The 40,818-nt window shown below is 56.3% G+C and carries 37 protein-coding genes; 19 read left to right on the forward strand and 18 right to left on the reverse strand.

The window, feature by feature from the left end; all coding sequences use genetic code 11:
- A partial coding sequence (locus tag QZ517_RS07865) for a radical SAM protein (RefSeq protein ID WP_294224756.1) occupies positions 1-728 on the reverse strand: 728 nt, incomplete at its 3' end.
- A gap of 221 nt (positions 729-949) precedes the next feature.
- Between QZ517_RS07865 and QZ517_RS07870 the strand changes: the two genes are divergently transcribed.
- From QZ517_RS07870 to QZ517_RS07880, 3 genes are all read left to right on the forward strand, one after another.
- Positions 950-1,651, forward strand: a complete 702-nt coding sequence (locus QZ517_RS07870; RefSeq protein ID WP_294224759.1) for a B12-binding domain-containing protein — start codon at positions 950-952, stop codon at positions 1,649-1,651.
- Between the two features lie 87 nt (positions 1,652-1,738).
- Positions 1,739-2,431: a class I SAM-dependent methyltransferase gene (locus QZ517_RS07875; protein WP_294224763.1), complete on the forward strand. Its 693-nt coding sequence runs from the start codon at positions 1,739-1,741 to the stop codon at positions 2,429-2,431.
- Positions 2,428-3,069 (forward strand): DUF1638 domain-containing protein, encoded by a 642-nt coding sequence (locus QZ517_RS07880; protein ID WP_294224766.1) that lies wholly within the window; start codon positions 2,428-2,430, stop codon positions 3,067-3,069. The genes QZ517_RS07875 and QZ517_RS07880 overlap by 4 nt, the downstream gene beginning before the upstream one ends.
- 40 nt (positions 3,070-3,109) lie before the next feature.
- Here the strand turns inward: QZ517_RS07880 and QZ517_RS07885 are convergent, their stop codons facing one another.
- Entirely contained in the window at positions 3,110-4,345 is a 1,236-nt protein-coding gene (locus QZ517_RS07885; RefSeq protein ID WP_294224769.1) for a hypothetical protein, read from the reverse strand.
- Positions 4,346-4,507: 162 nt separating this feature from the next.
- Entirely contained in the window at positions 4,508-5,131 is a 624-nt protein-coding gene (locus QZ517_RS07890) for an XRE family transcriptional regulator (RefSeq protein WP_294224772.1), read from the reverse strand.
- An 85-nt stretch (positions 5,132-5,216) separates the two neighbouring features.
- Here QZ517_RS07890 and QZ517_RS07895 point away from each other — a divergent pair, with 85 nt between their 5' ends.
- The 4 genes from QZ517_RS07895 (at position 5,217) to QZ517_RS07910 (ending at position 10,041) form a co-directional block, all read left to right on the forward strand.
- Complete coding sequence (locus tag QZ517_RS07895; protein ID WP_294224774.1) at positions 5,217-6,737, forward strand: class I adenylate-forming enzyme family protein; 1,521 nt, start codon at positions 5,217-5,219, stop codon at positions 6,735-6,737.
- Positions 6,734-7,375, forward strand: coding sequence for a DsbA family oxidoreductase (locus QZ517_RS07900; protein WP_294224777.1), 642 nt, complete (start codon positions 6,734-6,736; stop codon positions 7,373-7,375). The genes QZ517_RS07895 and QZ517_RS07900 overlap by 4 nt, the downstream gene beginning before the upstream one ends.
- A 189-nt stretch (positions 7,376-7,564) precedes the next feature.
- Positions 7,565-8,782, forward strand: a complete 1,218-nt coding sequence (locus QZ517_RS07905) for a multidrug effflux MFS transporter (RefSeq protein ID WP_294224780.1) — start codon at positions 7,565-7,567, stop codon at positions 8,780-8,782.
- Positions 8,783-8,823: 41 nt separating this feature from the next.
- Positions 8,824-10,041, forward strand: a complete 1,218-nt coding sequence (locus tag QZ517_RS07910; protein ID WP_294224783.1) for an MFS transporter — start codon at positions 8,824-8,826, stop codon at positions 10,039-10,041.
- Between the two features lie 113 nt (positions 10,042-10,154).
- On the opposite strand, the gene mfd is transcribed toward QZ517_RS07910, so the two are convergent.
- Positions 10,155-13,622, reverse strand: a complete 3,468-nt coding sequence (mfd, locus tag QZ517_RS07915) for a transcription-repair coupling factor (protein WP_294224788.1) — start codon at positions 13,620-13,622, stop codon at positions 10,155-10,157.
- 41 nt (positions 13,623-13,663) lie between these two features.
- The gene (locus tag QZ517_RS07920) at positions 13,664-14,188 is read right to left on the reverse strand and encodes a component of SufBCD complex (protein WP_294224868.1); all 525 of its coding nucleotides are present in this window, start codon (positions 14,186-14,188) and stop codon (positions 13,664-13,666) included.
- 118 nt (positions 14,189-14,306) lie between these two features.
- On the opposite strand from QZ517_RS07920, the gene hemB reads away from it, so the two are divergent.
- The 3 genes from hemB to QZ517_RS07935 all read left to right on the forward strand — a co-directional run bounded on the left by hemB (position 14,307) and on the right by QZ517_RS07935 (position 16,828).
- On the forward strand, positions 14,307-15,308 hold the full coding sequence (gene hemB / locus QZ517_RS07925; protein ID WP_294224791.1) for a porphobilinogen synthase: 1,002 nt from the start codon (positions 14,307-14,309) through the stop codon (positions 15,306-15,308).
- Positions 15,309-15,441: 133 nt separating this feature from the next.
- Complete coding sequence (locus QZ517_RS07930) at positions 15,442-16,002, forward strand: YSC84-related protein (protein ID WP_294224794.1); 561 nt, start codon at positions 15,442-15,444, stop codon at positions 16,000-16,002.
- A gap of 19 nt (positions 16,003-16,021) precedes the next feature.
- Positions 16,022-16,828, forward strand: coding sequence for a hypothetical protein (locus tag QZ517_RS07935; RefSeq protein WP_294224799.1), 807 nt, complete (start codon positions 16,022-16,024; stop codon positions 16,826-16,828).
- Here the strand turns inward: QZ517_RS07935 and QZ517_RS07940 are convergent.
- Positions 16,803-17,675 (reverse strand): NAD(P)-dependent oxidoreductase, encoded by an 873-nt coding sequence (locus tag QZ517_RS07940; RefSeq protein ID WP_294224802.1) that lies wholly within the window; start codon positions 17,673-17,675, stop codon positions 16,803-16,805. The two genes, QZ517_RS07935 and QZ517_RS07940, sit on opposite strands and share 26 nt — an antisense overlap.
- 81 nt (positions 17,676-17,756) lie before the next feature.
- Here QZ517_RS07940 and QZ517_RS07945 point away from each other — a divergent pair, with 81 nt between their 5' ends.
- Positions 17,757-20,225 carry a penicillin acylase family protein gene (locus QZ517_RS07945; protein ID WP_294224805.1) on the forward strand — a complete coding sequence of 823 codons (2,469 nt, stop codon included), beginning with the start codon at positions 17,757-17,759 and terminating at the stop codon, positions 20,223-20,225.
- A 4-nt stretch (positions 20,226-20,229) separates the two neighbouring features.
- On the opposite strand, the gene hflX is transcribed toward QZ517_RS07945, so the two are convergent.
- From hflX to trkA, 4 genes are all read right to left on the reverse strand, one after another.
- Complete coding sequence (gene hflX / locus QZ517_RS07950) at positions 20,230-21,504, reverse strand: GTPase HflX (RefSeq protein WP_294224808.1); 1,275 nt, start codon at positions 21,502-21,504, stop codon at positions 20,230-20,232.
- Positions 21,504-21,743, reverse strand: coding sequence for an RNA chaperone Hfq (hfq, locus tag QZ517_RS07955; RefSeq protein ID WP_008204623.1), 240 nt, complete (start codon positions 21,741-21,743; stop codon positions 21,504-21,506). Before hfq ends, hflX begins: the two co-directional genes overlap by 1 nt.
- A gap of 123 nt (positions 21,744-21,866) precedes the next feature.
- On the reverse strand, positions 21,867-23,387 hold the full coding sequence (locus QZ517_RS07960) for a potassium transporter TrkG (RefSeq protein ID WP_294224813.1): 1,521 nt from the start codon (positions 23,385-23,387) through the stop codon (positions 21,867-21,869).
- A 3-nt stretch (positions 23,388-23,390) separates the two neighbouring features.
- Positions 23,391-24,767 (reverse strand): Trk system potassium transporter TrkA, encoded by a 1,377-nt coding sequence (gene trkA, locus QZ517_RS07965; protein ID WP_294224816.1) that lies wholly within the window; start codon positions 24,765-24,767, stop codon positions 23,391-23,393.
- A 134-nt stretch (positions 24,768-24,901) separates the two neighbouring features.
- Here trkA and QZ517_RS07970 point away from each other — a divergent pair, with 134 nt between their 5' ends.
- Positions 24,902-25,384, forward strand: coding sequence for a hypothetical protein (locus QZ517_RS07970; RefSeq protein WP_294224818.1), 483 nt, complete (start codon positions 24,902-24,904; stop codon positions 25,382-25,384).
- Between the two features lie 24 nt (positions 25,385-25,408).
- On the forward strand, positions 25,409-25,840 hold the full coding sequence (locus QZ517_RS07975; RefSeq protein ID WP_294224821.1) for a hypothetical protein: 432 nt from the start codon (positions 25,409-25,411) through the stop codon (positions 25,838-25,840).
- A gap of 18 nt (positions 25,841-25,858) precedes the next feature.
- On the opposite strand, the gene QZ517_RS07980 is transcribed toward QZ517_RS07975, so the two are convergent.
- The 5 genes from QZ517_RS07980 to dusB all read right to left on the reverse strand — a co-directional run bounded on the left by QZ517_RS07980 (position 25,859) and on the right by dusB (position 33,114).
- A complete protein-coding gene (locus QZ517_RS07980) occupies positions 25,859-27,280 on the reverse strand; it encodes a sigma-54 dependent transcriptional regulator (protein WP_294224823.1) in 1,422 nt (473 codons plus the stop codon).
- Positions 27,273-29,537, reverse strand: a complete 2,265-nt coding sequence (locus tag QZ517_RS07985) for a PAS domain-containing sensor histidine kinase (protein ID WP_294224826.1) — start codon at positions 29,535-29,537, stop codon at positions 27,273-27,275. Before QZ517_RS07985 ends, QZ517_RS07980 begins: the two co-directional genes overlap by 8 nt.
- A gap of 120 nt (positions 29,538-29,657) precedes the next feature.
- Entirely contained in the window at positions 29,658-31,022 is a 1,365-nt protein-coding gene (locus QZ517_RS07990; RefSeq protein ID WP_294224829.1) for a response regulator, read from the reverse strand.
- Positions 31,022-32,107: an ATP-binding protein gene (locus tag QZ517_RS07995; RefSeq protein ID WP_294224834.1), complete on the reverse strand. Its 1,086-nt coding sequence runs from the start codon at positions 32,105-32,107 to the stop codon at positions 31,022-31,024. The genes QZ517_RS07990 and QZ517_RS07995 overlap by 1 nt, the downstream gene beginning before the upstream one ends.
- Positions 32,104-33,114, reverse strand: a complete 1,011-nt coding sequence (gene dusB, locus QZ517_RS08000; RefSeq protein WP_294224836.1) for a tRNA dihydrouridine synthase DusB — start codon at positions 33,112-33,114, stop codon at positions 32,104-32,106. Before dusB ends, QZ517_RS07995 begins: the two co-directional genes overlap by 4 nt.
- 169 nt (positions 33,115-33,283) lie before the next feature.
- Here dusB and QZ517_RS08005 point away from each other — a divergent pair, with 169 nt between their 5' ends.
- From QZ517_RS08005 to QZ517_RS08020, 4 genes are all read left to right on the forward strand, one after another.
- Complete coding sequence (locus tag QZ517_RS08005) at positions 33,284-34,441, forward strand: bifunctional 2-C-methyl-D-erythritol 4-phosphate cytidylyltransferase/2-C-methyl-D-erythritol 2,4-cyclodiphosphate synthase (protein ID WP_294224839.1); 1,158 nt, start codon at positions 33,284-33,286, stop codon at positions 34,439-34,441.
- Complete coding sequence (locus QZ517_RS08010; RefSeq protein ID WP_294224842.1) at positions 34,438-34,944, forward strand: phosphatidylglycerophosphatase A; 507 nt, start codon at positions 34,438-34,440, stop codon at positions 34,942-34,944. The genes QZ517_RS08005 and QZ517_RS08010 overlap by 4 nt, the downstream gene beginning before the upstream one ends.
- Complete coding sequence (locus QZ517_RS08015) at positions 34,944-35,417, forward strand: CinA family protein (protein ID WP_294224844.1); 474 nt, start codon at positions 34,944-34,946, stop codon at positions 35,415-35,417. Before QZ517_RS08010 ends, QZ517_RS08015 begins: the two co-directional genes overlap by 1 nt.
- Before the next feature lie 161 nt (positions 35,418-35,578).
- Positions 35,579-36,766 (forward strand): ammonium transporter, encoded by a 1,188-nt coding sequence (locus QZ517_RS08020; protein WP_294224848.1) that lies wholly within the window; start codon positions 35,579-35,581, stop codon positions 36,764-36,766.
- 60 nt (positions 36,767-36,826) lie between these two features.
- Here the strand turns inward: QZ517_RS08020 and QZ517_RS08025 are convergent, their stop codons facing one another.
- Both QZ517_RS08025 and QZ517_RS08030 read right to left on the reverse strand, forming a co-directional pair.
- A complete protein-coding gene (locus QZ517_RS08025; RefSeq protein ID WP_294224851.1) occupies positions 36,827-38,617 on the reverse strand; it encodes a calcium-binding protein in 1,791 nt (596 codons plus the stop codon).
- 139 nt (positions 38,618-38,756) lie between these two features.
- Complete coding sequence (locus QZ517_RS08030) at positions 38,757-39,212, reverse strand: type II toxin-antitoxin system RatA family toxin (RefSeq protein WP_294224854.1); 456 nt, start codon at positions 39,210-39,212, stop codon at positions 38,757-38,759.
- A gap of 98 nt (positions 39,213-39,310) precedes the next feature.
- Here QZ517_RS08030 and hpt point away from each other — a divergent pair, with 98 nt between their 5' ends.
- A complete protein-coding gene (gene hpt / locus QZ517_RS08035; protein ID WP_294224858.1) occupies positions 39,311-39,856 on the forward strand; it encodes a hypoxanthine phosphoribosyltransferase in 546 nt (181 codons plus the stop codon).
- 55 nt (positions 39,857-39,911) lie between these two features.
- Positions 39,912-40,094 carry a hypothetical protein gene (locus QZ517_RS08040; protein WP_294224862.1) on the forward strand — a complete coding sequence of 61 codons (183 nt, stop codon included), beginning with the start codon at positions 39,912-39,914 and terminating at the stop codon, positions 40,092-40,094.
- Between the two features lie 188 nt (positions 40,095-40,282).
- Here QZ517_RS08040 and QZ517_RS08045 read toward each other — a convergent pair.
- Positions 40,283-40,818 (reverse strand): divergent polysaccharide deacetylase family protein (locus tag QZ517_RS08045; protein WP_294224865.1); only part of this gene is annotated, 536 nt, incomplete at its 5' end.

Genomic DNA, 40,818 nt, shown 5'->3' on the forward strand with positions numbered 1-40,818 from the left:
GTCAATCCAGGCACCACCGGGGCCAACATCACCCTCACCGGAATGCCCGCATCCGCCAATCTCCGAATGGTCTGCATCCGGCGCTGCGGCAAGGGACAGCGCGGCTCCATCGCGCGTGACAACGCCACATCCATAGTGGTCAGCGAAATCCCCACTTGGGCCAACCCTTGGGCCGCCATTTCGCTCAATATATCGATGTCGCGCTCCACCAAGGTGCCTTTGGTCGTAATCGCCACCGGATGCTTGAACCGTTGCAACACTTCCAGCACCGACCGCATAACCCGGTACCGGCGCTCAATTGGCTGGTAGGGGTCGGTATTGGTGCCTATCGCCAACAGGCTTGGCTGATACCCTTTGCGCCGCAGCTCTTTCTCCAGCACCTCAGCCGCTTTGGGCCGCGCCACCAGTTTGCTTTCAAAATCTAGGCCCGGCGACAATCCAAGATAGGCATGGGTTGGCCGCGCAAAACAATAGGTGCACCCATGCTCACAGCCGCGATAAGGATTCAGAGAGCGATCAAACGGAATGTCCGGCGACGTGTTTCGCGTGATTACTGAGCGCGGCCGCTCTTCACTCACCTCAGTGGCAAAGGCTGCGCGCTCCTCCGGAATGTCCCAGCCATCCTGCACCTCTTCTCGTTGGGCATCGTACCGGCTGGCCGCATTGCTCTGTGCGCCGCGAGCACGCCGCCTTTCTGCGTCAATTTTGGGTTCATTCAGATCAGACATTTGCCCAAAATAGAACAAACCGCGAACACATGCAACAAACCCCATGATCTGGATGAGAAACTTTCATGGCATTGATGATTTTTGCCCCTACACGTCGCACGCGGTCTTGGCTATGTCGCTAATCAGACAGTTTGCACGCTGAAAAAGTTTGAAAGCTGGGTTATAAAGAATAGCAACCGGTGCCCGATATTGGGCCCCCGCCAGGGTATGGGAATACGCGCATGTCAGAAGAACAAGACGACATCATCCTGTCCGAACTCAATGACGAGGAACTTGTCCAACAGATGTTTGACGACCTCTACGATGGTCTCAAGGACGAGATCGAAGAGGCTGTGAACATCCTTTTGGAACGTGGTTGGGCGCCTTATCGCGTGCTGACAGAGGCGCTTGTGGGCGGCATGACCATTGTGGGTGCCGACTTCCGCGATGGCATCCTGTTTGTGCCTGAGGTGCTCTTGGCAGCAGGCGCGATGAAAGGTGGCATGGGCATCCTGAAACCTCTGCTGGCTGAAACCGGCGCGCCGCGCATGGGGTCCATGGTGATTGGCACGGTCAAAGGCGACATCCACGACATTGGTAAAAACCTTGTGGCGATGATGATGGAGGGTGCCGGCTTTGAAGTGGTCGACCTTGGCATCAACAACGCTGTTGAAGGGTATCTGGAAGCCCTCGAAGAGCACAAGCCCGACATCCTCGGCATGTCCGCGCTTCTGACCACCACCATGCCTTACATGAAAGTTGTGATCGACACGCTGATCGAAAAGGGCCAGCGCGACGACTACATCGTCTTGGTTGGCGGCGCACCGCTGAACGAAGAATTTGGCAAAGCCATTGGCGCCGACGCGTACTGCCGCGACGCTGCTGTGGCCGTGGAAACCGCCAAAGAATGGGTGGCCCGCAAACACAACCAGATGAGCGCCTGATCAGGCCCATCGCCTTTTGCTCACTCCCCGAGCGATTTGGTCCGGCCCGCCCTTCACAGGCGGGCCGTTTTTGTTCAAGGTACCGATATGTCCGGATTATATACCCCCGATCTCGCCCGCATTCATGCCGAAGGCTACAACGACACCTTTGACGAGGCGCACGATTGGCTTGCTGCAGAAATCCTGCATGGACCAGTCAACGCCCATCTGTTTGACATCGGTTGCGGCGATGGCACATGGCTTTCAGTGGCCGAAGATCGCGGCGTCATGGGCGAAGGTGTCGACCTCTCACCGGCCTTTGTGGAAATCGCCCAAGCCCGCGGTCTTTTGGTGAAACAAGGCAACGCAGCCGACATTCATATCCCCAAGGGCACCACCGCAGTGACCTGTCTCGGCGAAGTTCTCAGCTATATCGACACCACAACCAAACGCGACACACTCCTGCCCGTGGCTCAGGTTGCGTTTGATGCCCTACCCTCCGGCGGCTTGCTGTTTGCCGACCTGATTGGGCCCCGCTGCCTGCCGCACGCCCGGCGCAACACAGGCGCGGATTGGCAGATGCGCATCGAGGTCACAGTCGAGCGCGACCGCCTCACCCGCCGTATCGAAACGCAAGTTGACGATCGCGTCGACACAGTGATCCATCAACAATCCCGCCGTCATCCGGACCGCACCAAACGCGCACTGGAAGGGATCGGCTGGCACTGCGAAATCCTGGACAGTTACGGCCCCGCTGGCCTGCTGCCCGGTCGTTTTGCCATCAAGCTGACCAAGCCATGACCCAACTCCCCGACGACAACACGTTGGCCCAGACGGGCTTGTCCCCAACCGGCTCTTCGGGCCGCATCCTTTTGCTGGCCTGCGGCGCTCTGGCGCGTGAAATCTTGGACCTTATCAAACTCAACAGCTGGTCCCATATGGATCTCACCTGCCTGCCTGCCATCTTCCACATCCATCCGGAAAAAATTACCCCCGCTGTGCGCGAGGCTGTCGCCAAACATCGCGACGCCTATGACGACATCTTTGTGGTTTATGCGGATTGCGGCACGGGCGGTTTGTTGCAACAGGCCTGTGACGAGTTGGGCGTACAGATGGTCTCAGGCCCCCATTGCTACAGCTTCTTCGAAGGCAACGACCGCTTTGCAGAGATCTCCGAGGATGAGTTCACTGCCTTCTACCTGACCGACTTCCTTGTCCGCCAATTTGACGCTTTTATCATCAAGCCCATGGGCCTCGATCGTCATCCGGAGCTACGCGACATGTATTTTGGAAACTATGAGAAACTGGTCTACCAAGCCCAAACCGACGATCCCGCCTTGACGGAAAAAGCCAAAGACTGCGCGGATCGCCTTGGCTTGGCGTTTGAGCGGCGCTTCACCGGCTACGGCGACATGGCAAAAGCTCTGGAAACCCTCTGAAAAGAAAGGCGCCCCAAACCGGAGCGCCTTCATAACTCTCTTACGACAATCGCCGCGTTGGCTTGGTGCCGCCTGTTTCAACAGACGTCTTTTCACGCCGATTTTTCTCAAGCAGAGTTTCAAACGCATCAAATATGCGGTTCATGTGCTTGCTTTTGTAGGGAAAAACTTCTTCGTCATCCATATCATGAACAATCAGCGCGTTGTCCGCTTCAAACACAACCAGATTGCCGTCCGGGTCTTCGGCGCAGTCCACTCCGAAGTAGTCCAGGTCAATTGCTTCGGTCAGCGCCCCAAAACCACCTTCGTGACGGTTTGCAAATGTGCTGTCAAAACTATCCATCCAGGCGGACTCTTCGGCGCGTTTCTCGGCAAACTCTTCCATGCGCGCGTTCAGGTACCAAAGGTCCCACTGGTCCGCGATCGCCATGTGACATGGGAACGGCTGGCCATCGACAAAGATTACGCGATACTTGCGATAAAACCCGTCTTCCCGCGTGGCATAGGGGATGAACTCCGAGACATAGAATGTTGCCTCGGCGCGTTCTGTCAAATAGGCCGCAAGCGCGGTTTGACTTTCGATCAGCACCAGACCTTCGCCGGCATGGCTGCCTACAGGTCGCACCACATAGGGATAATCGCCAAGCACCGCCAAACGCTCTTCACCCGCATCGCCTTCCAGCTCTGCACGCTCAAACCGCTGCGTCTTGGGAAGTGTCAGCCCGCCTTTGCCAGCAAACATTTTTTCAAGCGTGTCACGCTCCAAATCCACCTGACCAACTGGTAAATTTACAACTTTTGTGCCTGCCACCGCGGTCAGCGCTCGGACCTTAGCCTGAAACGCCACCGCCTTCGCACTGTCCGCAGGCGCAGCACAAAACGCCACATCATGCGCGGGCAGATCGATTTGTGCGTCACTGTCTACGTTCAGGTAATATGTGAGAATCTCGACATCCGCGTCCTGCAACAGGAACTCGATGGGTGTGTTGCCGCCAATGTGGCTTGGCTCCGCAAACACCAGCAATTTGGTGCGCGCGCCGTCACTTTTCTTAGTGCTGAAAATCTTCTGCCGCTTGAGCGCTTCTTCCTGCCAGGCCAATCCCGCCGCACGGTTGCCCTGCAACTGATCAATCACCGACAGATCCATAAAGATGCCATCCGCATCTTTTCCGGTGAACACTTTGCTCAGCAACTCAGTACGCAGAGGCTGAAGATCAACGCCGTCAAACGCCATCTTTGTCAGGCTCGCAAGCCCGATTCTTTCTTGAGGTTCCATTCTGGCTCCAAATGTAAGTGCCCTTCTGGAATGCCCCAATCGTTGTTAAAAATACGTGCAATCAATCATTACAATTTTCGCTAACTGCAAAAACTCCGGATTTTGCTGAAAATTGATCAAAAACACCTTCCCTAAATCAAAAACACCTTCCCTAACAGGTGTTTATGCCAGCGATGTCACCCACAGAATTGTTGCGTCTTCCGCACTCACAGAAACCACGTTGTGGCCCATGGATCCGTCATAATAGGCGCTATCACCGCGGCGCATTTCCACCGGCTCATAAAACTCGGTGTAGAGCGTGACCACACCGGTCAACACGTAAAGAAACTCTTCGCCGTCATGGCGCACCCAGCCGTCAAATTCTTCCATCGACCGCGCCCGAACCCGTGCCCGATAGGGCAGCATCGCTTTCTTGCGCAACCCTTCTGCCAACAATTCATGTTCATAAGTGGTGGTGACTTGGCGCGTGCCCTCTCCGGACTTCACCAGCGCCATACGGCCGTTGACCTGGTCCTTAATCGGCGCGGTAAACAGCTGCGGTACCGAGATTTCCAAACCCACCGCCAGCTTTTTCACCGCATCATAAGTGGGGGACATCTGACCATTCTCAATTTTGGACAGGGTTGACCGTGCCAGACCAGCCTGGCTCGCGGCCTGCTCCAGCGTCCACTTACGGGCTTTGCGCAACTCGCGCACGCGTTCGCCAAGGTCCAATGGTTCCACATGATCCTGCCCGCCGTTCTCACGCGCGATTTTGATCAAAGATTTTGGGTCTTTTGAGCTCATGCCGCGCTTCTACCGTGCGTAACCATGCAGTGGCAACCGCCACGTTTCTCTTGCACCCATAGCGTTTGCTGCCTACCCCAGCCTTATGAGCTCAATTTTTGACCAAGGTCCACCGCCCCCCTGCCCGCCGTCTTTCAACATGGCCGCCCATGTGCTGCGCCATGCGGACCGATTGGCGGATAAAGAGGCTCTCCGTATCGTATCGTCAGAGACGGGTGAAAGCTGGACCTTCGGCGCCCTGAAGTCTGCCATCCTTGGCACAGGAACCGGTCTTTTACGGTCTGGTCTTACCTCCGGTGACCGCGTCTTGATGCGCCTTGGCAATACGGTGGAGTTCCCAATCGCGTATCTGGCTTGCATTGCTGTTGGTTTGATCCCCGTTCCTACGTCCTCTCAGCTTACCGAAGCTGAAGTCACAAAGATGGTGGAGACTCTTTCTCCAGCGGCCATTTTGCATGACCCTGAAGTTACAACAACTTCAAACTCACAGACCAACACATTGACAACTAAAACTCTTCTTGAGTTTCGCACCCTTCCTGCTGCCGACTTTGACTTTGGCGACCCCAACCGTCCCGCCTACATCATTTATACGTCAGGCACCTCCGGTGTTCCTCGCGCCGTGGTGCACGCCCATCGTGCAATTTGGGCACGCCAGATGATGTTTGACGGCTGGTATGACCTGCTCGAAACTGACCGCCTCCTGCATGCTGGGGCCTTCAACTGGACCTTCACCTTGGGCACTGGCCTGATGGACCCCTGGACCACAGGCGCCACTGCTCTGATCCCCGCTCCTGGCACGGCACCAGAGACCTTACCTCACCTCCTACGCGACAACCGCGCAACCCTGTTCGCCGCCGCGCCGGGAGTGTATCGCAAAATCCTCGCGACAAGCGATGACCCGGCGCTTCCCAACCTGCGCCACGGCCTCTGTGCCGGCGAAAAGCTCTCCGAAACTTTACGCGCCCAATGGAACGCTGCCACCAGCACCAAACTTTATGAAGCTTTTGGCATGTCCGAATGTTCGACCTTCCTTTCCGCCAGCCCGGACCATCCCGCGCCCAAAGGCACGCTGGGCCGCCCGCAACCCGGCCGTCGCATCGCCATTCTTGATGAGACTGGCCCCGTCGCATTAAACACGCCAGGCACCATCGCCGTGCACAAGTCAGACCCTGGCCTGATGCTCGGCTATCTCAACGCCCCCGAAGACACAGCAACCCGTTTCCAAGGCGACTGGTTCCTCACCGGTGATCTGGGCCAAATGGACGATGACGGTCACATCACCTACATGGCTCGCGCAGATGACATGATGAACGCCGGTGGGTTTCGTGTCTCACCTTTGGAAGTCGAAGCCGCCCTCCTACCACATCCCGAGATCACCGGCATTGCGGTTACGGATATTGAGGTCAAAGCCGACACCCGCGTCATCGCCGCGTTTTATACCGCTGATCACGATCTTGTGGAGGACGCGCTGAAAGCCTTTGCGGAGACCCATTTGGCGCGTTACAAGCAGCCTCGGATTTTCAAACGCCTGCCCACGTTGCCGACCAACGCCAATGGCAAACTCAACCGCCGCGCCCTGCGCGATACCTACAAGGTTTCCACATGATCAAACTCGACATCATCTCCGACCCGATCTGCCCGTGGTGCCTGATTGGCAAAACCCGCCTGATGAAAGCTTTGGAAGCCGAAGGCGACCATCCGTTTGTTATTGAATGGCACCCTTTCCAGCTTAACCCGGATATGCCGGCCGAAGGCATGGACCGTCGTGAGTATCTGGAAACCAAGTTTGGCGGCAAAGACAATGCTGTGAAGGTCTATACTGAAATCGAGCAACACGCCCGTGACGAAGGTCTGGAAATCAACTTCGCCGCCATCAAACGCACGCCAAATACCATCAACGCGCATCGTGTGATCCATTGGGCTGGCGTCGAGAAAAAGCAAAACGCCGTGGTGGATGCTTTGTTTGCCGCCTACTTCAAAGATGGCCGTGACATCGGTGATATCGACGTGCTGGCAGACATCGCAGACAGTGCAGGCATGGACGCCGCCGTGGTGCGCAAGCTTCTGGAGTCTGACGCCGACGTTGCGGATATCCAAAAACGCGACGCTCACAGCCGTGAAATGGGTGTAAACTCCGTGCCAACGTTCATTGTTGCCAATCAACATGCCGTACCCGGTGCCCAACCCGTTGAGCTCTGGCGCCGCGTGATGGCCGACCTGCGCGCGCAGAACGCCGTTGAGTAACGTCTGAACCAACGTTCACTCTTCACTTGTGAACCACGGTGCTGCACGCTAACCTAAGTAAATCAGCCCGCCATTTTGCGGCCTGATCACTCAAGCACGATCACCCAACTGGTGTGGGCCAGAGTTAGAACAGCGGCGCTTTCGCGTGCTGTCCTCTTGCCTGCATGAGCCTTTTTGACGGAGCATGTCATGACCAAAGACAATCTGCCGATGACGCAGGTCGAATTCATTGCCCTTTGCGCGATGATGTTTGCCACCATCGCGTTTTCTATCGACGCCATGCTCCCCGCGCTGCCACAAATCGCAGCTGAGCTTAGCCCCGGCAGCCACAACACTGAAACCCTGATTGTCATGTCCTTTGTTCTGGGCATGGGTATTGGGACGTTTTTTACAGGGCCCCTGTCAGATCGGTTTGGCCGAAAACCGGTTCTGATCACCGGCGCGGTGATTTACACGCTCTGTGCCTTTATCGGCTACCAAAGCCAAACTCTGGAATGGCTTCTGGCCGCCCGCCTGTTCCAAGGCGTGGGCGCCGCTGGTCCTCGTGTTGTGACGCTGGCCATTGTCCGAGATCTGTTTTCCGGCCGCGAAATGGCCCGCATCATGTCGTTTGTCATGATGGTCTTTATTCTGGTGCCAGCTGCGGCGCCTCTTTTGGGTCAGTTCATCATCGACTTCTCTTCCTGGCGCGGCATCTTTATTGCATTCATGCTATTTTCGATGCTCTCCGTGCTGTGGATTGGCATCCGCCTGCCTGAACCTCTTGCCGTTGAACAGCGCCGCCCATTCAGCATCGCCAAACTTATGGGGGGCTTGCGCCAAATGTGGGGCATTCCCGCCGTGCGCACGTCGATCCTGGTGCAATCCCTGATCATGGGCAGCCTCTTTGGCCTCATCGGCACGGTGCAATTGGTGTATGATCAAACCTATGATCGTGCAGCCGAGTTCCCGTATTGGTTTGCCGGCATTGCTCTGGCTTCCGGCACCGCCAGCCTCCTAAATGCCAAGCTGGTGATGAATTGGGGCATGCGCTTTCTGGTGACTGTCGCTGTCGCAAGCAAAGTCTTCTGTGCCATCATCATGGTTGTGGCTTTGACAACGCTGAACACGGAAATGCAGTTCTATGCGTTTGCCCTATGGCAGCTGACTGTCTTTTTCTCCGTGGGCCTGACAATTGGTAATCTCAACGCCATGGCCATGGAACCTCTGGGTCATATGGCGGGTACCGCCGCGTCTGTCATGGGCGCACTCTCCACCATATTTGGGGTGATCATCGCGGCCCCCATCAGCCTCGCGTTTGATGGCACGCCTCTACCATTGGTCATGTCCATTGGCGCATTGGCTCTGGTGGGTTTCATGCTGATGCTGCACATGCGCCGCATAGAAGCCCGCGCAGTCGCCGCCTAAAGTTGCTTGCACATCTGCTGGCCGTGCGAAAAAGTACCCGCATGGCCAGCACATTAATCCTCCGCAATCGCAACTACCGTCTTCTCTTTGCCTCCGGCGCCTTGACCAATCTGGGCGACGGACTCGTGATGTTGGCCATCCCTTGGCTGGCCACATTGCTGACCCGCGATCCTGTCGCCATCGCTGCCGTGGCCGCAGCTGGTCGCCTGCCCTGGCTGTTCTTCGCTTTGCCCGCGGGGGTGATTGCCGATCAAGTGGATCGCCGCAAACTCATCGCGCGCGCTGATCTTTTGCGTGCCACACTTGTGGGGGCCATCTTGTGGCTGGCGCTCAGTGCCCCCGGCGCAGGTGCAATCTGGCTGCTCACCGCCCTCACTTTCCTGCTTGGCGCGGCCGAAGTCCTGCGCGACAACGCCGCTCAAACCATCTTGCCAGACATCGTGACACCCTCTGATCTCGAGGCTGCCAACGGACAGATGTGGAGCGTGGAACAGCTCACCGGTCAATTTATCGGGCCACCCCTGGCAGGGTTCCTGATCGCCTCCAGCGTCGCGCTTCCATTTGGTCTAGACATTGCGGCTCTAGTACTGGCCGCTGGCATGATCTGGATGATCAGCCTCGCGCCGCGTCCCAAGGTTCAGCAAAACTTCTTTGGTGCTTTGAAAGAAGGCATCACCTTCATGCGCAGTGACCGCCTTCTGTTGCGTCTTGCCATTGTGCTGGGCTGCGCCAATTTCATCGCCATGGGTACAATGACCGTGCAGGTACTCTTTGCCCAAGACGTGCTGTCTCTTTCGGCCACCCAATACGGATTTTTGCTTTCCATCGCCGCGCTCGGCGCCATCACCGGCAGCCTCACCGCACCCAAATTGGTACAATGGTTTGGCACCCAGCCTTGCCTCTACGCCTCTATCGGCATTTGGGGCATTGGCTACGGCACCATCGGCCTGACGAGCTCAGCAATCCCGATGGCATTTGCGCTGTTCTCCGTCATGGCCGCCGCGATGTTGTGGAACGTGATAACGGTCTCGTGGCGCCAACGCCGCATCCCAACCGAGCTTCTTGGTCGCGTGAACAGTATTTACCGCTTCTTTGGCTGGGGCAGCATGCCACTTGGTGCAATGGCTGCCGGGGCTACAGTTGCACTGCTGGAACCATCCTTGGGCCGTGAACTTGCGCTACGCGCGCCGTTCTTTGCCGCCGCAACGCTCTGCCTCTGCCTACTCCTATACGCCATCGCCCGCCTTCGGTTGGACTGATTACGTTTCTTTTTACCAGAAAAACCCAAGTAATTTGGGGGCCACGTCCGGGCAAAACGCCGTAAAAACCCACCTCCGCAAAACAGCCGCGATACAGATGCAATACCGACGCGCTATTTTGTGGCTTTTGCCTTCTTGCGTTTCTTCTCGTCCACAACTTTCTGCGCAAGATCTCGGGCAATGGCAAACGCACCTTTGATCTTGTCAGACGCTTTCTGCCAATCCCGCCGCACAACAATCTTGTTGTCTTTGACCTTGGCCAGGCCGTCTTGATCCTGAATGAATTCAACAAGCCCTTGAGGGGATGCAAACTTGTCGTTGTGGAACTGAATGGTCGCGCCTTTTGGCCCGCCATCCAGCTTGGCAATGCCTGCCTTCTTACACATCTCCTTGATGCGTACGATCAACAGCAACGTATTGACCTCTTTGGGCAATTTACCAAACCGATCGATCAGTTCAGCGGCAAACCCCTCAAGCTCCACCTTACCCTGAAGGCCACTCAGACGACGATAGAGACCAAGCCGCACATCTAGATCCGGCACATAGGTATCCGGGATCAGAACCGGCACACCCAGGTTGATCTGTGGCGCCCATTGATCATCTCCGCCTGACAGGCCTTCCAGCTCCCCAGTCTTGATCTTGGCAATCGCGTCTTCCAGCATCGACTGGTACAGCTCATAGCCCACATCGCGCATCTGACCAGACTGCTCTTCACCCAGCAAATTTCCGGCCCCACGAATATCAAGGTCTTGAGAAGCCAAGGTAAATCCGGCTCCAAGCGTGTCCAAAGACCCCAACACCCGCAGCCGTTTTTCCGCCGCTGGCGTCAATTTTGCCCGCGGTTTGGTGGTCATATAGGCATAAGCCCGCGTCTTGGACCGCCCAACCCGTCCCCGAATTTGATACAGCTGTGCCAGGCCAAACATATCCGCGCGATGCACAATCATTGTGTTGGCAGTGGGAATATCCAAGCCGGACTCGACAATAGTTGTTGCCAAAAGTACGTCGTATTTTCCGTCGTAAAACGCATTCATACGGTCATCAAGCTCTCCCGCCGCCATCTGCCCGCTCGCGGTGATAAAGCTTACTTCTGGCACATGATCCCGTAAAAACTCTTCAATTTCAGGCAGATCACTGATCCGTGGCACCACGAAAAAACTCTGCCCGCCGCGATAATGCTCCCGCAAAAGCGCTTCGCGTATTGTGACCGCATCAAACGAGCTCACATAGGTTCGGATGGCCAAACGGTCCACTGGAGGAGTGCCAATGATTGAAAGATCGCGCACACCTGACAGGCTCAACTGCAACGTTCGCGGGATTGGCGTCGCTGTTAATGTCAGCACATGCACATCGCTACGCATCTGTTTGAGCCGCTCTTTATGCGCCACGCCAAAATGCTGCTCTTCATCAATGATCAGCAACCCAAGATCCCTGAATCGAATACTTTTGGCCAATAGCGCGTGAGTTCCAACAACAATATCAACCGTGCCGCGCGCCATGCCGTCCCGGGTTTTCTCAGCTTCTTTTGCCGAAACAAACCGTGACAAAGTTCTGACTTCCAAGGGAAAACCCCGAAACCGGTCAGCAAATCCTTTTGCATGCTGACGCGCCAGCAACGTGGTTGGCGCAATCACGGCCACCTGTTGCCCCGACATCGCCGCCACAAATGCCGCGCGCATCGCGACTTCTGTTTTGCCAAAACCAACATCGCCACACACCAAACGATCCATCGGGCGTCCAGACGCCAAATCGCCGATCACATCCCCAATTGCGCTGAGCTGATCTTCAGTTTCCTGATACGGGAACCGTGCAGAGAATTCCTCCCACGCGTGATGTTGCGCTTCCAGCACAGGTGCCCTGCGCAACTCTCGCTCTGCCGCCACGCGAATAAGCCGATCCGCCATCTCGCGGATACGCTCTTTGAGTTTGGCTTTCTTCGCCTGCCAAGCGCCCCCGCCCAGACGATCCAAAAGACCTTCGTCATGGCCATATTTGGACAGCAGTTCGATGTTCTCAACAGGCAGGTAAAGCTTTGAAGACTCAGCGTATTCTAAAGAAATAGTCTCATGCGCTGCGCCCGCGGCCGTGATGACCTCAAGCCCAAGATACCGACCAACACCGTGGTCCACATGCACCACCAAATCACCCGGGCTGAGCGATTGTGTCTCGGTGAGAAAGTTTTCTGCCCGCTTCTTTTTACGCGGCGCGCGGATCAAACGATCTCCCAAAACGTCTTGCTCAGAAATCACCGTCATAGATGGGGTTACAAACCCATGTTCCAACGCAAGAACTGCCAAATACAGGCCGGTTTTCCCGATGTTCTTTGCGTCTTTGATGTGGATGGTTTCCGCCAGGCCTTCGTCTTCGATCAGCCCACTTAGCCGCTCGCGTGCGCCTTCCGAATAGCTCGCGACAACCACCGGCCCATCGTGTTTTTTGGTTCGAATATGGTCCGCCAAAGCCCCAAACAGGCTGACGCTTTCTTGCTGGCGCTCGGGAGAGAAATTACGACCAATCCGACCGCCCGCATCAATCACACCAGGACCTGATGCCTGCGGCAATGGTGAAAAATGAAGCACCCGACGCCCACTTATGGCTTTGCTCCACGCCGCGTCGTCCAAATACATAAGCTGCGGTGGCACAGGTTTATAAACCGTATCCATCCGCGCTTTTTGGGTCATGGCATGTTGGCGCGTTTCATACTGATCCGCCACACTGTCCCAACGTGCAAGGCGCGCTGCATCTGATTGATCATCCACAGAAATCACCGCACTTGGCAGATAATCAAACAGTGTTTCCAACTCCTGATGGAAAAACGGCAGCCAGTGCTCCACACCTTGATGTTTCCGTCCTGCACTGATCGCTTCATACAACGGATCATCCGTCCCTGCCGCGCCAAATTCGATGCGATAATTCTGTCGGAAACGGGTGATTGCTGCATCGTCTAGGATGACCTCACTCACTGGCGCAAGTTCGATCATGTCGAGTTTTTCAGTGGTACGCTGTGTGGCAGGATCAAACCGCCGCACCCCGTCCAATATATCTCCGAAGAAATCAAGCCGCACCGGGCCGCTATCGCCGGGTGGGAAGATGTCAATGATCCCCCCGCGGATTGCATAATCCCCTGGCTCCATCACCGTGGGGGCTTGCGTGAATCCCATGCGTACCAAGAATTGACGCAGCGCTTTTTCATCAATGCGCTGATCCACTTGCGCCCGAAACGCCGCTGCTTTCAAAATATTTCGGGCTGGCACCCGCTGTGTGGCCGCATTGAGCGTGGTCAGCAACACAAATTGGCTGGGCATGTCATGCACCAACCCGGCCAGTGTCGCCATTCGCGTGGCAGAGATATCTGCGTTGGGCGACACGCGGTCATATGGCAGACAATCCCATCCTGGAAACACAATCACCGGCATGTCTGGCTGGAAGAACTCCAGCGCCGCCTTTGTGGCTGCCATACGCTTATCGTCTCGCGCGACATGCACAACCGGGCCGTTGCTTTTGGCCACCTCATTGAGGATCAGCTGAGCATCAAAGCCCTCAGGAGCCCCACCCACGGAGATGTGTTGCGCGTCGTTCATCGGATTAACCGTCCAATTTTCATAGTGTTACGCGGGTAAGCTTACCCAAGCGGAGAGATTTGAAAGTTCTGAAACATGCCCCAAAGCGAGGTCACAAAGATTGAGATCATCCCAATAAATTGCACCCAAAATCGATGCCGCGCCAACCGCTTTCTTAAGTCGTCAGATGATGGCGCCTCTACCCGAATGCGCCGGGCCAACCGCACACTCAGCAGGCTGACAATGCTCATTGGAAATAGGAGCAAGAATACTGCCTGTGCAAACTCCACATTGTAGCCAAAACCCACGCCAGCCAACCCAGTCAGTATAAAACAGCTGCCGCCGATTAGAAAAAGACCGGACACATCAGCAATATGCAGCAATCGGTTGCAGTTGATCCGTACCAGATCTTGCAGGTCTGCCTCCGCTTGACCGCCGTTGCGTTTTGCACGCAGAACGGAGTCCCACGGCACACCCAACACCCAATGACTGGCCGAAGACCAGAAAACCGCGAGCGCAATCCAGAACCAAAGGTTGCTGAAACTGCGCATGTCGATGAGTTCAAAAATAGTTTGGCTCAGGTCCAAAGTCTTCACTGCCCTTTAGAATTTCCATCTGACATACCGCGCTGCTGCGGCAATTCCTAGCCTTGAGCTGTGGTTAAATCCGTGGCACCTCTGCTGTTGCAAATTTACGGAGCTCCCCATGACCCATACGCCCGCGCCTTTCCCAACCATGCGCCTGCGTCGCACCCGCCAATCCGCTGCTGTACGTGGCCTTATGCGTCAGAACACGCTGACTGTGGATGACCTTATCTGGCCTGTGTTTGTCCGTGACGGAGAAGGTATCGAAGAACCCATTCCTTCTATGCCCGGCGTGTATCGACGCTCTGTGGACAAGATTGTCGATGCCGCGCGTGAGGCCGCTGATCTGGGAATTCCAGTGATCTGTCTCTTTCCTTACACAGACCCTGCGCTGAAAACCGAAGATTGCGCCGAAGCTTGGAATCCAGACAATCTCTCCAACCGCGCCACCCGTGCCATAAAAGCTGCGGTGCCAAACATTGCGGTGATGACAGATGTCGCGCTTGATCCTTACAACATCAACGGTCACGACGGTTTTGTGGTGGATGGAGAGATCGTCAACGATGCCACCGTCGAAGCACTTGTCAAACAAGCGCTCTCGCAAGCCGAAGCCGGCGCCGACATCATTGGCCCATCGGATATGATGGACAACCGCATTGGGGCCATCCGCGCAGCCTTGGAAGCAAACGGCTTTCAGAACGTCATGCTGATGAGCTACGCTGCCAAATACGCCAGCGCGTTTTATGGCCCGTTCCGAGACGCCGTGGGCGCATCCGGTGCGCTCAAAGGCGATAAGACAACGTACCAAATGGACCCCGCCAATGCGGATGAGGCGCTCCGCCTTGTCGCCCGTGACCTGTCTGAAGGCGCGGACATGGTCATGGTCAAACCTGGCATGCCTTACTTAGACATCTGCCGGACTGTAAAAGACGAGTTTGGCGTGCCAACCTTTGCGTATCAGGTGTCTGGTGAATACGCGATGATCACAGGCGCGGCGCAGAATGGCTGGATTGACGGCGACAAAGCCATGCTGGAAAGCCTGATGGCATTCAAACGCGCGGGCTGTGATGGCATTTTGACCTATTTTGCACCTGCTGTGGCCCGCAAACTTTCCGGCATGTAACCCGAAAAGCACCACAAAATATAGAGATCTGGCGCAGTTTTCGTGACATCACAGGCTGCGCCATCTATAGTTGCTGCAAACCGGATCAAAAAACCGGTGGTATGAGCAGAACAAAACATATGGGCAAAAGACCATGAGCAATTTTACACGGCGCGGCTTTGCGCTAACCGGACTCGCTGCGGCAGGTATGACCGCGGCATGTGGCAACGGCGTAGGCTCCAATGCCTCAAGTGAAATCGACGCGCGTGCAGACACCACGCTGGATTACCTTTTCACCGAGTATCCCAACACTTTGGATTTGAAGGCCAAATCCACTGGCATGCTGGTCATGCCTCTGATCACCGAAGCTGGCTTTGGCTTTGGCGGCGGCTACGGCCGTGGCGCACTGCGGATCAACGACGCAACCGTCGATTATTATTCCGCCACCAAAGGCAGCGTTGGTCTGCAAATTGGCGCCCAGCAACACGCGCATGTGTTGTTCTTCATGACGGACGGTGCACTCACAGAATTCCGCAGTTCAAACGGCTGGGCCGCGGGCGCAGGCGTGCAGTACGTGGTTGCCAACGAAGGTGCCAATATTTCGGCTGAAACCACCAATCTTTTGGCCCCAGTGATCGCGGTGATTTTTGGCCAAGCAGGCTTGAAAGTCGGCGCCACACTCGAAGGCATCAAATACACCCGCATCATCCCGTAAGTCGCTGACAAAACCGGGAATGAAAAGCTATCTGGATATCCCCTATGTCGAGCGGGCGGGTCATACCCTTTCGCTCGATCTTTTTGTGCCCTCCGATCAGCCCACGCAGGGGCTCATGCTGTTTGTCCATGGTGGCGGTTTTGCCAGAGGCGCACGACAAGCTGCACCGTCGGCCAGGCTTGCGCGGCGCCTCACTTCTATGGGGGTTGGTCTCGCTTCAGTCAGTTATCGCCTGAACACGGATGACTTGGACCTCCCAACCAGAGAACGCCGCCAAGTCTACGCCAACCGGCAACGTGCCAAAACCTGTGGCATTCAGTTAAAAGACAAATTGATGGGACCCCGGTTTGAAGCGGCACGCCAAGATGTCGGAGCAGCATTGGCGTTTTTTCGCGACGGCGACAGCCCTGTGAATTTCAGCGCGCACCCTATCGGCCTGATTGGCATTTCAGCAGGCGGTATGATTGGGCTGTCGTTGGCATTTCCAAGCGACGGGCTGCCAACCTACGAAAAACCGGCGTGTGTTGTTGCTCTTGGGGCCACGTTACAACACCCTTGGACATTGACCCAGGATGCGCCCCGCTGCTTAATGATTCACAGCGTAAAAGACTTCATTGTTCCCCCAGAAAACTGCGAAGTCCTAAAACCCTACGCAAAAAGCGCCGAAGCCCCCTTGGATATTCAGATGTGTTCGCGGGAGGGTCACAACGCACCAGCTCAGGCGTTGTTTTCCGATGACGCCCCAAACGGGACGCCATATTGGACCATGCTACGCAATCTCATGCGAGACAGCGATATTTTTAACCCATCGCTCGCAACCGCTTGATCAGGCTCGACGTATCCCAACGCCCTCCGTCCAACTTCTGCACATCTTTGTAGAACTGATCCACCAGCGCGGTTACGGGCAGGCTTGCGCCGACCTCATCTGCTGTTGAGAGACAGATACCGAGGTCTTTGCGCATCCAATCAACCGCAAACCCATGCTCGAATTCGTCGTCAATCATGGTCTCATAGCGGTTCTGCATCTGCCAACTGCCCGCAGCTCCACCCGCAATGACTTCAACGACTGCACGCCCATCGAGCCCAGCTTTCTCGGCAAAGTGTAGCCCTTCAGACAACCCTTGCACCAATCCGGCAATGCAAATCTGGTTCACCATCTTGGTCAGCTGGCCTGCACCGCTTTCGCCCAGTCGTTTGATCGCGCGGCCATAGGCCTGCATCACGGGTTCTGCCGCCTCATAGCTGGCAGCATCGCCGCCACACATGATCGAGAGCACACCGTTTTCGGCACCGGCCTGACCACCAGACACCGGCGCATCCACAAACGAAATACCCAGGTCTTTGCCCCTGGCATACAGCTCCGCCGTGACTTTGGCTGAAACGGTGGTGTGATCCACAAAAATTGTGTCACGCCCCATGCCGTCAAACGCGCCGTTTTCACCAACACAGACCTGGCGCAAGTCATCATCATTGCCAACACAGCACATGACAAAATCAGCCCCTGCCACGGCTTCTTTGGGCGTCGCACCAAATGCGCCGCCATGTTCCTTGGCCCAAGCCTCGGCCTTGGCGGTTGTGCGATTAAATACAGTCACTTCGTGACCGGCCTTCGCCAAGTGGCCAGCCATCGGATAGCCCATCACACCAAGCCCCAAAAAAGCAACTTTTGCCATCGTCTTTCCCCCATCTGTCTATTGTCGTAATACTTGTCTCGCCTGTACAGGCAGAAGGCAAGAACAAACAAAGGCAGCTCTATGACCACATTCTTTCAATGGCTATTGCGCATCGCGAGCGGCCTGGTGATTCTATGTGTTTTGGGCGTGATGCTGGTTTATTTTCTCGCCTCCCGCAGCCTGCCAACGTATGATAAGTCCCTGACGGTCGCCGGCATATCTGCCCCAGTGGAAATTGTGCGCAACAACGCAAACGTGCCCCATATCTTTGGCCAATCCGACGATGATGTGTTCTTTGGTCTCGGATATGCACACGCCCAAGATCGCCTTTGGCAAATGCTGACCATGCGCCGCACCGTACAAGGCCGCTTGTCTGAGGTGTTTGGCCCTCGCACACTCGACATCGACAAACTTATGCGGCGCTTTGACCTTGCCCGCGCCGCCCGCCAATCGGTGTCGGTTCAAGACGATTTGACCCTTGCCGCACTGGAAGCCTACGCCCGCGGCGTAAATGCTCGCATCAACGAAGTGAACACCGAAGCCCTGGGCCGTGGAGCCCCGGAGCTCTTCCTGTTCAAACAGAGCTTTTCGCCTTGGCAACCGGCGGATTCAATTGCCCTGCAAAAACTCATGGCCTTGCAATTGACCGGCCATCTGCAATTTGAAGTGCTGCGCGCACGCACTTCGCTGGCATTAACGGATCAAAAGCGCCTCGTTGACATTTTGCCCGATGCCCCGGGTTCTGGCGTAGCTGCGCTGCCCGAATATGCCAGCCTTGTCCCCAACACGCCAAAATTTGCCCAAAGCTCTCCGCTGCCACAACACCCTCTGTCACCATTTTCCTTGCCAAGCCTCTCCGGCGCTTCCAACGCCTGGGCTGCTGCACCAAATCGCAGCGCCACGGGCGGCACGCTACTGGCTAATGACCCTCATTTGGGCCTTTCCGCCCCCGCAATCTGGTATCTCGCACGGCTTGAACTCGCCACAGGTGGCGTGATTGGCGCGACCATTCCCGGCATTCCGGTGGTATTGGCAGGACGCAGCAATGACCTCGGCTGGGGCGTGACGGCTGCGTATGTCGATGATCAAGACATTCTGATTGAAGAGCTGGATCCCTCCAACTCCGAAAACTATCGCACGGCGACTGGCTTCAAGCCATTTGACACGCGTAAATCCATTATCACCATCAAAGACGCTGATCCTGTCACTCTGACCCTGCGCTGGACCGATAACGGCCCCGTCCTGCCTGGCTCTGATTTCAATCTCAGCAGCATTACTCCACCGGGCCACGTCGCCGCTCTGTCCTGGACCGCGCTCAGCCCACGTGACACGTCTACCAGCGCGCTTATGGCGCTGATGTTTGCCAAAACTGTGGACGACGGGCTGCAGGCCACCAAAGGTCACATCGCACCCGGCCTCACACTGACGCTCGCAGATCGCGAAAACATCGGAATGAAGCTGATTGGAGCGTTGCCCAAACGCGATGCCAATCACCAAAGCCAAGGCCGCTTGCCTGCGCTTGGCTGGCGGGTAGAAAACCGTTGGCAGGGCGTGTTTGACACCGCCGCCAACCCGTCTTTCATCGCACCCATTGGTGGGATTGTTGGCAACACCAATAACAAATTGGTTGAGCGTCCCTTCCCCGCGCATGTCTCTCACGTCTGGGGAGACAGCCAGCGCATCCAACGCTGGACACGTCTGATGCAAAACCGCCGGGTGCACACGCGTGACAGTTTCATCGAGGCCCAGCTGGACACGGTCAGCTTCTCCGCGCGTGCCCTGTTGCCACTGATTGGCGCTGATCTTTGGTTCACCGGTGAAGCGGCTCCCGAAGGCTCTCGCGAACGCCAACGCCAGCGCGCGCTGACCCTGTTGTCGGAGTGGAATGGTGAAATGAATGAGCACATTCCAGAGCCTCTGATTTATTCAGCTTGGCTCCGCGCCCTGCAAGCACGTTTGATACAAGACGATCTCGGCCCTCTTGCTGATGAGTTCACCCATGTAGAGCCACTGTTTATCGAACGTGTCTTCCGCAACGTTGGCGGCGCAAGTGCGTGGTGTGATGTCCGCCAAAGTGCGCCAAAGGAAACCTGTTCCGACATGGCCCGACTTGCCTTGGACGACGCATTGATTGCCATTGAAGAGCGTTATGGCCAACAACTTGAAGCCCTGCGCTGGGGTGACGTGCACCAAGCCACCCATGATCACCAGGTGCTTGGCAACGTGCCTGTGCTGCGCTTCTTTGTGAACATCCGTCAATCCACATCCGGCGGCGACAACACATTGCAACGTGGCAAAACTGAGGGAACTGGCGCCAACCCGTTCCTGAATGTGCATGCTGCGGGCTATCGTGGCGTCTATGACTTCGCCGATCCGGACAGCTCCGTCTTCATCATCTCCACCGGCCAATCTGGCCACTTCCTGTCGCGGTTTTACGACGACATGGCCCAGCTCTGGCGCCGTGGCGAATATATCCCGATGTCATTGGATGAAGAGCTGGCCCGCGCTGCCGCGGTTGGTGTCACCACGTTGCAGCCGCGCGCTCAGTGATCGTTTAGAGGCCTTCGAACTGGGCCCGCTGTTTTGGCGTCCATAGGACGGTGAGTTCAAACCCTTCTTCGGTTTGTTCCTCACCTTCCACAACACCTTCTTTGAACAACCACGCCCGACCCTTGCCGTCAGCAAACGACAGCGTCAAAACCTCACGGGATTTGTCGCCTGTCAGTGCCTGAGCAATGGCTGCAAACATCTCGTCCAGCCCCTGCCCGCTCACGGCTGAGACAGCAAAGACTGCGTCATCTCGCTCTGCTTTGGCAACCACGGCATCGCGGTCATCAGGGCTGAGCAGATCAATCTTGTTCCAGATTTCAATCTGCGGCGTGTCTTCACTCAAACCCAGCGTCTCAAGAATGGTGGTCACGTCTTCCGACTGATGCTGACTCTCTGGATGCGCAATGTCGCGCACATGCAGGACCAAATCCGCCGCCAAAACTTCTTCTAGCGTCGCGCGGAACGCTGCCACCAACTGGGTCGGCAAATCACTGATGAACCCCACCGTGTCCGACAGGATCACTTCAGGCCCATTGTCGGGCAGCTCCACCGCGCGCATGGTTGGGTCCAGCGTGGCAAACAGCATATCTTTCGCCATCACATCCGCGCCAGTTACCCTGTTGAAAAGTGTGGATTTTCCGGCGTTGGTATAGCCCACAAGCGCGACAATCGGAAACGGCACCTTGGCGCGCGCCTTGCGATGCAATTCACGGGTTTTCACCACTTTGGAAAGCTGCCGCCGCAGCCTAACCAAATGGTCGTCGATCGCCCGTCTGTCAGCTTCAATCTGGGTCTCACCAGGGCCACCCACAAATCCAAGACCGCCGCGCTGGCGTTCCAAGTGGGTCCAGGCCCGCACCAACCGCGTACGCTGATAGGACAGTGCCGCCATCTCCACCTGCAGCACACCCTCTCGGGTGCGCGCGCGGTCAGAGAAGATCTCAAGGATCAACCCGGTCCGATCCAGAAGTTTGACCTTCCACTCTTTCTCTAGGTTGCGCTGCTGCACAGGCGTCACCGGTCCGTCAATCAGGACCAGCTCCACTTCATTGGCTTCAAAAATCGCCTTCAGTTCTGCTATTTTGCCGGTTCCGAAAAGCGTACCAGGCTGCGCCCGCGACAAGCGCACCACAGTTGAGCCAACAGTTTCTAACTCAGGCAAGGCATCGGCAAGCGCAATGGCCTCTTCCAATGCGAAAGAGGCCTCACGCCGAACATCGACGCCGTAAATATCGGGATGCAGGACCCAAGCACGGGTCACCTGCGTGTCATGCTCCATCAAGAGGCGTCTTCACCCTCGTAAAGAGAAATCGGCTGTGCCGGCATGATTGTAGAGATCGCGTGTTTGTAGACCAACTGGCTCTGACCATCACGGCGCAACAACACACAAAAATTGTCAAACCAGGTGATAACACCCTGCAATTTTACACCGTTGATCAGAAAAATAGTTACCGGAACTTTGGTTTTCCGGACGTGATTTAAAAATGCATCTTGGAGATTCTGTCGATCCGAAGCCATGTCGCGCTTGCCTTTATTCTTGTTAACGCATCGGGTTAGTCGTGCGATGGGAGTATGGAACGTGGATTCGTGACTTACCAGCCTAAATTGTTAAGTTTTAGGTCGGGCCCAAGGTAAACCGCATCATTTCTGCCACAAATCAGGCGATATCAATGCGATGATCGCCAATGCCTCCAGCCGCCCGAAGGTCATAGCTGCACATAAAATAAGCTTTTCAGTGACTCCAAGTGAGGAAATTGCAATCGGAAATTCACCAGCAATTTGGGTCAGTGGACCGGCTGTGGTCAGCGCAGAAATCGCCAAAATAGCGGCTTCCTGAAAGTCATTTCCCAAGAGCGCCAGCGCAATTGTCACCGCTGCAATAGACAGAGCAAACAGCATGAAAAACACCCAGGCAATCACCGCGCCTTTGCGCCGAATTTGCCGCGCACCGGTGCGCCGACGGCCCAAAACCACATTGGGGTGCACCAGACGCTCCATTTCACCCAACCCTTGCACGTAAAGCGCATAAACCCGCAGCAACTTCACACCACCCGCCGTGGTGGCCACTCCGCCGCCTACCATGGCCAGCGCCATCAGGATCAGTCCAGGTGCTGACAACCCACTCCACTCCCGCGCCACATCCCACTCACCACTCTGAAACCCAGTGGTGGTCAGGAAGCTCATAACCGTGAACAGACCGCCCCATGCCGCTTTCAGCGCCGCCATCGGGTCTTGGGTTGCCTCGCCCTCAAACGCCCCAACCCAATGGCGCATAAACAGAGCCGTCGGCACAACCAGCACAATCAGAAACCCAAGGCGCAGCTCTGGATCTTCCCAAAGATTGTTGCGCCGCACCGACCCGGTGTCCGAACTAAAGGTGCCACGCGACAAAGCAAACAGCAGGAACAGAAAAATCACCATCTCTCCCGGCACACCACTGACGCTAGACCCTACGCCACCAACCGCCGAAATCCCACTTGTCGACATTGTTGCCATCGCGTGCATGGTGGCCACAAACGGGCTGTCACCCAGCACAATCAACATCACCGCCAAAGCAAAGGTCAGCCCCCCGTAGATCGGCACCAATGCCTGCGCCGCTTTGCTCCAGCGTTTCATCGGATGGGCACGTTGCATATGGCCCAAGCTTGCACTCGCCTGCCCTGGCTCCCCTATGGCAGTCACTTCATATCCACCAAGGCTAAGCGGCGCAAACACCGCCGCCGCCGCCAGCCACATCAACAACCCACCAAGCCAGCCAACCATACCGCGCCACAGATGTAGCGGATCCACCAACATGCTGGCAGGCTCATAAATGGTCATGCCTGTGGTGGTCAGGCTGCTGACCATCTCAAAATACACGTCCAAAAACGGAACCACATCTAGCGATTCATACATCGGCCAGGCCAGCACCGCTGGCAGCAGCGCAATGGCAAAAAACAACGCTTTGAGATTGTCCGATGTCCGCGCGCGCCGCTTGGTTCCCTGGATAGCGATCGCAATCAACACGCAGGCAAACAGGACCAAAATACCGCCGTAGAAAAACATCCGGGCGACAAAATGCTGATCCTGCTGAGTGGCCAGTGCTGCTGGCACAAACATCAGAAAGCCGGAAAACAGCGTCATCTGCACCAGCAGGGGGATTTGTGACAGGCTCAGTTTCATGGCTTAGAAAAAATCGATGGAGACCTGCAACAGCCGCTCCACTTCCGGTACATCCGCGGTCAGCGAAAACAGCACAATTACGTCTCCTTCATCAATGCGCGTGCCACCTTTGGGCTTCACCACCTCGGTTCCTTTCAGAATGGCCCCAATCAACACACCTTCCGGGAAATCGATATCGCGCACCATCTGCCCGGCAATGGGTGACGTCGACAGAACCTCCGCCTCAATAATCTCAGCCTCGGTGTCCCCAACAGAATAGACGTCTTTCACCCGCCCATGGCGAATATGACGCAAAATTGAGCTCACCGTGGTGGCTCGCGGGTTGATAAACGCATCGATCTCAAGGGGCGTCATCAAGGGTGCCAACGTCGGATCATTGATCAATGAAATCGCGAGCGGACACCCGGCGGATTTTGACCGAACCGAGGCCAGCATGTTGGTTTTGTCATCGTCGGTCACTGCCAAAACAGCGTCCGCGCGATCCACGCCTGCTTCAGCCAACAGCGCCACGTCCATCCCGTCACCGTTTAAAACAATGGTCCGTTCCAGCGCTTCGGCCGCGCGTTCGGCCACTTTTCGATCCCGTTCAATGATCTTTGTGCGCACTCGCGAGGCACTGGCCTCAAGCCGCTGCGCCACCATCAGGCCCACGTTTCCGCCGCCCACGATCACCGCGCGTTCCTGTTTTTTCTGTTGTTTGCCAAACACCTCCATGGTGCGACCCACATCTTCTGCCAGAGTAAAGACATAGATGTCATCCCCAACAAAAAGCTGGTCCCCGGGCTCCGGTGCAATCAATGTTCCACCGCGCCGCACGCCAACAACCACTGCGCTTAACGTAGAGAACAAATCTGTCAGCTGGCGCAAAGGCGTGTTCACCACCGGACAATTCTCGTCCAACGTCAGACCGAGCATCTGCACCTTACCGGCCAGAAATGTCTCCGCATCAAATGCCCGCGGAGTTGCCAGCCGCTTCAAGGCTGCATCCGCAACCTCGCGCTCAGGTGAAATCACCACATCAATTGGCATATGCTCACGACGGTACAGGTCTGAATAGAGCACGTCCAAATAGGATTGGCTGCGCAGACGCGCGATCTTACGCGGCACCGAAAACACCGAATGCGCCACCTGACAGGTCACCATGTTGACCTCGTCAGAGTAGGTCGCGGCAATCACCATATCCGCATCCCGTGCCCCTGCGCGATCCAACACGTCTGGATAGCTCGCAAACCCGGCAATGCCCTGAACATCCAAAGTATCCGTGGCGCGTCGCACCAGGTCCGGGTTGTTGTCGACAACGGTAACATCGTTGTTTTCACCGGACAAATGGCGGGCTATTTGCCACCCAACCTGACCAGCCCCACAGATAATGACCTTCATGTGCTTCCCTCTTGGGTTTCGGCTCTCAGCCATGCCAGAAGGGGGGAGGCAGGTCAATTGTTACCATTGACCCCGACACGCAGACCGGCTTTGATTGGCTTAAGTTTCAAGCGTTTGCGTTAAAGGTGAGTCTCATGCGGACAGCGGCCCTTTTTGTCATTCTAGGCATTTCGATCACGGCATGCAGCCCAACCTCCTACTCTGGTTTTGCCAAATCCGGCGTCTCCCGTGAAACGGCCTCACGGGATGACACCTCCTGCTCTGTGGAGGCCAACCGCCTCTTTCCCTCCGCAACATTTACCACCACAGTTTATGGCGGGTACCACGGTGGATATGGCGGATACGTTGGCGGCAGTTGGGGTGGTTACCCTGGATACTACGGCGGCAACCATATTCAGACGCGAGACGTAAACGCCGGCATGCGTGCCGAACACCGCCGCGATTGCATGTCCCTCAAAGGCTACTCCGCCGTTACCCATCCCGTATGTACCGAGCAACAATTGGCCGGCCGACAATACACGCCTGTCAAAGGTGCGCCCAAGCCTGCCCCCAATCTCTGTGCGATCCGAGCACAAAGCGGCGGTGTCGCACTTGTGGACCTTAACAAACCTGTGTGATCCAGCACCACCAAGGAGCCAAACATGAAACACGCTTTTGTCACCGGATGTCTGATGCTTGCGTTGTCTGGCTGCACCGAATTCTCCACCATGTACCAACCTGGAAAAACAAAAACAGAGCGCAATGTGGATCAGGCGCAATGCAATCGATTTGCATCAGACACCTACCCGCCACGCATCGTGACAGACTGGTGGCCGATTTATAGTGCTGATGGCCGGGTCATAGGTCAGCGCCCGGAGAGCTACGATATTAATGAAGGTCCGCGATACACAGCTGCCCGCAACTGCATGAAAGAGCGCGGCTATGCTCGTGTTACAATTCCCTACTGCAAAGATGAGCAAATTTCCGGTCGGTCGTATGCGCCGATCACAGTGGCACCAGAGCTTAGCCCCAACATCTGCGGGCTGCGCACCGAAAATGGGCGCGTCATTATCGATTTGAACAAACCGCTGTAAGGATCTGAAAAGCTGGAATTAACCAGCTTCACGCTCTTCCTCTTCTTCACCAGACACATGCGCCACTCGTGCGCCGGCTTTGTTGGATGTTACCACGCCCAGAGACTTGAGTTTGCGGTGCAACGCGCTGCGCTCCATGCCAACAAAGCTGGCAGTGCGGCTGATATTGCCTCCAAACCGGTTGATTTGCGTGAGCAGATATTCTCGTTCAAACGCTTCCCGCGCCTCACGAAGCGGCAATGTTGCCAATGCACCGGACAACACCACACGTCCTTCTTCGGCTGGAGTATCGCTTTCGCCAGGCAGCTCACGACACTCGATTGGCCCCTGTCCATCACCAAGGATCAGCACGCGCTCAATCATGTTCTTCAACTGACGCACATTTCCGGGCCATATCATGGTCTGCATCAACGCAGCAGAATCCCCGCTCAACGTGCGCAGCGGCAAGCCTTGCGCCTCATGCAACTGTCCCAGGAAATAGGCCGCCAGTTCAGGAATATCCTCCCGCCGCTCCTCCAACGAGGGCACGGCAATTGGCACAACATTCAACCGGTGGTACAATTCTTCTCGGAAATCACCCGCATCAATGGCTTGTTTCAAATTGCGGTTGGTTGACGAGATCACCCGCAAATCCACGCGCACTTTTTTGGATCCGCCAACCCGCGTGAACTGTTGATCTACCAACACCCGCAAAATTTTGCTTTGGGCCGCCAGCGGCATGTCCGCTACCTCGTCAAAGTAGATCACACCGCCATTGGCCTGTTCCAACAAACCGGCCTCAACGCCCCGTTCCGCAGTTTCCCGCCCAAACAGAATGTCTTCCACGCGATCCGGGTCCATTCCGGCACATGAAACGGTTACGAACTGGGCCGCTGACCGATTGGAATTTGCATGGATATAGCGCGCCGCGACGTCTTTTCCGACACCTGCAGGGCCGGTCAGCATGACACGCCCATTGGAGCGTGTGACCTTATCAAGCTGCGAAATCATGCCCCGGAACGCCGCACTGTCCCCAATCAAATCGGTTGGCTTGCTGTCTTGACGCTTCAACTCGGTGTTCTCACGGCGCAACCGGCTGGTCTCCATCGCCCGTTTGATCACCACCAAAAGCTGATCGATGTTGAACGGCTTCTCGATAAAGTCATACGCACCCTGTCGGATGGCTGCGACGGCAATCTCGATATTCCCATGCCCCGAAATGATCACCACCGGTACCTCTGGATAGTCATTTTTGACCGACTTCAGAATGTCGATGCCATCCATGTTGCTGTCTTTGAGCCAGATATCGAGGATCATCAACGCTGGCTGCGCGCTGGCCACTTCGGCCATGGCATCGTCAGAATTGCCCGCTAACCGTGTTGTGTAGCCTTCATCTTTCAAAATATCGGAAACCAACTCCCGGATATCGCGTTCGTCATCTACGATCAGAATGTCACTCATAATACTCGCTCTCTTTGGGTTCCACCGCAGCTGCAGCCTGCTGAGTTAGCGGCAGCCGAATTTCGGCCATCGCCCCTGCGTGGGAATTGTTGTCAAACATCGGCGCATCCAGCAGCGCGAGCTGCCCGCCGTGTTCTTCGATGATCTTTTTTACAATTGGGAGACCAAGACCCGTGCCCTTGTCACGCGTGGTGACATAGGGCTCAAACAAACGCGCACGATCCTCTGGCAAGCCAATGCCATTGTCGGCAATGCACACAACAGCCTCATCCGCCTCTTGCACCAAACTCACATGTATCTCCGGAGAATACCCATCCGGCGCGCCCTTTTCCTGTAAAGTTTCAGTGGCTTCCCCGGCGTTCTTGATCAAGTTTGTCAACGCTTGAGAAATCATCGTCGCATCCAAATCTGCCGCCAACGGGCCTTCGCAAATATCGCGCACAAACCGCACATTTGGCTGGCCGGATTCCTGCAACAGCACCGCCCCGGACACCAGTTCAACCACTTCAACGGACTTGCGAACCGGCTCTGGCATCCGGGCAAATTTGGAAAACTCATCCACAATCCGACGCAGATCATTGGTTTGCCGTACTATGACCTCTGTCATCTGCTCAAGCTGATCGCTGTCTTCACCCACTTTGCTGGCAAACTTACGCCGAATGCGCTCCGCACTCAGCTGAATTGGCGTCAGCGGGTTCTTGATCTCATGCGCAATACGCCGGGCAACATCGCCCCAGGCCGCCATACGCTGGGCTGTGACGAGGTCGGTCACATCATCAAACGCCACAACATAGCCTTCAAGCGACCCATTTTCACGCCGCCGCGTTGCCATGCGCACCAACAGGTTCTCCAACCGACCGGACCGGCTGACCTTCACCTCTTCCTGCGCAACTTCCTTGCCGCTGGACTTTAATGTCTCCAACAATGGTCCAAACTCTGGCACCGCCAATGGGAGAGGCATCTCTTGTCGATCTTCATCCCAGTCCAGCAACCGCTGCGCTGACCGGTTCACAAAGGCGACCTTACCATCGCTGTCCAATCCCACCACGCCGGATGTAACTGAGCTCAACACCGAGTCAAACATCCGTCGCCGCCGGTCGATCTGCCGCGTATTGTCCAGCAACGTTTCGCGTTGCGCTTTCAACTGCCGCGTCATTTGGTTGAAATACCGGCTCAACATGGCGATTTCATCGTCACCATCTTCTTCCACCACACGCACATCCAAATCACCGGCACCAACCCGTTGCGCCGCCCCGGTCAAGCGCCCCACAGGTCGCGACAGGCGTTCCGCAAACCACATGCCCATCCAGATCGCCGCCAACACAAGGATCAGCGCAAATCCAAGGTAGATCATGCCAAATTCAAACAGCCGCTGCCCGCGCTCACTCTCAAGTTGGGAATACAAACGTGCGCTGGCTTGCGTGTCATCAAGCAGATGAAATATCTCCGCATCCACCTCGCGGCTGATGTACAAGAACCTGTCCAAAAATGCGTCAAGCCGCACCAGCGCGCGCATTTCATTATTGTCCAGATCTCGAATAATCACAGAGCCTTCGTCGATCGCGGTCTGCATGTCCGCCTCGGATGGCTCCTCATAGTCAAACAAGTAAGAGCGCTCGCCCCGCGCCTGAATCTCACCCGCGCTATCAATCACAAACGCCTCTTTGAGCCCGCGTTGGATTTGCACCTGTCCGGAGGCCAGAAGCACACGAACTTCGCCTGCATCCAAACCAAAGCTGCGCCGCTTGCTCTCGTTCAAGAAGTCCGCAAGCAAGTCAGCGTCTTCTTCCAATCCCAGAATGTGTTCTTCTTCATAGGCCTGCGCCGCTGCCAATGAATTGCCCACCACTTGGCGCACACGTTCACTAAACCAGCCCTCAAGGCCAATGTTCAGTGTCAGCCCGGCAAACACCGCCACAGTCACCGCAGGCACCAAGGCCAAAAGCGCAAAGGCACCGGTTAGTCGCAGGTGCAGTCTTGACCCAACAGATTTTGCCCGACGCGAGGCAACCGCACGCATCACGTTTTGTAGCACCAGCGTCGCCACCACGAGCACATAGACAAGATCGGCCAAAAGAATCGCTCGAAGGCCGCTGGAAGACGCGCCCAGATCAAACGGCCCAAGCACTAAAAACGTCGCGAGCGCCAACACAGGCCCAAGCACCACCAACCCCAAAGTTGCGGCATTCTGGACACGCCTTTGCCTGCGCAGGCGCTGAAAACGCGCCCAATGATTGGTTGCTGTCCGGCTAGACACCCGACTTCCTCAATTGATTTGGTACCGCTTGCGCGGCCCACCGCCATATTCTGTGGCACGTTCTAAGCCCCGACTCTTTTTCTCAGAGTGCGACCCGCGCGCCACGCTTATGTGGCCTTTTTACATCAATTTGCGTCGGCGTGTCACGTGAATATCCAGATCAGTGATTTTTTTACGAAGTGTATTTCGGTTGATCCCCAGTAAATCAGCACATTTCGCCTGATTTCCACCAGTTGCATCCAGCGCAATTTCGATCAGAGGCAGTTCAATCTCCCGCAGGATACGCGCATAAAGGCCCGCTGGAGGCAGCATATTGCCATGCAAATCAAAATACCGCCGCAGATGGCGCGCCACAGACGCTGACAACTTCTCGCTGTCATCGCCCCCCAAAAGCGGCCCCGCCTGCGGTTGCGCCCCCAGCATCATTTCCGCTTCGGCCCGCGAAACCTCTTCCGCCTGCGCCGTCAAAACCAACCGCCGCACCGCGTTTTCCAACTGTCGTACATTGCCCGGCCAGCTATAGGCCCGGAACAGCTCCATAGCCGCTTCCGAGAACACGCGCATCGGCGCGCCATCCCGCTCTGCCCGGTTGAGAAAATGCGCCACCAACAATGGAATGTCGTCAACGCGCTCACGCAATGCCGGCACATGGATCGCTGCGCCGTTTAACCGGTAATACAGATCTTGACGCACGGTTCCGTTGTCCATGGCTGCGTTAAGATTGACTTGACTGGTTGCCATAAAACGAGGGCTGTGCTCCCCAGGGGTGTCCATCATGCGCACAATGCGGGCCTGAACTTCATCATCGATGTCGCCAATTTCATCCACCAAAATGGTGCCACCCCTGGCCTTGGCTAAGACTTTTGCTGGCCCTTCCAAATCGCTCAAATCGGCGGCGTTCACCACCACAAACGGCAGGTTTCTCCGATCTGAAAAATCGTGGATTTCCTTCGCAATCAAGGATTTACCCGTGCCGCTTTCGCCAGAAATCAACACTGGCAAATCCGTGTTCATCACCCGCGCCACCAGCCGGTAAAGCGCCTGCATTGCCGCTGTGCGCCCCACCAAAGGCAACTCGTCTGGCCGCTCATCATCGGCCACGGGCGTAGCTGGCGCACGGCGCTTCTGCTCCAGGGCTTTGCCAGTGCGTTTCATCAAATCTGGCAGGTCAAACGGCTTTGGCAGGTAGTCATATGCCTCAGCCTCTGCGGCCTGAATGGCGGTCATGATGGTGTTCTGTGCCGAGATCACAATCACCGGCAACCCCGGCCGATCCTCTGCAATCTTGGGCAACATCTCCAACCCGTTTCCGTCAGGCATCATCACATCGGTGATGACAACATCCCCTTTGCCTTCGCCAACCCATCGCATCAACGTGGTCAACGAGGAGGTGGCATGCACCTTGCACCCTGCCCGCGTGAGCGCCTGCGTCAAGACCGTGCGGATTGTGCGATCATCGTCTGCTACCAGAACCGTGCCATCCATTACTGGCTCTCCTCAAATGCGTTCAGAGTTTCTTTGCTTGCCCGCGGCAGCGAGAGTTTGAACACCGTGCGCCCGGGCACAGAGTCCACCGTGATCATGCCGCCATGATCGGAAATGATTTTGCTGACCAACGCGAGCCCAAGACCCGTGCCGTTTTCACGTCCAGACACAAACGGATCAAACACGTCGCCCTTAAGGTCGTCCGGCAATCCCGGCCCGTCATCAATGATCTCGATTTGCAATGGCAATGGCTGCCCAGTGCCATCCGCTCGGCGCAATCGGAAGCTGTGTTCATAGTAGGTGCGAATGCGAATTGTGCCTGAATCACCTGCCACTTCACTGGCGTTCTTCAGAAGATTTAGCACCACTTGCAGCAACTGATCACTGTCCCCTTCGGCCGGCGGCAACGACGGATCATAATCTTCGATGATCTGCATATGCGCACCGTAGCTGACCAAAGCCGAGCGCCGCGCGCGGTCCAGCACATCGTGAATGTTCACCGGCTTTCGTTGCGGCAGCGACAGGTTGCCAAACTGCTCCACCTGCTCCAGCAGCTTCACAATCCGGCGACTTTCCTCCACAATCAGATCCGTCAGTTCCAAGTCCTCAGCGCTAAGGTTCATGGACAACAACTGAGCTGCACCCGTAATTCCAGCCAGCGGATTTTTGATCTCATGGGCCAACATTTCCGCCATGCCAATCGCCGATTTGGCGGAGGATTTCACCGAATGGCTGCGCGTCATGCGCCCCGCCAACTCCCGGCTGGAGATCAAAAACAGCATCTCCCCGGGCGCCTCCGCCAGCGGCGCAATCTGCAAATTGCACTGCACCGGTGGCCCGTCGCCGGTGCCGACATCCGCATCATTCACAAACAAAGGTGTGCCGTGCTCCCGCGCACGGTGAAACGCCTCTTCAAGCGGCGCATCAATCATCACTTTGTCCCAGATCGGCTGCCCAACCATGGATTTGGCAGAGGCATTCAAAAACGTCTCCGCTGCCGGGTTGATGCGTAGGATCACATCTCCCTCGTTCACCACCAAAGCGGGCACGGGAAGACTGTTCCAAAACGGGGTTTCTGCACTCATGCCACTTCTCCGTTGATTGGAGACTCATCCGCAGCCATCAGGGCATCTGTCAAAAGCAGCATCACCTCATCTGTATCGCGGCTGGTCTGCACCTGACGACGTAGGCCCGCCTCGGTGCCCACATGATCCATGTACCAACCCAAGTGTTTGCGGGCGACGCGCAGTCCAAGGTCCACACCGTAAAACGACAGCATCGCTGCATAATGCCCCTGCACCATGTCAACCAACGCTTGCCCAGTTGGCTCCACAGGCACTTCGCCATCAAAAAGCTCCGCCGCCATCTGCGCGAGCATCCACGGTTTACCCTGCGCCCCGCGCCCCACCATGACACCATCCGCACCAGATGCCGACAAAGCAGCCGTCGCAGAGGTCACATCCACAATGTCGCCATTGGCAATCACCGGAATGCCCACCACATCTTTCACCGCTCTGATCGCGGCCCAATCCGATGCACCTTTGTAAAATTGACAGCGGGTGCGACCATGAATGGTCAGCATCTGAACACCCGCGTTCTCCGCCCGCTGCGCCAGCTCCGGCGCGTTTAACATGTTGTCGTCCCATCCCAGGCGCGTCTTCAACGTCACCGGAATATCCACGGCGCCCACCACAGCGTCGATCAACGTCAGTGCGTGATCGAGGTCTTTCATCAACGCCGAGCCACTGGCCCCCGAACCACTTGCGCTGGTCACTTTCTTCGCCGGACAACCCATATTGATATCGATCAGTGCCGCCCCATTGGCCTCCACCTGCCGCGCCGCTTCTGCCATCCAATGCGCCTCACGCCCGGCCAACTGCACAGACGTGGTTGCCTCACCAAACCCCAGCTCTGCCCGCTCGCGCACCCCGGGCTTGGCCTGCACCATTTCCTGACTTGCGACCATCTCGCTGACCACCAGCCCCGCGCCAAAACTACCAACCAAATCCCGGAACGGACGGTCGGTGATTCCGGCCAATGGCGCCAGAAAAACGGGGGGTGTCAGAGTGAGATCTGCGACTTGAACGGTCACGTGTTTAATCCTTGTGCGATGCTTCGGGCGTATCTGACCTCCTGGTCAAATTCAATCAAACCGCCGGGAAACTTGGTCATTATTGTAGCAGATTTTCGCCTATGCTCAAAATTTAAGCAGACATCAAGGGTCAATTGCCACTTCGGCACGCAAGTTCTACACAGAGGCCATGACAAATTCCGCTTTCAAGACCGCCGCCGTGATCGTTGCGGCTGGCCGTGGCACCCGCGCAGGTGCTGGCTTGCCCAAACAATGGCGCGCCCTGGCAGGCCAACGCGTGGCCGACCACAGCATCGCTGCCTTTGTGACCCACCCTCGCATTGATCACGTGCTGGCCGTGGTACACCCCGATGACACCCTCCACATGGATGGCCTCCCAATTCCGACGGCCCTCGGTGGTGCCACTCGAGACGCCTCGGTGCAGGCGGGTTTGGAAACGTTAGAGGGCCAAGGGTTTACCCACATTCTGATCCACGATGTTGCCCGTGCAGGCATTGACGCCACCACCATCGACGCGGTGATCGACGCGCTGCAAACCGGCGCAGATGGCGCGGCCCCCGCCATGCCTGTCACTGACGCGCTGTGGCGCGGCGAAAACAACCTTGTCACTGGCACCCAAAGCCGCGACGGGTTGTTTCGCGCCCAGACCCCGCAAGGCTTTGCGTTTGATGCCATCCTCGCCGCCCATCGCGCCCATCCCGGAAACGCAGCCGATGATGTAGAGGTCGCCCGCGCCGCGGGGCTTGACGTGACCATCGTGGCAGGCAATGAGCGCAATCTAAAGATCACCACACCAGACGATTTTGCCCGTCTGGAACAGCACCTGCGAAACGACCAAAGAGGCCCCATGGATATCAGACTTGGCAATGGCTACGACGTGCACGCCTTTGAAGAAGGCGATCACGTCATCCTCTGCGGCGTAAAAATTCCGCACACCAAAGCGCTCAAAGGCCACTCCGACGCGGACGTTGGCATGCATGCCGTGACCGACGCACTCTATGGCGCCATGGCCGAAGGTGACATTGGCCGTCACTTCCCGCCCACTGACTCCGAATGGAAAGACATGGACAGCGCCGTGTTTCTCAAACATGCGGTTGATCTGGCCACCTCCAAAGGCTTCACCATTTCCAATGTCGACTGCACGCTAATCTGCGAACGTCCCAAAGTCGGACCACACGCCGCCGCCATGATGGCGCGCATGGGCGAGATCATGGGTCTCACATCTGACCGTGTGTCGATCAAAGCCACAACAAGTGAAAAACTCGGCTTCACAGGCCGCGAAGAAGGGATTGCCGCAATTGCGACGGCAACATTGGTGAAACCATGATCCGTATGATCACAACATTCTTTGGCGTCGGCCGCCTGCCCGTCGCGCCGGGTACATGGGGCTCACTGGCCGCGCTAATCATCGGCTGGGCCGCTGCACATTTTGTTGGCGTCTGGCTGCTGGCCATCCTCACCGCGCTGGCCATCGTGATTGGCATGTGGGCGTGCATCCGCGATTTGGCGGACCGCCCCACCGAAGACCCATCAGAAATTGTGATCGACGAAGTTGCGGGCATGTGGATCGCCCTGCTCTTTCCCGCTGTAGCTTTTGCCATGCCCGATATGTCCATGGACTGGCTCGGCCCCGTTTCCATGGTTTGGCCTGGCCCTATCGCCGCTTTCCTGTTCTTCCGCCTGTTTGACATCCGCAAACCCTGGCTTGTTGGCCGCGCTGACCGCCGCCACGATCCCATTGGTGTGATGCTGGATGACATCTGGGCCGGTTTGTTTGCGGGCCTCGCCACTCTGGCCGCCGCTGCGCTCTATCACATCGTGCTGATCTGATGATCGACGTCGCCCAACTGCTGCAAGCCTGTCGCGACGCCAATCTGCGCGTTGCGACAGCGGAAAGCTGCACCGCTGGCATGGTCGCCGCCGCCCTGACCGACATTGCCGGCAGCTCTGATGTGTTTGAACGTGGCTTTGTAACCTATACCAACCTCGCCAAGGTCGAGATGCTGGGTGTCCGTGAGGCCACACTGGCGGCAGTGGGCGCTGTCTCCGAAGAGGTTGCACGCGAAATGGCGCTGGGCGCGCTGGTGAACTCCGACGCCCAGCTTACCGTATCCGTCACCGGCATCGCGGGTCCGGGCGGGCCAGAGTTCAAGCCCGAAGGCCGCGTTTGTTTTGGCATCGCCACGCAAAACGGCTGTGACACGGAAACCGTCGAATTTGGCGCTTTGGGTCGCACTGAAGTGCGCAAAGCGGCGCGGAATCACGCTTTGGCGCTGCTTTTGAACGTCGCCTGCGCAAAGTGACGCCCATTTAGGCGACACCCCGTGATTGCCGCCTATTTTTTACGCACCTCGCAAAACGCCCTGTTTTAAGGCGCTTTGAGACCTCTTCAGCCTTTGTTCTGTGCAGATTTTCCGCTCTTTGACGGAAAAACCACCACTCACGGGACAAAGAGGATAGAAATATGAACGCAGCGGACACCGCATGGATCATCGTGGCAACAGCCCTGGTCCTGTTCATGACATTGCCGGGTTTGGCGTTGTTTTACGGGGGCCTCGTGCGCGCCCGAAACGTGCTCAGCGTCTTTATGCAAACCTATGCCATTGCCTGCTTGATGAGCGTTCTGTGGCTCGTCTTTGGCTATTCCATCGCCTTTGGCAATGACGGCGGCGCCACGTCCGTGTGGGGCGGACTGGGCAAAATGTTCCTCTCCGGCGTCACCGTCGACAGCCTGTCTGGCACCCTGCCCGAGGTGCTGTTCTTTGCCTTCCAAATGACCTTCGCCATCATCACGCCAGCGTTGATTGTCGGCGCTTATGTGGAGCGCATCGGCTTTGGCTTTGTTCTGCTGTTCTCCGGCCTCTGGATGCTGCTGTGCTACGCGCCAGTTGTGCACTGGATTTGGGGCGGCGGCATGATGGCTGACGGCGGCATCTTTGGCGAGATCGGCGTGCGCGACTTTGCCGGCGGCATTGTGGTCCATGAAACCGCAGGCCTCGCAGCACTGGTGATCGCCGTGATGCTTGGCGCTCGCAAACACCGCACCACCCCGCCACACGCGCCTTGGATGGTGATGATTGGCGCCGCGATGTTGTGGGTGGGCTGGTTTGGCTTCAACGGTGGCTCTCAGCTCGCCGCAGACGGTGGTGCCGCGATGGCGCTGACCGTGACCCATATCTCCGCGGCAACTGCCTCGCTCACATGGGCCCTGTGGGAACGCATCAAATACGGTAAAGCCTCCTTGGTGGGCCTCGTCACAGGCACCATCGCAGGTCTTGCCTCGATCACACCGGCTTCTGGCTTTGTCGGCCCGGTAGAGGCTCTGGTGATTGGTGCCATCGCAGGTATTCTATGTCAGGAAGCTGTGAACTTTGTGCGCAACAAAGCCAAGATCGACGACACATTGGATGTGTTTGCCGTGCACGGCGTTGGTGGCATCTTCGGCACCATCATGATCGCAGTCTTCGGCCAAGGCACCTGGACCGCCCAACTTGGCGCACTGGCTATCGTCGGCATCTTCACGGTGGTTGTGACCTATGTGCTGGTCAAACTCGTCAGCCTGATCACCCCTCTGCGTGTCGATGAAGAAACCGAAGTCAACGGCCTTGACCTCGCGGTCCACGGTGAGCGCGCCTACGACATCGCCTCGTAAAGAATTTTCGAAATCACTCCGGAACTGGGCGGCCGCACGTGGCCGCCCTTTTTTTGTGCCTTACCACCGATCGTACGGCACAAAGACATTTGCGCTTACATCATCCGCCGACACCCCAGTCGCGCCCTGTAGCTCGACTAAAAGCTCCCCTTGGAACATCACCTGCGTGTTGCCATCAATCTCAACCAGATTCAGCGTGATGTCCTGCTCCGGGCTGTCCGTCAGACCGGCAAAATCATCCACATGCACAGTGACCTTCAAAAGCTCAACGCCGGGTTCAAAATCCGTTACGATGGCATGATCGTTAGCACCCTCAGAATTCCGCGCCCAGTAAATCTCAAAGCGATCTTCCCCTTCGCCACCGCTCATCACATCTTGTGCATCGCCCAACAGCACATCATTGCCTTCGCCTCCGTGCATCGTGTCCGCCGCTCCATCGGCATAATCCAAAGCGTCAATGCTGGGATATCCGGAACCAAGTGCAGGCGGGAACTCGGAGAAATCCCGTGTCCCGCCAATGGTGTCGTTACCGACCCCACCCTCAATCATGTCCGCACCTGTGCCACCAAAGAGGGAATCGTCGCCCGCTCCCCCATCAATGGCGTCACTCTCGCTTCTGTCACTAAAGGGGCTACCGTCAGCACCACCAAAGTAGACGTCGACACCAGCCCCGCCAACGAAGGTGTCATTGCCTGAGCCGCCTTGAACAACAGAAAGGCCCCCGGCCTCAACCGCGCTCAAGTCAATCAGATCGTCGCCATCGCCAGCTTCAATGTAGCTGCTGTTGGTGGCTCCGGCTCTAATGGTGTCATCCCCCTCGCCGGCAAGAACTGCCGTCTCCCGTGCACCCATTGTAACGTGATCATCGCCACCGTTGGTCTCCACCAAACTGAACTCGTGCTCAATAATCCCGCTTCCGGACCCAGCGCCTTCTGGAGTAAACGCACCAAGTCCCTCCAAATCAACGCCATCATACCAGGCCAGCCCTGGCTCACCGCCGTGCGTATCAGCGCTCAAATCAACAACATCGCCCTCATCGCCAGTTTCAACCCGTACAGGTGTATCCCCTTGAATTGTCAGCTGTGTCTGCCCTTCCAGATCCGTCAGCGAAAACAGCTCGATCTGACCACCAGGGCGGTATGAATCATCGCCCTCACCGCTCACTTGCGCCGAGACGATCTCGTAGCTGGCCACAATTTCACTGTCGTCGAGCGTGAATTCCGTGTCTCCCGCTTCAATAAAATCCTCTTCTACCAAATGCAGCTCTAAAATACCGCGCGGAAGTTCCTCTACGCCCTGCAAGGCCACCCCAGAAACACTTAAACTGCCATCTTCCGTTCGCATGACATCAAAGCTTGCCTCCCGAATGCTCTCATAGTGGGAAACAGGCTCAAGAATGGCGATCCGATCAGTTTCTGCATCAAACGCACTGAGATCATAGATCGGCGTTCCATCTTCAGCCTCACCAGACGGGGTCATGATTTCATCATTCAGAATGACAATAGACTCTTCGAGTAAGCCACCGTCCCCGAAATGCTCATGCTCGCTGGGATCATACTCGAAAGAGGTGACGTCAATGTCATCAACTGCGACACCACCCTTGGTTCCCCGGAGACCGTTTTCGATATCTTCCAGCAAGGCAGCAATATCAAGCCCCCCGACTGCATGCGCTTCAATAGTATCCTCCTCAAGGACAACACTATCACCGTTTGCCAAGGCATCTGCCTCAGCCTCAGTTTCCGCGCCCAAATCGGAGCCATCATTTGTGTCGTCACCAGTGCCTGTGCCGGAACCGCTGTCCATGAGCGCACCCGCACCAGCCATTCCCAAAAGCGCCAACAAGAAATACATGACAATAACTCCAGAAGAAAATCTGTAAGCTTCATACACCCAATACGTGCACTCGAAATAGGTGCATTTTTCGAAACAATGTGTAATTGTCTTTTCAGATTTAAGCTGCACCTTTGAAACCCTTTCGGGCAACCAACCTCTAATCGTAGAGCTTCTGTGCCCGCGTCTCAAACGCAGCCACAATCCGATGCATCGCTTCGTTGAACACCAACCCAATCGCTTTCTGCAACAGGATGTTCTTGAACTCAAAATCAACAAAAAACGTCACATCAACACCACCGTCCACATCGGCAAAGTCCCAGGTGGATTTCATGTATTTGAACGGCCCGTCCAAATACTCCGTGTCGATGTGTTTGACCCCAGGATACAGCACCACTCGGCTGCCAAACCTTTCCCGAAACACTTTGAACGAGATCACCAGATCCGCCAGCATCTCATCTCCTGCACCGATCTCTGTCTGCACCGGCGTTACCGAGCGAATACGCGCGGCCGCACACCAAGGTAAAAACTGCGGGTAAGACGCCACATCCGCCACCAGATCATACATCTGTTGGGCGGTATACGGCAGCGTGCGGGTCTCAGAATGCGTCGGCATATCATCTCATTTTGGCGTGACAGCGCACAGCGTCCCCGCTATGCACAGTTCTGGTGGCGCACATAGCGGCGCAAGATAGAGAAAATCAAGAGGGTCTCATGTCAGAGCGTCCATATGTCATCGATCAAATGATCTCCGCCAAATCCATTGCGGCCCGGATCGAAGGCCTCTCAAGCGAAATTCAGGCGGAATATTCAGGCACCGACAAGCTGATTGTTGTGGGTTTGTTGCGCGGTTCCTTTGTCTTCATCGCTGATCTGGTGCGTGAGTTGGATCTGCCTGTAGAAGTCGACTTCCTCGAAGCCTCATCTTATGGCAACTCTATGGAAAGCAGCAGAGAAGTCCGTATCTTCAAAGACTTGCGTGGCGAAATCGAAGGCCGTGACGTGCTCGTAGTTGAGGACATCGTCGACACTGGTCACACGCTGACCCACGTGCTGCACTTGCTCAAGGCCCGCAACCCGGCCAAGATCAAAACCATCGCGTTGCTCGACAAACCGTCCCGCCGCGAGGCTGACATTGCCGCGGACTGGATTGGCTTTTCCATCCCGGATGAATTTGTCGTGGGCTATGGTATTGATTACGCGCAACGCAACCGCAATCTGCCGTTCATCGGCAAAGTGCGTTTTGTCGAAGACAGCTAACCCCTGATCCCAGCGACGCCATCCAAAGCTTCGCTCTACCCCACAAGGCGCCTAGATGAATTTCCGCCACCTCCTGCGCATGAGCAAATGGTCACGCAACCCGCCCTCGGAAAAGCGGGTCAAGTTGGTGATTGGAATCGTGGCGGCCTGCATTGTGCTGGTGTTGATCGAGAAATTCATTGGCTGGCCGGAGATGCTGACCTTGGAGCCGCGCTCTCGAAACCCGGTGAAGTTTTGATGTGACCTAAAAGCGGCTTAAGTGACTCTTAATTTGGGTTGATCGAAAAATTTTCGGCAATCTGGACACCGTCGTTAACGTTTTACACCACGCAGAACCCCACAGTCGCAAAACAGCCGTGATACAGACAAAAAACCGACGTCGTAAAACGTCGGCTTTTTGTTATTTAACGGTCTGACCGTTGCGGCTTAATTGATGGTGTCAAACGTCGCGGACACCGGTGCCATGGCCACGGTTCCCGCCCGATCTTGAAGTGCCCACAGCAACAATGCTGAGATCGCCTCATCGCGCAGACGCCCCACCATCACCACACCCTGTTCCTGCCCGGCCTTAAAGGCCGCCTGGTCTAGGAAACGGCGCATAACCACCGCAGATTGACCATTGTCATCAAAGTCTCGGAACACAGTTGCAGACGGCACGCCTTCTTTTGCAGCCAGTTTCTGCGCGGTATTCAACCCGTTGGCAAACATCAACAATCCATGACCACTGCCCAGCAACGCCTGCGTCACCTGATCGCTGATTTCCTTGCTGCTCTGCAACCCATCATCCAGCCCTTCCATTACACCCACAAAGGCATCCGACACCGACAAATGCGCTTGCAATGCTTGTTCCACGTCGCTTGCAGTGGCATCTGTTGGCATATCCATCATAGCCAAAACCTCGAAGCCACGCGTCCGGTAATCCACTGACTTTTCAGCCACATTCGGATCCAGCGTGCTCACCG

The organism is uncultured Shimia sp. (genome assembly GCF_913054185.1).
In the GTDB taxonomy this organism is placed as follows: domain Bacteria; phylum Pseudomonadota; class Alphaproteobacteria; order Rhodobacterales; family Rhodobacteraceae; genus Shimia.

Bases quoted from the DNA above. Each gene is read 5' to 3' on its own strand.
- QZ517_RS07870 (WP_294224759.1), top strand. From the start codon at position 950: ATGTCAGAAGAACAAGACGACATCATCCTGTCCGAACTCAATGACGAG.
- QZ517_RS07875 (WP_294224763.1), top strand. From the start codon at position 1,739: ATGTCCGGATTATATACCCCCGATCTCGCCCGCATTCATGCCGAAGGC.
- QZ517_RS07880 (WP_294224766.1), top strand. From the start codon at position 2,428: ATGACCCAACTCCCCGACGACAACACGTTGGCCCAGACGGGCTTGTCC.
- QZ517_RS07885 (WP_294224769.1), bottom strand. From the start codon at position 4,345: ATGGAACCTCAAGAAAGAATCGGGCTTGCGAGCCTGACAAAGATGGCG.
- QZ517_RS07890 (WP_294224772.1), bottom strand. From the start codon at position 5,131: ATGAGCTCAAAAGACCCAAAATCTTTGATCAAAATCGCGCGTGAGAAC.
- QZ517_RS07895 (WP_294224774.1), top strand. From the start codon at position 5,217: ATGAGCTCAATTTTTGACCAAGGTCCACCGCCCCCCTGCCCGCCGTCT.
- QZ517_RS07900 (WP_294224777.1), top strand. From the start codon at position 6,734: ATGATCAAACTCGACATCATCTCCGACCCGATCTGCCCGTGGTGCCTG.
- QZ517_RS07905 (WP_294224780.1), top strand. From the start codon at position 7,565: ATGACCAAAGACAATCTGCCGATGACGCAGGTCGAATTCATTGCCCTT.
- QZ517_RS07910 (WP_294224783.1), top strand. From the start codon at position 8,824: ATGGCCAGCACATTAATCCTCCGCAATCGCAACTACCGTCTTCTCTTT.
- mfd (WP_294224788.1), bottom strand. From the start codon at position 13,622: ATGAACGACGCGCAACACATCTCCGTGGGTGGGGCTCCTGAGGGCTTT.
- hemB (WP_294224791.1), top strand. From the start codon at position 14,307: ATGACCCATACGCCCGCGCCTTTCCCAACCATGCGCCTGCGTCGCACC.
- QZ517_RS07930 (WP_294224794.1), top strand. From the start codon at position 15,442: ATGAGCAATTTTACACGGCGCGGCTTTGCGCTAACCGGACTCGCTGCG.
- QZ517_RS07935 (WP_294224799.1), top strand. From the start codon at position 16,022: ATGAAAAGCTATCTGGATATCCCCTATGTCGAGCGGGCGGGTCATACC.
- QZ517_RS07940 (WP_294224802.1), bottom strand. From the start codon at position 17,675: ATGGCAAAAGTTGCTTTTTTGGGGCTTGGTGTGATGGGCTATCCGATG.
- QZ517_RS07945 (WP_294224805.1), top strand. From the start codon at position 17,757: ATGACCACATTCTTTCAATGGCTATTGCGCATCGCGAGCGGCCTGGTG.
- hflX (WP_294224808.1), bottom strand. From the start codon at position 21,504: ATGGAGCATGACACGCAGGTGACCCGTGCTTGGGTCCTGCATCCCGAT.
- hfq (WP_008204623.1), bottom strand. From the start codon at position 21,743: ATGGCTTCGGATCGACAGAATCTCCAAGATGCATTTTTAAATCACGTC.
- QZ517_RS07960 (WP_294224813.1), bottom strand. From the start codon at position 23,387: ATGAAACTGAGCCTGTCACAAATCCCCCTGCTGGTGCAGATGACGCTG.
- trkA (WP_294224816.1), bottom strand. From the start codon at position 24,767: ATGAAGGTCATTATCTGTGGGGCTGGTCAGGTTGGGTGGCAAATAGCC.
- QZ517_RS07970 (WP_294224818.1), top strand. From the start codon at position 24,902: ATGCGGACAGCGGCCCTTTTTGTCATTCTAGGCATTTCGATCACGGCA.
- QZ517_RS07975 (WP_294224821.1), top strand. From the start codon at position 25,409: ATGAAACACGCTTTTGTCACCGGATGTCTGATGCTTGCGTTGTCTGGC.
- QZ517_RS07980 (WP_294224823.1), bottom strand. From the start codon at position 27,280: ATGAGTGACATTCTGATCGTAGATGACGAACGCGATATCCGGGAGTTG.
- QZ517_RS07990 (WP_294224829.1), bottom strand. From the start codon at position 31,022: ATGGATGGCACGGTTCTGGTAGCAGACGATGATCGCACAATCCGCACG.
- QZ517_RS07995 (WP_294224834.1), bottom strand. From the start codon at position 32,107: ATGAGTGCAGAAACCCCGTTTTGGAACAGTCTTCCCGTGCCCGCTTTG.
- QZ517_RS08005 (WP_294224839.1), top strand. From the start codon at position 33,284: ATGACAAATTCCGCTTTCAAGACCGCCGCCGTGATCGTTGCGGCTGGC.
- QZ517_RS08010 (WP_294224842.1), top strand. From the start codon at position 34,438: ATGATCCGTATGATCACAACATTCTTTGGCGTCGGCCGCCTGCCCGTC.
- QZ517_RS08015 (WP_294224844.1), top strand. From the start codon at position 34,944: ATGATCGACGTCGCCCAACTGCTGCAAGCCTGTCGCGACGCCAATCTG.
- QZ517_RS08020 (WP_294224848.1), top strand. From the start codon at position 35,579: ATGAACGCAGCGGACACCGCATGGATCATCGTGGCAACAGCCCTGGTC.
- QZ517_RS08025 (WP_294224851.1), bottom strand. From the start codon at position 38,617: ATGTATTTCTTGTTGGCGCTTTTGGGAATGGCTGGTGCGGGTGCGCTC.
- QZ517_RS08030 (WP_294224854.1), bottom strand. From the start codon at position 39,212: ATGCCGACGCATTCTGAGACCCGCACGCTGCCGTATACCGCCCAACAG.
- hpt (WP_294224858.1), top strand. From the start codon at position 39,311: ATGTCAGAGCGTCCATATGTCATCGATCAAATGATCTCCGCCAAATCC.
- QZ517_RS08040 (WP_294224862.1), top strand. From the start codon at position 39,912: ATGAATTTCCGCCACCTCCTGCGCATGAGCAAATGGTCACGCAACCCG.